We start from the raw sequence: 57,671 nt of genomic DNA on the forward strand, positions 1-57,671 counted from the left end.
CGTCATAAAACTAGCTAAATGACCACTTTCGCTTACTTTGGTAGGTGCCGACCCACTAATACCGCCATGCCAAATCATAAACCCCGCATAAGCTGAGGCTCCCACCAACGGATAATTAATAGAGAAGCCCTTTGATTGAGCGGCTTCGGCAACTTTACGAGCTAAAATAGCACCAAAAATTAATCCTAATCCCCAATTAAAAAAACACACCAACATGGTGCTTACACTTACTAAAACCACTGCATTTTGGGTATTAGTCACAAAGGATGTAAGTCTATTGATAAGAGCATTCATCGGGTTGCTTAGCACCAAAATATGCCCTAAGACCAGAATAAGCATCATTTGGTAGGCAAATACCAATAAGGATTGATTCCAGATACCGTTTTCCCAATAGGAAAGTAAAGCTAAAAAATGATTTTGATTTTGAGGCCCCTCTGTAAAAAGCAGTGCCATAACCAAAGTAATCCCCGTTAAAATAATGGCAATAGCAAAGGGAGAGGGTAAAAATCGCTTAAATAAAATTTCGATGGATTGGGTAATATTCATCTTTAAAAATAAAAAAATCCCGCGTTGTGCGGGATTAATCTTTCATTAAAAGGGAAGATCATCGTGATCCTCTTCGTTAAAATCGGATATAGGCTCAAAAGCATCTTCGGCGGGCATAGGTGGCATATTTCCCGTAGGAGCATTATCTAGATTTTCTATGCGCCATCCTTGTATAGAGTTAAAGTACTTAGTTTCGCCTTGAGGATTCACCCATTCACGACCTCGTAAATTAATACTCACTTTTACCGTTTGCCCTATTTGATAGTTGTTTAATAAATCCGTTTTGTCTTGTACAAACTCAATCATAATATGTTGCGGATACTGTTCTTCTGTGGTAACCACAAGCTCTCTTTTTCTAAAGCCATTACTTCCAAAAGTTTGTGTTTCTCCTATTAACTTAATTTTTCCTTGTACTTCCATTTCTCTTTTTAAAATTTAAATCTACTTAATTTATTAGTTCATTCCAGGCCGCCGAGAGATTTCCCTCTGTAAGCAACCTTTGTGCATTTTTGTGTTTTTCTTCTGAAAAAGAAGCCTTTTGTGCTCCTTGAGGTAGTGCTTCAACATTGGCCAACATCCCCAAATCGTTACCTGTTAAAATGGTGCTATTTCTAATGGCTTCAGGTAAAGCATCTACGCCAATTCCCATCGTTTGAAGCGGTTTGGGCACTTCAAAAATCCCTTCTTTGGCACGTGAATACCAATTTCCACCCATTCGGGCCACCGTATCAATTTTAAAGGGGTCTATTTTTCCTTCGGCATCGAGAATCGTTTCATTTATGTGTACTTTTACTACTTCGGCAATAATTAAATTTCCAGCTCCGCCTTCTTCCCCCAACGCAATTACATCCTTTACTTTACATTCAAATTGCACAGGAGCTTCCGCCACTCTGGGTGGCTTCACCAGTTCTGAAGGAATTTCAGTAAACCCTGCTTTTATAAATTCGTTTACTCCTTTGGGATATTCGGTAGAAGAAAGGCTCATTTGTTGCACCATCGCATAGCTCACAATATTAATGACCACTTCTTTGGTTTCCAAAACATTTTCTAAGGTATGCTTTACGGTATTATCACGCACTCTGCGGGCTGGAGAAAACACCATTATAGGGGGTTTTGCACTAAAAACATTAAAAAAGCTATAGGGAGATAAATTTACATTCCCATGTACATCTATAGTACTTGCAAAGCAAATGGGACGAGGTGAAACAGCACCCAATAAATACCCATGCAATTGTGCCGTTGAAATATCTTTTGGAGAAATACTTAGCATAGCCACAAATGTATTGTAAACTGTAAAGTCTTAAAAATTTAAGTGTACAATAATATTAACATAAATCCATTATATTTAAACCTGCCTAATAGAAATAAGGCTCACAAAAACTTCTATATGCCCAATAAAATTGCGCTCACTCGTTGGTTCTTTCTTTTAACCTCTGTGGTTATTATTAGTTTAATTTTATGGAATACCTATCAATTTTTTACGCAACTTAAAGAGAATGAGCGCAATAAAATGACTATTTGGGCAGCTGCGTTTCAGGAATTTCAAGAAGTTGAAATCACCAACAAAGATTGGAATAGTAAGCTAATATTAAGTGTGTTGCAAAGTAATACGACCACGCCCATGATTTTGCACACACATAAAGAAGATAAATACGATGTCAATAATTTAGATTCTTTACTTATTAAAGACCCTGAAAGGCGAGATAGGCTAATTGAGCAGTTTAAGAGTGAATATATGCCCATTGAAATTATGTATAAGGACACTGTGTTGCAAACTATTTACTATGGCAATTCTCCTATTATCAATAAAATTAAATATTATCCAGCGGCGCTTATTGTTATCATTTTGTTGTTCTTTTTAGCTATTTACTTTTTTTATCAAACTTCGAAGTCTGCCGAACAAAACAAACTCTGGGCGGGAATGGCAAAAGAAACAGCCCACCAAATTGGGACTCCTTTATCCTCCTTAACAGGTTGGACCGAAATTTTAAAAGAAGAAAAAGTAAATCCCGAATATATCACCGAAATAGACAAAGATATTTCTCGTCTAAAAACCATCACCGAACGGTTTTCAAAAATTGGTTCTATTCCAAAACTCGAAAATGTTGATTTGGTGTTTGAAACACAACAAAGCTTCGATTATTTAAAGAGTAGAAGCTCAAAACTTATTAAATTCGAGATTAAAATCCCAAAAGAACCCATTTATGTAGACCTTAATCCCCAACTCTATGGTTGGACCATTGAAAATTTATTCAAAAATAGTATTGATGCCATGAGGGGGCAAGGGAAAATAACCTTGGAAATAATTCAAGAACCTAAAAAAGCCTTGATACGAATATCAGATTCAGGTAAAGGAATTCCAAAAAGGGATTTTAAAAAAATATTTAATCCTGGCTATACCACCAAAAAGCGTGGATGGGGATTGGGACTTTCGCTTGCAAAAAGAATTATTCAAGACTATCACAAAGGGAAAATTTACGTGCTAAAAAGTGTAAAAAATGAAGGAACTACCTTCGAAATCTCGTTACCCAAATCTTCATAAATGATTACAAAAAAACACTTATTACATACGGCAAAAATCAATAATAATTGTCCTGAATGTTTTTCTACCGAAGGCTTAGAATTTTCTTTTTCGCAAGAAGAAAGAGAAAATAAATTGTATAGTAAAGCAAGCAGTGATATTGAAGAAGTCCTTTTTTGCCATAACTGCCAGCACACTATCTACCCAGTAAATTGGACTGAAGATATAGAGCGGGTATATGAATACCACAAAAAATTAGCCACTCCCAAAAACACTTCCTTTAAGCTAAAGCCTTTGGCAATTATCATCATCGTTTCAGATATAATCGCTATTGGAGCTTTGGTCTACTTCTTTAGTAGTTAAAGATTCGTCTGGATTTTTACAGCGAGTTCATTCATAGCTTCAGCATCCATTGCTACTTTATGCTGAAACGTCATATCACGCATTTCATTAATAGGAATTAAATGCACGTGCACATGCGGTACTTCGAGCCCTACAACAGACATTCCTATTCGTTTACAATCAACCGATTTTTCTAAAGCTTTGGCAACTTTGTAGGAGAATTTCATCAAGGCTTGATAATGGATTTCTTCCATATCAAAAATCTTATTAATCTCTTTTTTAGGAACGCAAAGTGAATGTCCTTTGGCATTAGGGTTAATATCCAAAAAAGCAATAAAATCCTTATCCTCTGCCACTTTGTAACAAGGAATTTCTCCATTGATTATTTTGGTGAATATAGACGCCACTAGCTTCGGCTTATTTCTAACACTTCAAATTTCATAGTACCGTTTGGCACTTGTATTTCGGCAATTTCTCCTACTTTTTTTCCTAACAATCCTTTGCCTATAGGGGAGTCTACAGATATTTTACCTGTTTTAAGATCGGCTTCACTTTGAGCTACCAATTTATAGGTCATTTCCATCCCGTTGGTTTGGTTCTTTATCTTCACGGTAGAATGCACCAGTACTTTGGACGTATCTAATTGAGATTCATCAATTAGTCGAGCATTAGCTACTACTTCTTCAAGTTTTGCAATACGCATTTCTAGCATTCCTTGTGCTTCTTTTGCTGCGTCATATTCGGCATTTTCACTCAAATCTCCTTTGTCTCTTGCTTCAGCGATAGCCTGCGATGCTTTAGGTCGCTCAACATCTTTTAATTGATTGAGTTCCTCTCTCAGTTTTTTTAATCCCTCTGCGGTGTAATAAGATACTTTACTCATAACTTCATCGTTTTAGTCATAGTCATTACCACATCTTTTTAAATTATCAATCTAGTGTGGGAATGAAAAAATCCCATGCACGACGGGATTTCTTTACAAATATACTAAAAAATTGCTTGCTTGATAATTGTTGTATTTTTGTGGGCACAAAAAAATTACTATGAATAAATTGGTTCTATTCCTTCTTATTGGCATTTTTATCCTAGGGTGCAACAAAAAAAATGATGATCCTGTTAACGATAATAATCCTTTTTTAACGCCTCCCATTGTTAACATCAACCTTAATTTAAACCTTCCGCAGTACAATCCGCTTCGATTTCCTGGCAATTCTATAATCCTTACACAACAAGGAATTAAAGGAATTGTGGTCTATAACGTAAACAATGATTTATACACTGCTTTCGATTTAACCGACCCTAATCATATCCCTAGTGCTTGCTCCAAAATGACTTTGGAAGGAATTGTGGCATCATGTACTTGTGGAGATGATAATTCTTATGACATAGTAACAGGGCAAAGCCAAAGCGATCAAGAAGACTATCCTATGCTTCAATATCGTATTAACCGCTCTGGCGATAATATTACCGTTACCAATTAAAAATTTAAGGTTACTCCCGCCATAAAATTTATTCCCGATTGTGGATAATAACCTGCACCTTCAATAGTGGTTATAGTTCCAGGGTTGCTGAAATCATCATCATAGGTATAGAAATATCCATTGGAAACATATTCGGTATTAAAGATATTATTTACCAATCCTGAAAGAACTATGGAATCCAAAAAAGACACATTCTTAAGTGTATAGTTTACACTGAAGTCATTTAAAAAATAAGCGTCCAATATTGAAGCTTCACTATCAATATTTCCCATATACTGTTCCCCAACATATTTTGAAAGTAAAGCAATCTGGAAATTTTCGGAGGGCCTAAATTCCAATATGTTTCCTGCAATCAGTGTAGGGGAAAAAGAAATATTTGTATTTCCTAAGTTTATGAGTTCCCCGTCCTTTGAAGTAATAAAATCGACATTTTTATTCGTGCTTACAGCAATATTTGGTCTTACACTCCACTTATTTGAGATAGCCACTGTAGCATCCACTTCCAATCCCAATCGATAACTTTTACCGCTTGTAGCACGAATTGGCGCCCCTACATCGTCTAAGGCTCCAGTAAGTACCAATTGGTCTTTGTAATCCATAAAGTAAACATTACTGTTCAATTGAATTTTTTCTGAAAGAAAACGCCAACCCAGTTCATAATCATCCAACTTTTCGGCGGTAAAAACTCCTTGCTCAAAATCACTTCTTCGTGGCTCTCGATGGGCTCTTCCGTAGGATGCATAAAAACTATTGGAAGTATCTAGTTGAAAACTCACCCCTGCTTTTGGATTAAAGAAGTTATAGGTTCTTTTTTCGTTCAACGGAATAACATCCGATGTAAGTCCAGAAGCTCGATAACTCACAAACCTACCTTGAAAATCTGCAAAGAAACTCCATTCATTGTTTACCTTATACGTAGCCTTTACAAATGATGTGAATTCATTTTTATCCCCATTTCCGTTGTAATATCGATCGCCCAAATCACTATCTCCAGCAAATCGAGCCCAAATCACTTCTCCAAAATGGTCACCTCCATAATAACTGTAAAACAATCCTCCTAAAATATCCAAGTGGTTGTTTTTATAGTTTACATCTGCATTGACAGCATAAAAATTATTATTGAGCCAGCGGCGTCTTATTAAATCGGAGGTTTCAATAGTTTCCCCGCCAATTTCAACGGGATCAATCCCATAAAAACTAAGGTTTGCATTTCCAGAAAAATTTACGTTTTGCTCGTACCATTCGTCTATATATTCTTCAAAATATCCCCTTCCGTGAGTATAGTTAAGAGAAATGTTTGCACTCCAAAGGTTATTAAATTTATAACTCGCCAAAACTTGAAAATGATCTTGTGAGTAATCGTCCACCTGATTGTTATAGAAGCCTTCAAAATTTCCTTCGCTATCAAACTGTATTCCAGCTAAATTATAGGTTCGGTCATTTTCTAAGGTTGTTGCATCCACCCCATACCAAGATTGATAGGTTATTTCTTTTCCGCCAAAAGTGAGTGCTTTTATTTGAGTGTTTTTTGTTTTATACACCCCTTGAAGAAAATAGGATTTTAAATCGGATGTCGCTCTATCCACATACCCATCTGAGGTGATCTTAGAAAGTCTTCCTGAAAATTCGAAATTATCCTTTAACAATCCCGTACTAAATTTAGCCGTGTGTTTCCACGTTTCAAAAGAACCATAACTATTGGAAACTTGTGCCGAAGCTTCTTCAGAAACGGCATCACTTAAAATATTAATACTTGCTCCAAAAGCGCCTGAACCATTGGAGGATGTCCCAACCCCACGTTGTAATTGTAGGCTTTCTACTGAAGAAGCAAAATCGGGTAAGTTTACCCAAAAAGTTCCTTGGCTTTCGGCATCGTTATAGGGTATTCCATTAATGGTAATACTTACTCGGCTAGCATCGCTACCCCGCACCCGGATGCCTGTATACCCAACTCCTGCACCCGCATCACTGGTGGTGACAACGGCAGGGAGGTAATTTAATAAAATGGGCAAATCTTGTCCTAGGTTTCGTTCTTCAATTTCCTCTTTACTTACATTGGAATGTGTGACCGGTGAAGTTGCTTCCACCCTTACTGCTTTTAGTAATACTTCGTCAAGAGTTTCAACTTTTGTTGTGTCGTTAAATTGAGTTGTTTGCGAAAATGCTTGTATTCCAAAAAGAAGACAAGCAGAAATAAATAACTTTTTCATTCGTAAATTGTTTACGAATAAAAGGGGTCATTATTCTTGGTTAATAATTGATTTTTGCGTTTTTGGAACCAACTCTCCAGCCCGCCAGCCTTGCACCCCGCTAAAAATATCCACAGGATATTTTTTTACGCTCGGCTTCCTAAACAGCATTACCTGTTCTAGGTTCAATGGGTATAATCTCAGCCAATATTGCTATTAGCACCCCTTTTGAGATGTGGGGCAAAGATACAGAATTAGTCAATTTTAGGTGGCTTTCGAGAAGCTTTTTTTAAGGCTTGTTCTTTTTTTGCCTTGATGCGTTTCTCGATAGCTGATTTGGAGGGCTTTGACTTTTTTCGAACTTTGTTAACCTTCAAATTTTGCTGAAGTAATTCTAGCAATCGGTCAATGACCAACTTTTTGTTTCGGTGTTGACTTCGAGTTTCATCACATTGCAGAAGTATTATTCCTTCGTAAGTTAGTTTTGATGCAAGTCTTTTTTGAAGTAATTCCTTTTCCGTTTCTGTTAATCCTTCCGAAGTGGGAAGAGAAAAGGAAACCTCGACTTTTGAAGCGGTTTTATTTACATGTTGCCCACCAGGACCACTACTTCGTACCGCTTTAAACGTAAGTTCCGAAAGTATCTGCTCTGTATTCATTAGGCATTGGGACGATGTTCCTTTTTAAGCAAATCGTTTACCGTTTTTACAGGATTAAACGTTATTTGAGGCACTTCAATAAAAATGGTGTTCCACTTTGCCATTGAACCATTCCATAGTCCTGGTAATTCTAATGCTTTAAGCGGTTTTCCATTTTCATATTTTTTGGAAATAAAGCCTGTATCTGGGTCTGTGAATTGTTGTAAATCGAACTTATTTCCCTCGTAATCACGTAAACCACAAACGATATCTACAGGGTTAAAATGTGTTGCTTCTTGCAGAATTGATTTTTGGTGAGCATCTTCCAAATTTATTTGGGATGTTTCCACTATTTGAAGCGAGGTATTTCCATTATCATCTTTTACCCAAAATGGGCCGCCACCAGGGGCTCCCGTATTCTTTACTACTCCACACACACGTAGCGGTTTGTTGAGCACTTCGATTAAATCTGACTTTCCACTTGGAATATCTTTAATGTTAAGTTCATTCCAAATAAAAGAGTGCATTTCTTTCATTTTTTGAAGCGAAACCTCTCCTTCTAATTCCTGAAGATATTCGAATATTTTGCTTTGAACTTTTAATAGCTTTCCTGCCAAAACCTTCTTGTACGTTGCAATTTCTGGCACATATTCTTGCGCAGCCACATTATCAATATTTTTTATAAAGACTAAATCGGCATCAATATCATTTAGATTTTCCAGCAACGCGCCATGTCCTGAAGGACGAAAAACCAGATTACCTTTATTATCTCTAAAAGGATTGTTGTCAAAAGTGACAGCTATGGTATTGGTTTCTTTTTTCTGAAAGGAATAGGTAATATGAAATGTCTTCTTGGTTTTACGGCTGACTCTATTTTTAATATTTTCAAATTCTTGTTTAAAAGAATCGAGGTCTTTTTCGGAAAAGGTAAAATGTAAATGGACATCATCCCCCACAGCAACATAAAATGCGGCTTCGTATAATTGTTCTTCGAAAGCAGTAGTGGTGTATTTTTTATATTTATGAAAGGGGATCAAGCCCTTAGGGAGATTTGCAAAATTAAGTCCTTCTTCGCTTAACATGGTTTTTGCAAAAATATGAAGTCGCACTCCTTTTGTAGATTTTTTATAGTCCGGGTGTAGCTCTCGAATTTTGCTTCGCACCAATTTTAAAAAAGCAAAATCATTGATTCTTTCAAAAAATAACTTTACCTGACTATGTTCATTCCTACCAATAAAATCTCGATACTCTTCCTTTTGCGGGTCAAATTCTTTAATAAACTCATGCAAAAATTTAAACATTCTGGTGGCTGCTCCAGAGGCAGGAACAAACTTTACAATTTCCTTTTTGTCTTTTTTGGAATCAAAGTATGCTTCGTATTTTTTTTCTTCCGACTCAAGTAATGATTGAATTCCGTTATTTATTGAAGCAGTAGTTACGATATCTACAAAGGGAATCCCTCTCAAAAAAGTTTCAATCTGCTTTACGATTTGATTAGTAGTAAGGCCATTATCATCAATCTGTCGTAAATCCTTTTCGGTGAGCATATTAGTTTTTTTCTATTTATCCAATACTTTCTTTGTTGATTTTATTCAATCTTTAATACTACTAGAAAGTAAGGAGAAGTGCGGGTTGTTTTTAAAATCTGTCTCAAACATACAAAATAGTGCTGACCTATTTGAGATACATTTTATAAAAAGTAGCTCCTATTTTTACTTCAGCATTAACAAATTAATTTGTTTTACAGCCTCTTCCATTCGTTCTTTTTTACTGCCCTTTAAAACGACAAACGGTTTGTTATATTTTTCCAAAGCTTTTTTAAAAGAATTAAACATTTCAATTCTTTCATTTGGTCTATCTCTTAAATCATCTGCCTCCCATGGAATATCTATGTAGGTTAAGAAATACAAGTCGTACGAGTTTTCTATTGCATATTTTTCAATGAGAGGATCACAAGTGCCAGAGTAATATTCTTCCGAATATACTTTTGTTTCCAATAAATCTGTATCACAAATTAAAACAGAGTCGGTTTTTTGGGCTAATTTATTTTCAAGAGCTATTTGTCCTTTGGCTATAGGAAGTAAGTCCTTGGGTTCACATGTTTTACGCTCATTATTCCATTTGTTTTGTAAATATTCTCTGGCGTATTCGGGAACCCAAATTGTATTATAATGTCTTGCTAATTGTTGCGCCAAAGTCGTTTTTCCTGTTGACTCTGGACCAAAGAGCACTACTTTTAAGCAGTTTGAGGGTTGTTGTCTAAGTGCTTTTTCCATGCGAGATATCCTTGAATGGCGAGAATGGTAAAAATTAGGTATTGCAAAGATAACATTCCCAATCCACGATAGGCGTAAAGTGGAACGGTAATAATATCTGCAAAAATCCAAAGGGTCCAATTTTCTAACTTTTTTGTGGCCATATACCACATGGCAGTAAAGAAAATCCCCGAGGTAAATATGTCTATATAATTGGCCATTTCAATTTCATATTCAAATGCTTTATAGACCAAATAGGTTACAAGCATTGTCAAAAGAAAAAGTCCAAAACCAATTAATTTTTCTCTATTTGATGTTCTTGAAATAGGAACAGCTACTTTATTATTCTTTTTTCGCGACCAATTCCACCATCCATAAACACTCATAACCGAATAGTAGAAATTCATCATCATATCGCCAAAATATTCAGCTTTATACAACAAATAAACCGTTATGACGGTGGCAATCAAACCTGAGGGGTACACTAAGATATTTTCCTTTTTGGCAAACCAAACACTGGCGATTCCAAAAACAAAAACGAATGCTTCAAGTATAATATCTACCGTTGAAGCATTTTTATATGCATCTAGAAAAAAATCAAAAATGGGGCTCATAGTCGCTTCGATCGCTTTTTACAATTTTCATGTATAAAAGTCCTCTTTCAATGGCTTCTAAAGCCATTTTCATTTCCTTATTAAGCACTTTCATTACCTCATCATATTCTCCATACACTTGAGTGCTTAAAGGGTTCTCCAAAACCGTAAGTCCACTATTTCTTAAGGATTTTATAAAGTTGATAATTGCCGGTTCATAATCGTCCTGCAAGGGTGTTAATGTAAGTTCTACAGATATTTTCATGGTATTATTTTTCAAAGGCGGTACCCATGACAATCATGGTGGCTCCTGCCTTATAAGCATTATTAATTTGTTCTTCTGTCTTAATTCCGCCTCCTACAATAAGTGGAACGTTCAATTCTTTTTTTACCGCTGAAATAATTTCTGCCGAAACAGGGATTTTTGCTCCACTTCCGGCTTCAAGGTAAATTAGTTTTGCTCCCATCAATTCACCAGCCTTTGCCGTATCGACTATTGCCTGAACATTATTTTGAACCATGGGATTGGTATGAGTGACTTGAGAAACTGCTGATACATTTTGACCATCAATTAAAATATAGCCAGTGGGAATCACCTCCAATGCACTCCCACGTAATTTTGAAACAGCTTTTATTTGTTGTTCAATTAAATATTCTGGATTTCTCCCTGAAAGTAAACTTAAAAACAAAAGTCCGTTGGCCACAACAGTAATTTGCGAAACATCTCCCGGGAAAAGCAAAATGGGCTTTGCTGTATACAGTTTTAATTCTTTAATGAGATGCTCTGTCATCCCTTCAGGAACAGTACTTCCCCCTACAAAAAGATGAGTCGTTGCCACAGGTAAATTTCTCAAAAAGGAAGCTGAATTTTCTAAGTCAAATTTTTCGGGATCAATTAGAATGGCAAGCAACTTTTTCTTTTGGGAAACGGCTTCGGTAAAAGATGTATATAGATTCGTAGTCATTTATTCTTTTTCAGAAATTAATGCATACGCCCCTGTAAACCCTTCAAACTCTTCAAACCAAACATAGTAATCTTCATTTTTACCTTTATATGATACATTGGCAGTAGTTTTCATCGATTCCATATCAAAATCTTCTACGTATATATTTTGTAAAAAACTTACCCCTGCTTCTGCAAAGCTTTTATATAAACTCTCTTTGGCACCCCAAACCATGGTGAGTTTTCTAATTAAAGCATCCTCATTTGCAAGTGTTCTATATTCTTCAAGGGGCGTAAATTTTTGAGCAATTTTTAAAATTTTAGGACGCTGCATTTCGATATCTATTCCCACTTCTTGATTACTCACAATTATCGCTGAAAAGGTGTACGAATGTGTTATCGAAATCTTTTTCCCATCTCTTAAATGCGGTTTCCCAAGTTCGTCGTAATACAAATCAAAATCGGTATATCCCATTTCCGCCAACAAGTGGCGCACGCTCATAAATCCTCTTTGGTGCAAATCACTTTTCATTCCGTCGACTCTTTCTCGACAATGTGGCGTTAGTGAAATTCCTTCAGAGAGATCCTTATAAGACTCTATAATCTTCCAAATGAGGACTTTTGTGGTGGGATTAACTGTTATAGTTTTGTAAAGAGGCATGTAATTTGAAGGATAATTTGTAATTTTGCCATCTGAAAAATTCAGAAAAATTTAATAATCAAATATACTAATATGTCTACGAAAACCGCCACCTATGTGCCGTATAAAGTAAAAGATATTTCCTTAGCAGACTGGGGAAGAAAAGAAATTGAGTTGGCCGAAGCCGAAATGCCAGGTCTTATGTCACTTCGTGAGGAGTACAAAGACTCACAGCCTCTCAAAGGAGCAAGAATTGCTGGATGTTTACACATGACTATCCAAACAGCCGTACTTATTGAAACTTTACAAGCCCTTGGTGCCGAAGTAACTTGGAGCTCTTGTAACATCTTCTCTACCCAAGATCAAGCTGCAGCTGCTATTGCTGCCGCAGGTATTCCTGTTTATGCTTGGAAAGGAATGAACGAAGAAGAATTTGACTGGTGTATTGAGCAAACTTTATTCTTTGGGGAAGACCGTAAGCCACTAAATATGATTTTGGACGATGGTGGTGATTTAACAAATATGGTTCTAGACAGATACCCAGAATTAGTTTCTGGAATTAATGGTCTTTCTGAAGAAACCACCACAGGGGTGCATCGTTTATACGAGCGTATGGAGAATGGAACACTTCCTATGCCTGCGATTAATGTGAACGATAGTGTGACCAAATCTAAATTCGACAATAAATACGGTTGCAAAGAAAGTGCTGTGGATGCAGTGCGTCGTGCTACCGATATTATGCTAGCTGGAAAACGCGTTGTTGTTTGTGGTTATGGTGATGTAGGGAAAGGAACAGCGGCTTCATTTAAAGGAGCAGGTTCTATTGTTACTGTAACTGAAATCGATCCTATTTGTGCATTACAAGCTGCAATGGATGGTTTTGAGGTGAAAAAATTAGAAACCGTCATTGCAAATGCGGACATAGTAATTACAACTACGGGAAATAAAGACATCGTTCGTGGCGAGCATTTTGAAGCTATGAAAGACAAAACTATTGTTTGTAACATCGGACACTTCGATAATGAAATTGACGTAGCTTGGTTAAAGAAAAACTACACAAAAATTGAAATTAAGCCACAGGTAGATAAATATACTGCCAACGGAAAGGATATTATTTTACTTGCGGAAGGTCGCTTGGTAAACTTAGGTTGTGCTACAGGCCACCCTAGTTTTGTGATGAGTAACTCATTTACCAACCAAACCTTGGCGCAAATTGAACTTTGGAACAACAGCAATGCTTACGAAAACAAAGTATATATGTTGCCTAAGCACCTTGATGAAAAAGTAGCCAAATTACATCTTGAAAAAATTGGTGTGGAGTTGACGGAGCTTCGCCCAGATCAAGCAAAATACATTGGTGTTAAGGTAGAAGGGCCTTACAAGCCAGAATATTACAGGTACTAATAAAAACTTTTCAGAGAAATTGAAAACCCCTGCAGTGATGTGGGGGTTTTATTTTGAAACAACTTAATCAAAAAACCCTGCCAGTTGGCAGGGTTTTTTTATGTCTTACAAAGGTAGTTCTTAAGCTTCTCCTTGAGGAACTATAGAAACATACGATTTGTTATCTCTCTTTTTGGTAAATTTTACCAACCCGTCAACTTTGGCGTGAAGTGTATGGTCTTTTCCCATATACACATTCTCACCAGGGTGGTGTTGTGTACCACGTTGTCTTATGATGATATTCCCAGCAATGGCAGCTTGTCCACCAAAAATCTTAACACCAAGGCGTTTCGATTCTGATTCTCTACCGTTCTTAGAACTACCAACTCCTTTTTTGTGAGCCATTTTCTTTCGGTTTTATATTGTTATACTTAAGTGTGGCTTATTTAGCAACCCCACCGTCTAATTTATCTTGTAATTCTTTAAGCTCGTCCCACTTACCATCTGCAGCTAATTTAGCTTGTTGTGGCCAAGTATCTGGAACATGACTACCACGTACATCTGAAATAATTTCAGCAATTTTAGCAGGTTTCGCTTTTGCCAAATCTGCATAGGTAGCAATACCTGCAGCAGTTAAAGTTTCAGCAATTTTTGGTCCAATCCCTTCAATCTTTTTAAGATCGTCTGCTTTACCAGTAGTTTTTTTAGGAGCAGCCTTTTTTGCAGGTGCTTCTTTAGCTTTTGGAGCAGTAGCCTGTGCTTCTACTTTAGGTTCAGCTTTTTTAGGTTCTTCTTTTTTAGGGGCAGCTTTCTTTGCAGGAGCTGCTTTTTTAGTAGCTCCAGAAGCTACGATGCTTTCAATAACAATTTCAGAAAGGTATTGTCTGTGCCCATTTTTTACACGGTAACCTTTTCTTCTTTTCTTTTTGAAAACAATCACCTTGTCTCCTTTAAGGTGTTTTAAGACTTTAGCTTCAACTTGAGCTCCGTCTATAGCTGGGGCGCCAACAGTTACTTTGTCTCCGTCACCAATAAGAAGTACATTGTCAAATTCGACTTTTTTACCTTCTTCTGTGGCCAAACGGTTTACAAAGACTTTTTGGTCTTTTGCAACTTTAAATTGCTGCCCTGCTATCTCTACAATTGCGTACATAGCGTAAACGTTTATGATTAAATTATTTATAATTACACTCCACCCTACGGATAAAGCGGGTGCAAATATAATTTTTTAAATTGAATTGAACAAAGGGTTTTTACAAATAAAACCCAATGATTATGAAGGCTTTTGATTCCAAGAATCTTTTAGCAACTGCATAAACGCCAAAGTAAGTACAAAAGTAGTGGAAAATCCCATAATTACTAGAGAAACAATTAGGATAAGCGCTCCTTTATTAAAGTTTAAATTCCAAGAGTCTAAAACAGCTTCAGCAAATTGATGATCTAGCATAAAAATATACACGGTCATAAAAATTGAAAAAATAACGGTTGCCAGGCCTCCAGTAAACAAACCAATCTGAAACCCTTCTTGATAACTAAAATCTTTGGTGGTTCTTTTATAGTTGCGAATGGCATAGAAAATTCCCCCTCCAAAAATTAGAGCATTTAATGAACTAAGCATAGGATATTGATGCAAGCCCAATAGTTTTGTTAGTAAAAAATAAAGAATAAGCACTATGGCTATTCCAATACCGTATTTTGTGAAATATTTTCCCATGTCCTTTGTTTTTTAGCACATTTAAATTACGTAAAAAATTACAAAGTACTGTTAATGAAAAGTTTATTTTTTCTCCGCTCTTCTATTTGAAAGGTATACTCCAAACAAAATAATGGCAGCTGCTACTATCTGGAGAATTCCAAATTGCTCCCCATCAAATACCCCCCAAAGCACAGCCACAATGGGCATTGTATAAGTGACGGAAGAAGCAAAAACAGGACTAGAAATCTGAATCATTTTATTAAAAAGAACCTTAGCAATGGCCGTTCCAAAAAGAGATAATATCCCAACATAAATTGCCGAAATTTGCATTTCTCTGGATTGCAAAATGGTTTCGAAAAAGCCTGTGTAAAATAAGACTACTAATGCTGGTAAAAAGATAAAAAGAAAGTTCCCTGTAGTTACCGCCAAAGCACTAATATCTGTAAGATGTTTTTTAATAATATTTACATTTAACGCATACCCAATAGTTGCAATAATAATTAGAGAACTATAGAGGTAATTTTGATTATTATTAAATTCGACTCCTGCCAAAATAAGTAATACTGTACCCGCCAAGCCAATAAAAACACCCACTATTTGCCTTTTTGTACTTAAAATTCTAAACATAAATATCCCAACAATTACCGTTGCTAACGGGGTTAAGCTATTTAAAATTGACGCCACACCACTATCAATATGGTTTTGTGCCATGGCAAACAAAAAGGGGGGGAAAAAGGAACTAACAAACCCAGAAACAGCAATCCAAAACCAATGCTTTTTTTGAATTTGTTTAATACTTTTAAAACCCACCGAAAACAAAAACAAAGACGTTAGCACAATACGTAAAGATCCTAATTGATAGTCCGTTAACCCTACCAATCCTTTTTTTATTAAGATAAAGGAGCTTCCCCAAATGAGTGACAGAATAAAAAGATACACCCATTTATTGTGCATAGCAGAAAATTGAGTTTTTATATCACAAAAGTCTTACATTTGCATCAATTAATGATAAGAAATACTATGAAAACTTTAAACATACTATTCACATTTGCAACACTGTCTTTAGCATTGGTTTCTTGCAAAAATGAAGTAAAAACGGAAACAAACGAAGTTGCCGAGGTGGAAACAACCGAAACCATTGCAGTGAATACTGAAATGCAAGCTACTGCTAAAGCAGAATTTACTATTGAGGGAATGACCTGCGCCATGGGTTGTGCTAAAAGAATTGAAAAAAAATTATCTGAAATGGATGGTGTAAAATCTGCTACAGTTGATTTTGATAAAAAATTGGCTATGGTAGAATTTGAGGAAGGGAAAGTTACCACTACTTCTTTAGAAGAAACTGTAAAAGGTGCTGGTGATATGTATTCTGTTACTGAAATGAAAACTGTTGAATCTTTTACTTCAAGTGAAGGAAAGGATAAAGTTGCTCACGAATGTACAGATAAGTGCCACAAAGAAGGTTGTACCGCGGAAATGAAAGCAGCTTGTAAAAAAGACTGTAAAAAAGCGTGTTGCGCTAAAAAAGCATAAGGAAAACGTTCTATAAAAAAACCGCCTTTTAGGCGGTTTTTTTTATTTCCATTGTACTGTTTCCATAATCCTACGAATATCGTCTCGCAAATAAACCACTGCTGGATAAATAGAGTCGAAATTGGGTTTTGATTTAAAATAAAGTGCCCCAGTGATAAAATGATGAATACTATCGGTCACATAAAACTGAGACTGCGTTGCGGCATCACCGTTAATCATATAAAACATCCCATATACTTTATTAATACTATCTACTCGGGGCTGTTCAAAAATTTCATTGGCTTTAATGGTATGGTCGTACGTGAGTTTTTGAGCATCGGCTAAGAGTGCATCAATATTGTTATCGACCTTTTGATACGTTAAATACATTGTTGCCTTCATATTGGAATACTCAAGATTGACATTACAATTATTTCCTAATACTACATCGGCATTTGCATTCTTCTCAAAAGAATAAGGACAATTCAGTTTTACTACTTTATAGCTGGGAGGAGCGTATTGTAATCTAAGTTTTGCGGCAGGTTTTATCACCACTTCATCACCACAAGAGGCAAATAAAATAATAGAAATAGCAACAAAAAAGGCCCGGAGGCTATACATCTATGGAGAGTTTTATTTGTTTAATTCGTTTATTATCGAAAGACTCTATGGTAAACGAATAGGAATGGAAGTTTAGTATTTCGTCTTTTTTGGGAAACCCATTCGAAATCTCTAAAATAAACCCTGCTAAGGTTTCCGCCTCCCCTTTGGCATCGTCAAAAATTTTAGTGTCTTCTACTTTAATGACCTTATAAAAATCTTTTAGAGAGGTTTTCCCGTCAAAAACAAAGGTTTGATCATCAAGCTTTGAGAATATTAAATCTTCATCATCAAATTCATCGGTTATTTCCCCAACAATTTCTTCAATAATATCTTCCAAAGAGATTAGTCCGCTTGTCCCACCATACTCATCTACCACAATTGCCAAATGCATTTTCATGTCCTTAAACTCATTAAGCAAATCGTCTAGTTTTTTATTTTCAGGAACAAAATAAGGCGCTCTTTTAAGTTTTACCCAGTCGAAGGTTTTTCTATCGAAATATGGAAGTAAATCCTTTACATATAAAATTCCTGTAATATTATCTATGGTTTCTTTATACACTGGAATTCTTGAATATCCGTGCGAAATAATTTCGGGTAAAATAGCTTTATAAGTATCTGCTTCATTTAATGCAAAAATATCCAAGCGAGGCTTCATAACATTTTTAGTATCGGTATTTCCAAAGGTGACAATTCCTTGCAGAATCTTTTGTTCTTCGTGGGTTGTATCCTCTTCCGAAGTTAATTCCAAAGCTTGTGACAATTGGTCTACACTAATATTGGATTTTTGCTTTCCAAATTTATTTTCAATATAAATCGTAGCAGACCTCATAGGGGTACTTATGGGGGAAAACAAAGTATAAAGCACGTTGAGGGGATATGCCATAAACGAGGCAAAGGAAATCCGATTTCTACTCGCATAGACTTTGGGTAAAATTTCGCCAAAAAGTAGAATAAAGAAGGTAACAACAACTACATCCAAAATAAACTTAATTTCTGGGCTGTTAATTCCTCCGAAAAATAATTCACTTAGCGAGGCAAATAAAAGAACTATCGCAATATTAATGAGATTATTAGCTACAAGAATAGTAGCCAAAAGCTTTTTTGGTTTCCGTAATAATTTTTGAACCAACTGCATCTTTTTTGAAGGTTCATTTCCATTATCTTCATCAAAATCTGAAAGCGTTAAGGAAAAAAAGGCAATTTCTGCTCCAGAAATTAAGGCAGAACAAAAAAGTAAAATAAATACAAAAACTATGCTAGTAACCTCAACAGAGGTAATAAGAGAAAGCACTAATAAACTCGGGGGTTCTATATCCAAAATAGATTCAATTCGTTACTATTAAAATGGCAAATCGTCATCTTCTTCACCAATAGGCTCATGTACATCGTTACTTTGATCGGTTGCTTTTGAACCACTAGAAGTGCTGTTTCCTACCGATTGAGATGGCGGCATGGACCCAGTTTCATTCTTAGGAGTTAAAAAAGTAAAGTCTGTGCATTGTATTTCGGTGCTGTAGCGATCGTTTCCTTGGTCGTCTTGCCACTTTCTAGTTTTAATTCTTCCTTCAATATAAACTTTATCCCCTTTTTTAAGATACTTTTCGCAAATTTCAGCTGCTTTGTTGCGTACCACAATATTATGCCATTCGGTATTCGAAACTTTTTCACCTGTAGTTCTATTGGTGTATGTTTCATTTGTAGCTAAAGGAAATCTTCCTATGCTACCCCCACCTTCAAAATAATTCATTTTAACATCGTCGCCTGTATGCCCTATTAGCATCACTTTATTTAATGTACCGCTCATTTGCTTTGTTTATTTTGTGCAAAGGTAATTTTTGTTTACTAAATATAGGTAAAAATTTATTTTTTGAAGGGCTCAAAGTTTGAAATAAAGTTTTCGATTAACACCGGAACCGGAAACGAATGAATTTCTGAAAAAGCGATTGCTTCATTTGAAAGATCTTCCGTTTCTAAAATCCAAAAAGTAGTAAATAAATGCTTATGAGATAGTTTATGTATAATCTCTTTATCGTTAAAAATTGAAACAGATTGAATGTTTACCTTTTCTGAAAACGCTCTAAATTCTTGGCTGTTTGTTAAAGACTTTTCATTCCATTTCTTATTACTTTCTATCAAAGGAAACTGAAACAAATTCCTCCAAATTCCTTTACCGGTTCTTTGTTCCAGCAAAGTTTCCTCGTCTTTCGAAACACACACCAAATAATTAAAGTATTCTTTTTTAACTTTTGCTTTCTTCAGTTTCACAGGGAGTTGTGAAACCCTATTTTCGTGAAACGCTACACACTTTATATTAAAAATGCAATCGTTACAATTAGGATTTTGAGGCACACAAAAACGAGCCCCAAATTCCATAATGGCTTGATTGAAAGTTCCAGGTTGTGATGTATCGATAAGCGATTGTGCTAGTTTTTTAAATTCTGAAATCCCCTGAGTACTATTTATAGGAGTCTGTATGCCAAAAATCCGACTTAACACTCGATACACATTCCCATCTACAACTGCCGTAGGTTCCTGATAACATATAGAGGCAATGGCACTGGCGGTATAATCTCCCACCCCTTTTAACTTTAATAGTCCTTTGTGGTCTTCAGGGAAAATTCCATCTAATTCATAAGCTACTTGTTTGGCCGTGAAATGAAGATTTCTAGCCCGCGAGTAATAGCCTAATCCTTGCCAAAGTTTTAAAACCTCCCCTTCACTGGCATTGGCTAGATCAAAAACTGTAGGGAAATGGGTTGTAAATTTTTCAAAATAAGGCAAACCTTGTGCGACTCTGGTTTGTTGTAGGATAATTTCAGACAGCCAAATAGTATATGGATCGTCCATTTCCCGCCAAGGTAAATGACGCTTGTTTTGTAAATACCAAGAAATGAGTTGATTACTAAACCAGGTTAGATTTTTCGACATGAATCAAAAATACTCTTTATGTATTTATTTTTAATAGGTTACGATTTGATTATTTGATTTTAAAATCCTTATATTTGCCGTCTTGAAAAATGAACTCAAGTTTACTACTTAATATAATTTTTAAAATAATTAAATAAAATGACGAAAGCAGATATCGTATCAAAAATTTCTGAAAAATTAGGAATGGAAAAAGGAGATGTGCAGGCAACTGTAGAAACCTTTATGAGTGAAGTGAAAACTTCATTAGAAAATGGAGACAATGTATATTTAAGAGGTTTTGGAAGCTTCATTATTAAAACAAGAGCTGAAAAAACAGGTAGAAATATCTCAAAAAACACTACCATTAAAATACCAGCACACAATATCCCTGCGTTTAAGCCAGCCAAAGTTTTTGTTGAAGGCGTTAAAACTAACGTAGAAGTAAAATAAATAATCAACTAGTCCCGTCATAGTGGCGGGACATTTTAAAATAAACGTTACTATGCCAAGCGGTAAAAAAAGAAAAAGACATAAGGTTGCAACGCATAAGCGCAAGAAAAGAAGACGCGCTAACCGCCACAAGAAAAAGTAGTTTAGAACTACTTTTTTCTTTTAACAACAAGTCAATACGTTCTTTGAAAATGAAATGATAAGCATTGTACTTATTCATTTCTACAGGTATTAATTTTTTCAGATATTTTTCTGAAAAACCCTGTGATAAAATATTGTTTAATCCATCCCGATTTTACATCGGGACAAAAATTAATGACACGTGAACTACGAATTATTTGTAAGATCCAGTTCACAACAAGTTGATTTTGCCTTATTAAAAGATGGAAAACTAGTAGAATTACACAAGGAAGAGGAAGACACTAAATTTTCTGTTGGTGACGTGTTTATCGCCAAAGTACGGAAAACAGTTCCTGGTCTTAACGCTGCATTTGTTAATGTGGGGTACGAAAAGGATGCTTTTTTGCATTATCATGACCTTGGACCTAAAGTCCTCTCTCTTTTGAAATTCGTTAAAAGTGTAAGCACAGGTAAATTAAGAGATTTCTCTTTAAAAGAATTCCCATTAGAAAAAGAGATTGATAAAAATGGGGGTATTAACAATGCCCTTAAAAACAATCAATCAATTCTGGTACAAATTGTAAAAGAACCCATTTCCACAAAAGGACCACGTATAAGCTCAGAGCTATCTATAGCAGGACGCTATATTGTTTTGGTTCCTTTTTCTGATCGTGTTTCTATTTCTCAAAAAATAGAATCTAACGAAGAAAAAGAAAGGTTAAAACGCCTAATAAACAGCATAAAACCTAAAGGATTTGGAGTTATTATACGTACTGTAGCAGAGGGTAAAAAAGTAGCAGAACTGGACAAAGATTTACAAAATCTTTACGATCGCTGGACAGCGATGTGTAAAAAGCTACGAGGGGCGCACCACCCTAGCAAGGTGCTAAGTGAACTAAATAAAGGAGCTTCTATTATTCGAGACTTATTTAACGATTCGTTTTCGGCAATACATATAGATGACGAGACCCTTTATTTACAGATAAAAGATTATGTGCAAGAAATTGCACCAAAAAAAGAGAATATTGTGAAGTTTTACGATTCCAAAGTTCCTATTTATGAAAAATTTGGAATTGAACGACAAATTAAAACTTCGTTTGGTAAAACGGTTTCTGGTGCAAAAGGATCCTATTTGGTCATCGAGCACACCGAAGCACTTCACGTTATAGATGTGAATAGTGGTAACCGTAGCAATAAATCCAAAACCCAAGAAGGTACTGCCCTTGAAGTGAATATGCTAGCCGCTAGTGAAGTGGCTAGACAACTTAGACTTCGCGATATGGGAGGTATCATAGTGGTAGATTTTATTGATATGGGTAAAGCAGAACACCGTAAACAGCTTTTTAATCATCTTCGAGATGAAATGAGCGACGACAAAGCGAAACACAAAATTCTCCCACCTAGTAAATTTGGATTAATCCAAATTACAAGACAGCGGGTAAGACCCGAAGTTAATATTAAAACAAGGGAAGAAGACCCTAACAGCATTATAGAAGGCGAAGAAATTGAAGCCCCTATTGGTGTTGTGTCAAAAATTACCGAAGAGCTTAAACGACTTTTCAAAAAAGACTATAAAAAGTTGACATTAAACACACATCCTTTTATAGCAGCCTTTTTAACAAAAGGATTTCCATCTGTGCGAACCAAATGGTTCATGGAGCACAAAAAATGGGTGAAAATTCAACCTAGAGATGCTTACACATACCTCGAATACCATTTTCATGATAAAGATGGTAACGAGATTAAATAACCAAAAACCCTTTCAGAAATGAAGGGGTTTTTTTATACTTTTACTTTTCAACTTTTCTTTTGAATACGTACAAAACATATACTGTTGATGAAGCCAAAGCACGTATGGAACGCTACTGTGCCTACCAAGAGCGTTGCCACAAGGAAGTACACAAAAAGCTGAAAGAATTACGCATGATTCCTGAAGCCATCGACCAAATCGTACATCATTTACTCCAACATAATTACCTTAACGAAACTCGCTTTGCACAAGCCTTTGCAAGAGGGAAGTTTAAACACAAATATTGGGGCAAAAACCGAATTGTTCAGGAATTAAAAATGCGGGAAATAAGTGCCTTTAACATTAAAATTGCCTTAAAAGAAATTCCAGAAAATGAGTATCTTTCTTCCTTTGAAGCTTTGGCAGAAAAAAGACTCAACCAATTAACCTCTGAAAAAAACCTTCAGAAAAAGAAGAAAAAACTAGCCGATTATCTCTTTTACCGAGGCTGGGAGCCTCATTTGGTTTGGGAAAAAGTGAATGAATTAACAAAATAAAATTTATGCAAAAAATTATCATTATTCTATTCTTTATTAGTCCTTTTTGTAAGGCACAAGATGTTTTTACCGATATACTACAAGGTGAGTTTCCAATTTCAATTTCAATGGTAAATAATGATTTATATGTTGGTACCTTTCCTACTACAAATTCCAATGCTAGACTATTTAAGATTGATACTTCAAATCCTTCAACTGCAGTATTAGTTTCAGATTTTGGAAGTGCTTCTTCTGGGGTTTGGAAAATGGCATACTACCCTTCTTTAAACCACTTATATACAGTTGAGTTTTTTAGATTTTTAAAAGTAGATTTAAATCTCACTATCCCTATTACAGGAGAAGAAATAGGCTTTGTCCCAAATGCTACAGCACAAGGAGCAAGTATTTTCAATGATGAACTATATATACCTTCTAGAGAAATTATTTATAAATGGAATATTAAAGGAGGAGGTAATGAATTAAACCCTTTCTTTACTGAATCTGAAAACTCGGAAATAAGAAATCCTGTTTTTTATGGAAATGAATTATACTATTCAAAAAGAGAAGGAAACGAATTTGATATATATAAAATTGATGTAACAGAGCCAAATCCCAAACCCATTCTTGTTTCATTTATGGATGGTATAATTGGAGCTGTACAGTCTTCTTTGGTAGTTCAAAATTATTTATATCTTGGCATTGAGGGTGTTTCAGAAAATAAAATAGTGAGACTTGATTTATCAGAGAATAATCTTCCTTTAGAACCTGAAATTTTAGTATCCGATACTGGTGGTGTTCCTTTGGGATTAACTTATAAAGGCAATACCATTTATTATTCAACTTCTGACGAACAGTATATATGGTCAATTATTGACCCCGATCTTGATTTAGAAAATTATAAAAATCCAAGATTTACTATTTTTCCTAACCCCTCTTCAGATAAATTATTTATTCAAAATAGTAAACTTGATACTTTTGGGTTTTCAATTTTCGATATTCAAGGAAAACGCCTTCAAACAGGAATTTATTCAGAAGAAGGGATTAATATTTCAAACTATGAAAAAGGGATGTATTTTCTTTCAGTAACAAAAGAAAGAAATACAGAAACAATGAAGTTTATAAAGAACTAAGAAATCCCCAATTTAGCGTGGGTTTTTGTTATGGCTTTTTCGTTTTTACGATCAATCCATGCTTGTCCTTTCCAACGGCGCATTAAATTATCGAAATGGCGCATCACAAAAATATTATAAATCGCCTTGCTTAAATTTTTTGGATTTCTTGCAATGGCGCGTAAACTCATAGAAAACCCTGGGGTTATATAGCGCATATAATGCCAATAGCCTTCCGGCATATACAACACCTCGCCATGTTCCAAATTTCCAATAAAACCTTTTGCCTTTTTTAAGGCGGGCCATTTATCGTAATCAGGGTTATTAAAATCGATATCTTCTCGTACAATTAACGAATGTGGGATTTTATACAGATAATCGTTCTGCTTTTGATCAAACAATATTACTTGTTTTTTTCCGTGAAAATGAAAGTGAAATATATTGGCCAAATCAATATCATAATGCATAAAGGTGTAGCTGTTTTCACCTCCAAAAAAAAGCATGGGGAGACCTTTCATTAATTTGAGTCCAAAGTCTGGATAACTAAAGTCCTTTTGAAGCTGAGGCACTTCTTTTAAGATATTCCAAAGAAAAATACGATAGCGCGTAGGCTCCTTTTTAAGCAACGCTACATACTCTTTCATCTTCATCTTTGCATGTGCCTGATTAAAGCCCTCATCGTGACGTACAGGGCGGTCATCGTACAAAGGAACCTCAATATCCCCCGCAACCTCTGCCATATAGTCGAGATTCCACTTTTTTATAGCAGGCCAATCATCAACAAAGCTTTCAATAATTACAGGTCGTTGTGGTTTAAAGTAATTCTTTAGGAATTCTTCCTTTGTAATAGTTGCCACTCTTTCTATTTCCTGTAACTGCATTTTTAAAATTAAAAATCAAAATTAAGAAACTTTATGGTAACAATTTCTTAAAAAAAGAAAAGCCAGTATAAAACAGGTGTTTAAAACTATTCAAAAGTATACTTCAATCCAAAAAGCAAATTCCCTTTGGGCATAGGAACCAAATTAGTTTCAGTATATGCCTCATTAAATATATTATTAGCAATGACTGAAAGTTCTAGCTTTTTAAGTTGTAATGTAGCTGAAACATCCACCACCGTATACTTTTCACCTACAGTTCTTTCGGCGTATTTGTACACAATAGACTGAGAAAGGTTTTTCAGAAATTGTGATTTAAAAGAACCTGTAACCTGTTGCTTCAAGGAGTTAATGGAATATCGAGAATAAGTAATATCCAATTCTTTTACTTCATCCTCCATGTAGGTATAACCAAGATTTAAAAACTGTATAAATCCATTAATTTTAAAGTTATAGTTTAAATGGGTCTCAAATCCTTTCGTATTCAAAGAACGTACGTTCGTAGCCATCCATAAATCCTCTTCGTTTTCCTTTACATAATCTATTAAATTATCTGAATCTCGATTAAAAAAGGCAGCTGTTACATTTATGTTTTGCATGTTGAATTTAATTCCAATCTCTTCCGAAATGGCCTTTTCGGGTTCTAAATTTTCATTTCCTAACGTGGTTGGGTCGCTGTAAAACAAATCGGTATAGGTTGGAATTCGGTAGGTATATCCAGCATTGGCATAGACTTTCCACGAATCTGAAATTTTATACCCCACATCAATTCCTGGAAAGACTTGAAAATCAAAATCTGAATAATAAGTAGCAGCCACACCGGGTGTTACATCTAACAAATTATTCAAAAACTCAAAGCGATGCTCTACAAAAAGAGTGGTCATAAATCGGTCTCGATTCCCCAAATTATTACTCGATAAATACACCTTTGCCATATCCACACCAAAACCTGTAATCCCCAAATTTGAAGTATAACTCGCGTTTGCCTCCGCTCCTATTTTATTTGTGATATGTAGGTTTCTATAGATTGAAGGATCTTGTCTTACAAAAACATATTCATCCTGATTTCTTCGCCAATAGATTCTGGGTGAAATCTTCAAATGGCCCTTTCTAAATTGTGTTGAAAAACCCAACAAACTGGTTTGTGTTTCCTCATACTGATTTACCGCCGTTGGTGACGCATAAAAACCGTTTGCACCAAATTTTCTTTCGGAAAAAGAAGCAATCATTTCTACAGGTGTCTTTTGCGTATTGAAAGTACTTTTCAGAAAATAATTCTGATTGTCGTAATCTGTATTAAAACGATATCCTTCCGAAGTATTTCTAGAATAATGAACCAAATGCGAAGAAGTTTCAAAATTAGTATTGGCGGTTACTTCGGCATTTAATTGTTCAAAAGAACCCCCTTGCATACCCACCGAAACAAACTCTGAAGCTTTCTTTTTGGTAATAATATTCACAGCTCCTGTAAAAGCATTTTGCCCATAAATTCTAGCAGCAGGACCTTTGATGATTTCAATTCGTTCAATTACGTCCAAGGGCAGCGCCATATTTAGCGTATGGTGTCCCGTTTGTGCATCCTCTACTTTAATTCCATCTATTAACAACAAGGTTTGGTCAAAACCTCCACCACGAATGTACAAATCGGCTTGCATCCCAAAGGTCCCTCTTCGTCGTATATCAACTCCTGCAACTTGTTGTAGCAAATCGGCTACAGTAGGTGCAGCACTATTTCTAATTTCTTTTGAAGAAATGATAGTGATGGTTCTAGAGTCTTCTGAAAAAGGAATTTCAATTCGGTTGGCAGAAATAACAACTTCCTCTATTTGCTCTGGTATTTGATTTTCTTCTTGTGCAGAAACAACTGCTGAAATAAAACTGAAAATTGCAATATATTTTAACTTCAAAACGGATAATTTTTAAGTTGGCAAAAATACCCAACCACATAAAAATGACCTAACATATCTTCCTTGAATTTTCTTGAATTTTACAGTATCTTAAACAAGAATTTTAGGCATATTCATTTAATAAATCCTACCTCCTTGATACACAGAGACAAGCTAATTTCCCAACTCACTTCAACAAAAGAATGGGATATTATCATAATTGGAGGAGGAGCCAGCGGATTGGGTATTGCCGTTGATGCAGCCTCACGCGGATTTAAAACCATCCTTTTTGAACAGTACGATTTTGCCAAAGGAACTTCTAGTAAAAGCACCAAATTGCTTCATGGGGGCGTACGCTACCTTGCCCAAGGCGATATAAAATTAGTAATAGAAGCACTAGAAGAAAGAGGTCATCTTGAAAAAAATGCGAGACACCTTTTTAAAAAATTGGAATTTATTATTCCAAATTATACATGGTGGAAAGGTCCCTATTACTTAATGGGGCTAAAATTATACGATTGGCTTTCAAAAAGATTGAGTCTTGGGGGGTCAAAATTCATTTCAAAAAAAACCGTGTTAAAAAGGCTTCCCACCTTAAAATCGAAAGGTCTAGCCAATGGTGTTTCTTACTTCGACGGACAATTTGACGATGCCCGCTTAGCTATAAACCTAGCTCAAACCGCCATAGAATTGGGTGCTGTGTGTTTAAACTATGTAAAAGTTGAACGCTTTAATAAAAATTCAAATGATCTTATTGAGTCTATTGAAGTAAGAGATAATGAAACCCATAAAAGCTATACTTTAAAAGGAAAAGCCATTATAAATGCTACAGGGATTTTTACAGATTCGGTTTTAAAAATGTATAACCCAAATCATAAAAAAACAGTGATTCCAAGTCAAGGTATTCACTTAATGTTAGACGGTTCGTTTTTAGAAAGTGAAAAGGCAATTATGATACCTAAGACTAGTGATGGCAGAGTACTATTTATAATTCCTTGGCATACTAAAGTGATAGCTGGAACGACTGACACACTTATTAAAAAACCAAAAATTGAACCTATTCCACTTCAAGAAGAGGTCGATTTTATTTTAGAAACCATTAACCAATATTTAACCAAAACGGCAACTCGAAGCGATGTACTTTCAGTGTTTAGTGGCCTTAGACCTTTGGCAAAACCATCCAATGATACACTAACCACCAAAGAAGTTTCCCGAAGCCATAAAATTATTATCGACAATAACCTTATAAGTATTATTGGTGGAAAATGGACTACCTATCGGAAAATGGCCGAAGATGTGGTTAACCAAATTATAGAATCGTTTCATTTTCAGAAAGTACCTTGTAAGACGGAAGAAATAGCAATTCATGGAAATATTTCAGAAAAAATAATTCTACCAGATCATCTTTCCTTTTACGGAAATGACTTGGAGTCCTATTTAGAATTTGAAAAATCCAATGTTGAACATGCTGAAAAAATTCACCCTAATTATGCGTTTACCAAAGGACAAATAATTTGGAGTATACAACATGAAATGGCGCGAACTGTAGAAGACTTTTTATCGAGAAGGATACGGCTATTATTATTAGATGCTCAAGCTGCTCAAGAAGCAGCTTCTTTAGTTGCTTCGGTAATGGCAAAAAGCCTTGGAAAAGACAGTAAATGGGAGGAAAATGAGCTATTAGCATTTAAAAAACTAGTAGATAAATATATTATACACTAAATCTATTAAAAAAGCCCAAACTCTTTTCAGAATTTGGGCTTGTATATGTTATATTCTATTAGTTAGTCTGCTAAAACAATCACTCTGTTTTCACTCATTTGCACAGTACCGCTATTAATTTCCAGTATCCACTTCCCTTTATCTTGTGTAAACTTGTCTTTATGTGCTTCAGCAATGGTAGGATTTCCAGCAAATTTTACTTTTCCTTTTCCTAATAAAGAAACAATAGCTGCGTGATTATTCAACATTTGAAACTCCCCATCAACACCTGGAACCGTAACGCTTTCTACGTCACCGCTCACTAAAGATGCTTCTGGAGTTACTATTTCTAAATACATAGTGTTATTTTAAAACGTTAATTATGCTTCAGCTAGCATTTTCTCACCTGCTTCAATCGCTTCTTCGATAGTTCCTTTTAAGTTGAAAGCAGCCTCAGGAAGACGATCTAATTCACCATCCATAATCATATTAAACCCTTTAATCGTTTCTTTAATATCTACTAAAACCCCTGGAATCCCTGTAAATTGTTCTGCCACGTGGAAAGGCTGTGATAAGAAACGTTGTACACGACGTGCACGATTTACGGACATTTTATCTTCTTCAGATAATTCTTCCATTCCAAGGATGGCAATAATATCTTGTAATTCTTTATAACGCTGTAATAATTCTTTTACTCGAGTCGCACAGTCATAATGCTCTTTTCCAAGAATATCTGCAGATAAAATTCTCGAAGTTGAATCTAATGGATCCACCGCAGGATAGATACCAAGCTCAGCAATTTTACGAGAAAGTACTGTAGTTGCATCTAAGTGAGCAAAGGTTGTTGCTGGTGCAGGATCCGTTAAGTCATCCGCAGGTACGTAAACCGCTTGTACCGATGTAATAGATCCTTTTTTGGTTGAAGTAATACGCTCTTGCATCGCTCCCATCTCTGAAGCTAATGTAGGTTGGTATCCTACCGCAGAAGGCATACGACCTAAAAGTGCTGATACCTCTGAACCTGCTTGTGTAAAACGGAAAATGTTATCTACGAAGAAAAGTACATCCTTCCCTTGTCCGTCTCCAGCTCCATCACGGAAATATTCTGCAATAGTTAACCCTGAAAGTGCCACACGTGCACGAGCCCCAGGAGGCTCATTCATTTGTCCAAAAACGAAAGTAGCTTTACTTTCTTTCATGGCTTTTTTATCTACTTTAGAAAGATCCCATCCACCTTCTTCCATCGAGTGCATAAAATCATCACCGTATTTAATAATACCAGATTCTAACATCTCTCTTAAAAGATCATTTCCTTCACGAGTTCTTTCTCCTACTCCAGCAAAAACTGAAAGTCCACCGTGACCTTTTGCAATGTTATTAATTAATTCCTGAATCAATACTGTTTTACCAACTCCTGCTCCACCAAATAATCCAATTTTACCTCCTTTTGCATAAGGCTCAATAAGGTCGATTACTTTAATTCCTGTAAAAAGAACTTCGGTAGAAGTAGAAAGGTCTTCAAATTTCGGTGCCTCACGGTGAATTGGAAGTCCGTTTTCACCAGCCTTAGGCAAATCTCCTATTCCATCAATTGCATCTCCAATTACATTAAATAAACGCCCATAAATATCTTCTCCTATTGGCATTTGAATAGCAGCTCCTGTTGAAACAGCATCTACGCCTCGACTTAATCCATCTGTTGAATCCATAGAAATGGTTCTTACCGTGTTTTCACCAATATGTGATTGCACCTCAAGAATCAAAGTATTCCCATGGTTTTGAACCTCAAGAGAATCATAAATTTTTGGAAGTTCAGCACCACTAGCAAACTCTACGTCTACTACTGGACCGATAATTTGAGCAACTTTTCCTGTAACTTTTGACATTATGTACGTGTTTATTTTTTTAAATTAATTAGGGTTAAAACATCCCCCTTAAAAATCGGTGCAAAGATATGTTTTTCTTCCTTAAAAAAACAACCTAAAAATGTAATTTTTTGAATTCTATTCTCTTCGGTTTCAATCAAAAAAGAAACCCCTTCGATTTGTATTAATCAAAAGGGGTTTATCAATAATTTTATAGTACTCTACTGTAATTCGGGAGAGTAAGTAACAGGGTAATTATTTGCTTTAGCTACTTGTCCTGCCTCAATAAAGTTTGAACCGTAGGTAGCATCAATAGCTTCTAAAAATTTATTGGCCATTAACGCATAACCTCTTGCTGTTAAATGCACTCCATCAAGACTTACTAAGCCACCAAATACAAGATCTGTATTCATGGTAAAATTATCAAAAGTAATTCCCGTAGTAGATGCTTGTTGTAAGATTCCGTTTAAATCTACTAAAGCCAATCCACTTGAAGATGCTACATTTTCAATAGTTACATTATAGGCGTCTGTAGCAACTCTTACTGAATTTTCTTCACTAGAAGTAAGCACCCAGCGGTCTTCGAGTGGGTAGGTTACCCCATTTACCGCTAATTGACCAGCCGTAGCTGCGGGCACTCCTAATGTGATTAATTGATTAAAATACTCTTCGTTTAGCGTCGCAATAACTGATGAGCTAGTCAACACCAATAAATCTTCTGCCGTTGCTTGTCTTGATTGGGCGAATTGAGCAGAAAGTAATTGTGCTGTCAAAGGATCTAAGCCTCCTGCTTGAAGCACAGGGAATAATTGTGCTGAAATATCTGGTAAAGACTCATCAAAAATAACTACTGGACTTGCTGCTGTTTCAGAAAAAACAATAGATCTTTCTGGCACTCCTAAGAAAGCAAAAGCCTGATTAAGAGGTGCAAAAGTCGCGTTTAATAAAGGAATTTGAGGGCCAAAATCTGGGTTTGTAGGGTCTAACGGCGCATATGGAATTGTAGTAAAATAGGGTAAACTTGTTACATAAGGAACATTAGTTACAACCCCTTTTGCTCCAGAACCAGTTAAAGCACCAACAAGAGCAGTAAAGGTTTGCGCAAATACATTTGGGTCTGTAATATCATTTGATCCATACGTTGTAGGATCGAAATTACCTGTTTGGTCAACTCCGCTTCCTCCTGAAGTGGCAAAACCTAAAACGTCATTTCCACCTACTTCTGAAAGTGTGAAAAATGTAGGTGCTTGGGCTAACGCATCTTCTAACATAGAAGCATTTGCGCTTGAAGCCATTCTAGCAAAGTAAGGATTTGCTTGACCTGTAGCAACTCCAGCCACATTTCCGTAACCGTTTGCTAGCAAGTGAAAACTTTTAGCCCCTGGCACACCCATATTACTATAGGGACCCGCAATAACATTGCTAACTTCTGTGCTTGGCATGGCAGGCAAAACCGCAGGACCAGCACCATTAAAAAACAATCTTGGATTGGCAATAACATTTCCACCAAGTAATAATCCTCCAACGTTATCATTCATTAAAGGTTGGGTGAATTCACCACTTCCAAGGGCAGAAAACTGTTGTGATAGAATATTTGGAAATGAATTCCCTTGACTTGCTATAAATAAAGCTCCATCTGTATAACCTGCCGTAAAAGAAGCTCCTAATGCAACGTAGTTCGAAAAATCGGCACTTCCTGCTGAAAGATCAACCTGTACATCATCCATTGTTGTGCTATCATCACTTTCACAGGCAATAAACCCTAAAGCGATTAAAAGAACACCTATATATTTAATTTTCATAATACTAATTTTTTTACTGATTATAAATTATTAATGGTCCAAGAAACGTAATACATTGAACCAATATATCCAGTTCCAAATGCGGTAAAGTACTCGTCACCTAAAACATTGGTAGCACCCACTTTAAAAGTAGACTTTAAGAATTTGGGAGCTCTATAATTAAGCTGTGCATCTAGAACATGGAATGCTGGAACTTGTCCATCTCCAAAAGAAGCTTCCCACTCATACGTATCGCTCCATCTCCAAGCTACATTGAATCCAAAGTTTTTAAATAACTCCGTATTCCCAAAAGACCCTTTCACTTTATGCTCTGGTGTGTTAAAGTTGGTACGGAAGTCTGGATTGGCTTCTGTATCAAAGTCCAATTTTGCATACGTATAGTTTCCTCCTAAATCAAAATTTCCAAAAATCTTAGTAGAAACTCCTATGGAGCCTCCATAAGAATTTACGTCTTTATCGCTATTGGTATAAGTTTGATACACTTGAAAATCTGAGTTTGCGATTGCTGCAATCGCTAAAGGCGTATTGTTAGGGTCGCCTGGAACCGTTTGTGTTAATTGAACATCTCCATAGAAAGGAGCAACTACTGTTTCATTTGCTAAAAAGTCTTGGTATTGGTTATAGTATCCGCTAAGATCAACAATTACTTTTCCTAATTTTCCACGATATCCTAATTCAAAAGAGGTTACCTGTTCTGGTTTTACAAAGCTTGAGTTAGCAATTTCTAACTGTGAAGCATCTCCTGTAGCACCAAAAGCTTGTACAGAACTTAAAAGGTAGGAGTTAGTATAAGCTCCTTGACCATCAAACTGAATCGTTGAAGCACCTAATAATGCCTGACCAGTGGTACTTAAGTCATAGTCATCAACATAACGTGATGGGTTGTCTATGGCACCTCCTACTAACACAGCTCTTCCTACATCTAATCCAATATATAAATCTTGAGTAGTTGGATTTCTAAATCCTGTTTGGAACGAAGCACGGATATTATGCTGATCGTTTATGGTGAAACCAGCAGCTAATCTTGGAGAGAAAAATCCGTCAAAAAGTTCAGATTTATCATAACGAACAGAACCCGTTAATTTTAGATCTACATTATCTGAAAGTTCTAATTTCTTCTGAAGTTGAGTATATACACCATATTCAGAATAATTAATTGGGCCGTCATTATCTGTATAAATAGTTCCAGAAGAATTTAAACTATACGTTCTATAGGAACCTCCCACTTGAACCTCAACAGCATCCCAAAGGTGGCTAAAGTTATAATTAGCATCACCGTGATAAATTTTTGAGTTATCCTGAAACTTAGACCCCGTAGCTAAATCTGGATTATTAATACTTGCATTGAATGCGCTATTAAATCCATCACTTCCTGGTTCAAAACGTCCAGTATCTGCAGTTTGTCTTCCTAGATTATGTGCTTCTTCCGCAGTAAGACCAGCGAGTGATCCTTGCACAAAGGCTCCTACATATTGTCCAAACCACGTTTGATCATCTTTCCAAGCTCTGTTAATGTTAATCCCAGTAAAAACCATATCATAACTGTCTCCTGCTCTATCTTCCGTTACATATCCTCGTAAAAAGAAATTGTCATTTCTTATTTCTAGTTTGTGTTGTTGCAAGAAGAAATTATCAATGGCATATCTATTGGCACCTTGATAAATCGTAGATCCTGTTCCTACTTTACCCACATAAGCAATTTCAAAATCATTTGCCCAAGGACGGAAATACAATCCCCAATCTGCTTTAATACTTTCAGCTTCATAATCTGTTAGGTCTCCTTCATTGTAACCTGTTCTACTCACATTTTCCGAAGGCACTAGGGCTTCAGCCCCTGCTGGAAGTATCCCTAATCCAACTAACGCTTCAGCAACTTCTTTAATATCGGTACTTACCTCATCACCATAAACATTAATTCCATCATAATCTATATCTGCACGGGTTGCACCTGTTCCGGGTTTAGCAGTTGTATTGTTTGCTTCCCAATCGGTTCCTCTTAAATATCCAAAATTTACTTTTGCAGCAAAATGCTCGGAAAACTTATGTGCTGCTCGAATGCTGAAATCTGTATAAGGGTTATCTCCGGCAGCCTCCTGACTAGTTATTCCTCTTTTGGCAGAAATACTAATTCCTTCATGATCAAAAGGACTTTTACTTCGCATAAAAAGAATCCCGTTAAATGCATTAGCACCATATAATGCAGAAGCTGCTCCAGGAAGTAATTCTACACTTAAAATATCTGTATCTGTCATTCCCAATAAGTTTCCTAATGGGAAGTTAAGTGCTGGGGCAGAGTTATCCATTCCATCTACCAACTGCATAAAACGTGTGTTAGCAAATGTTGCAAAACCTCTTGTGTTAATGGATTTAAACGTTAAACTGTTGGTATTTATATCGACTCCTTTTAAATTTTCAAGACCATCATAAAAGTCTACCGACGCAGTGCTTCTTATTTCTTTTATTCCGAAGCGTTCGATAGTCACTGGGGACTCAAAAACACGTTCTGGAGTTCTTGACGCAGAAATTACAACCTCATCAAGTTCAGATCCTTCCACCAAAACTACATTTAAGTTTTGATTGTTTGAAGTAACTTCTACATCTTGCGATGCGTAGCCAACGCTAGAAATTTGGAGCACAAAAGGGGGCTCCAAGTCTACAAGTAAGGAGAAGTTTCCGTCGAAATCTGTGGCAGTTCCGGCAGTATCCCCAACCACTACAATATTGGCGCCAACAACGGGCACCGAAGATTCGTCAACAACCTTTCCGCTTACATTGGTTTGTGAAAAAGTAATAGTACTTAAACACAAGCATAATACAAATACAATAGTTTTCATAAAAAAGTTTTGTTTGATAATGCTGTAAAAGTAAAATAAATATTATGTATGCATAAAAAAATGAAGCTTTTTTTTAAGAAATTGTTAAGAATATTTGATTAAAAATGGTAATGCACCAAAGAAATACCCATTTTATCCATAATACTCACTTATTCCACAATGAAATTGTAAGAAATTATGATACACTAAATTTGAAGAATATGCTACTCTACGGTAACCGATTTTGCTAAATTTCTTGGTTGATCAACATTACGATTTAGCATCACTGCAATATAGTAAGATAACAATTGTAACGGAATTGTGGTTACAAGAGGACTTAGTGTTTCGGTAGTTTTTGGAACTTCCATGATGAAATCTGCCAATTCTTTAACCGTAGTATCTCCTTCGGTTACCACTGCAATAATTTTACCCTTTCGGGCTTTAATTTCTTCTATATTACTAACCACTTTTTCGTAGTGATTACTGTTTACAGCAATTACTACTACGGGCATGTGCTCGTCTATTAAAGCAATAGGGCCGTGTTTCATTTCGGCGGCTGGATAGCCTTCGGCATGAATATAGGATATTTCTTTAAGCTTTAAAGCACCTTCCAATGCAACAGGAAAATTATACCCTCTTCCTAAATAAAGAAAATTAGACGCGTCTTTAAAAACATCGGCAATGGCTCTTATTTTTTCATCGCTTTTTAATGCTTCTTCAACATGAGAAGGAATTAATTCCAACTCTCGCAAGTGTTGCATATAATTAGCCTGGGAAATGGTTCCTTTCACCTTTGCTAATTTTAAAGCAATCATAGTTAAAACTGTAATCTGAGTAGTAAATGCTTTGGTTGAAGCAACTCCAATTTCGGGCCCTGCGTGTGTATAAGTACCGCTATGTGTTTCTCTTGAAATGGAAGAACCCACAACATTGCAAACCCCATAAACAAAAGCCCCTTTTTGTTTAGCCAATTTAATCGCCGCTAGGGTATCTGCCGTTTCTCCACTTTGTGAAATGGCAATAACAACATCTTTCTCGGTAATGATTGGGTTTCTATATCTAAATTCGGAAGCATATTCAACTTCAACAGGAATCCTTGCCCAATCTTCAAAAATATATTCCGCAACAAGTCCTGCATGCCATGATGTCCCACAGGCCACAATAATAATACGGTTGGCATTTACAAATTTTTGAATATGATCTTCGAGGCCTCCAAGTTTAATAATCCCCTCGTTTGCTAGAAGTCTTCCTCGATAGGTATCTTTTATAACCGAAGGTTGCTCGTAAATCTCTTTCAGCATAAAGTGATCGTAGCCTCCTTTTTCAATTTGCTCTATATTTAATTGTAACTCTTGAATATAAGGCGCTACTAGACTGTCACTTTTTATTTTTCGAACACGAACTTCTCTCCCTAAACGGATAATAGCCATTTCTTCGTCTTCCAGATATATGGCGTTATTGGTAAATTCAATAAAAGGTGTAGCATCACTTGCTACAAAAAACTCATCATCTCCAATTCCAATTGCTAATGGACTTCCAAGTTTGGCAACTACTATTTCATCTGGCTTTTTTCTGTCAAAAACGGCAATGGCATAAGCTCCAATAACTTGATTTAAAGCTAACTGAACAGCCTTTCCAAGCTTTACATTCTCTTGTTTTTTGATTTCTTCAATTAGATTAACAAGTACTTCGGTGTCTGTATCACTTATAAATGTGTAGCCCCTTTTAATTAATTCCTTTTTTATGGAAGCATAGTTTTCTATTATTCCATTATGTATGATAACCAAATCTCCACTGTTTGAGTAATGAGGGTGAGAATTGACATCGTTAGGAACCCCATGAGTTGCCCAGCGTGTATGTCCAATCCCTAACGTTCCTTTACTGTTTAACTCCCTATTAACCTTAGCTTCAAGATCGGCCACCTTACCCTTGGTCTTGGCCATTTGAATGTCCGTACCGTCGTAAATGGCTACACCGGCACTATCGTATCCTCTATATTCTAGACGTTTAAGTCCGTTTAATATAATAGGATACGCTTCTCTTTTACCAATATAACCTACAATGCCACACATACTTTTTTAATTATTAGGTTCTGTATAAAACAACTGAAGTTTTAATCTTTTTTCTTGATTTGAAGACCGATTCCCATGAAGCACAGTTCCTTCAGGCGAAATAACACAAGAAGCAGGAACCTGTGTAAGGCTCTCTACCTCTGGATTATTTACAGATAGTTCGTTCTCTAAGCTTCTAAAATTAATAAGGGACACATTTTGAGACACCATTAATCCTAGTGAAATATTAGTCGAATCTCTATTTATTAAATTACTCACATGGGAAGTTAGTTTAATCTTATAATATTCCCCATTTTCATCACTATCACGCTCTAATCTTCCTAAATGTTGAGTTACTGCATTTACAGCAGAATTGTTTGTTGTTAAATCTATAGAATAGTCTGCTAGAATCGTGTTGTTTTTTGGATCAAAAACCATGATTCTTTCGGGTTCAAAGCTTCCGCCAGAAACCTTATCTTGGTCCACATAAAAAATTAAGTTGGCTTCATTTATAAGCCATTCCTTTTCACGAAGTTCTTCAAGGTCATTGACGCCATTTTGGTTATCATCCCCACCAAACAAATCAATTATAGTAACAATTCCTTCACCTCCTCTTATGTAAAGTGTTTCATCTCCTAATGTACTATTAGAGTTTGCAAGTCCAGTAGTAATAGATGCAGGCAAATTGTTATTGAATACATTAACATTGATTCCTGAAAAGTTCAAATCGTAAGAATCTAACAGCCTAATTATATTGCCATCATCATCTGTTTGTTGATTTCCATCAGAATCTAACGAAGTAGTTTCCGAAGAATAATACAAAGTTACCTTGGCATCTTCTGTACTAAAAATAAATGTGTTTCCGTCTCCGTCCGCAGATGCTTCTAAGAAAAGTCCTCTAAAATAATTTTTAAAGTTATTATTGTTAATTAATACCTCTTCTCCTTCTTGATCAATTATTTTTTGCTGAAAGAAATCTACAGGCAAATCAATTAATAGCCCAGGAGAAAGTGCAATGGTGTCAATATCTTCAAAAATGAGTTCAATTTCATCGCTAGAGGGAACGAAGGCATTTTTTGTTGCTAAAAGCTGTCCTAAATTAGATTGAAACACGGGCCCTTGATTTGAATAGTATTTTTGTTGGTCTTCAAAATTACTGTCTGGATCTGTATCCCTTAAAAAATAATTTGATTCATACACAGAAATATTTGTAGGAGCGCTTCCAAAAATGGAATCCAATGTATAGGTTGTAACGTCATCACTATCTGTACTTGACGTTGAAAAGTAAGGAAGATGCAACACAACTCTTTCAAGAACAGGATCCAAAGAATCTACAGGAAAAGTAGGGTTAGCAGTACTTAGTACCATTTGACCTAAAAAATGAGACATTGTTTTTCCATAAACAGGATCGTTATAGACCCCTAATTTATAGGAAGAAAGCCCGTTTGTTTGAATACCCCCAAGCAATTTACTATAGGCTACAACTGAAAAGGTGGTGTCTGGACTAGTGAAATTTTCGTTTATGATATTGGTATCTAAGTTACTAAAATCTTCTTCACAAGAAGCAAAAGCAACAATAACTAAAAGTAATACCCCTAGCTTGGGGAGAACATTTGTAATTTTCATTAGGGTGTATATTTTAAACCAATACTTTGGATTGGTAAAAGTCTAAATAAGCTTCGGAAAATTCTTCCATTTTATGAAAGTTTAACACAGGCTTATCAAGGTTTTTAAGATACTCTTGAAATTCTTCCGAAATCTCATTAGAACCAACAATCACAGCATCCGAATTATCCATAGCGGTTTTCATAACATTAAAGTAATTAGGATTCTTTAAGTGCGATATGGTTGCTTCTTCAATACCATCGAATTTAATTTTATCTACCAATTTAGTATTTAACGTGCCTTGAAAGCCAGGATTGTATAGTGAAGTAACTATTTTACTGTTTTCAAAAAGAGGTTCGTTATTGTAGTACGTTCTAAGGTATAAGGGTAAAAATGAAGCCAACCATCCATGAACATGGATAATGTCTGGTGACCAGTTTAGTTTTTTTACAGTTTCAATAACTCCCTTAGCAAAGAAAATGGCACGCTCATCATTGTCTGGAAATAGATTTCCATCTTCATCCGCATAGGTTGCCTTTCTTTTAAAGTAGTCATCATTATCAATAAAATAAACTTGCATTCGCTCCTTAGGAATTGATGCTACCTTTATAATAAGCGGCATGTCCAAATCATTGATAACTAAATTCATCCCCGAAAGGCGAATTACTTCATGTAATTGATGTCTACGCTCATTAATATTACCATATCTGGGCATAAAGATTCTTATTTGCCCATCATTGCTATTAACCATCCTAGGGGCTTCAAACGACATGGAAGAAATCTCGGTCTCTGGCAAGTATGGAATTACTTCAGAAGACACATACAAGACTCTTTTATCTTTCATATATACTGGCTTGTTGTTTAAAACACGCAAAATTACGAAAATTTATGCAGATTGCACTTAATATCTTAATTTTGCTCGATTTTTATATACTATGGTATTTCACAAACAAGATTCCCTTAAAACATCCTTGTCTCAATATGTTTCAAAGCAGAAAAAAATTGGATTTGTTCCAACTATGGGAGCCTTACATAAAGGACATCTCTCACTTGTAAAAAAAGCATTAAAGGAAAATGATGTCGTGGTTGTAAGTGTGTTTGTGAATCCAACACAATTTGATAATGCTTCCGACTTAAAAAAATATCCTAGAACGCTAGACCAAGACGTTACGCTTTTAAACACTTTAAAAGGAACTATTTTAATATATGCTCCCGATGCTTCCGATTTATATGGTGAAAAAGTGAGTTCTACACACTATCGCTTTGGAGGTATTGAACATCAAATGGAAGGAAAATTTAGAAAAGGACATTTCGATGGCGTTGGGACTGTGCTTAATTTGCTCTTTCGTGCCGTGCAACCAAACAAAGCCTATTTTGGTGAAAAGGATTTTCAGCAGTTACAAATTGTAAAAAAATTGATTGAAATTGAAAATCTCCCCATAAAAATTGTGGGTTGCCCTATTATGCGAGAACCCAATGGGCTTGCTATGAGTAGCCGAAATAAACGATTGAGTAGTATTCAATTTGAAGAAGCTGCTCTCATCTATAAAACCTTGAAAGAAGTACAACAACATTTCGACAAAGAAAGCATCGCTTTATTACATAAATTAGTAGCCAAGCGATTTTCAGAAAATAAACACTTAACATTAGAATATTTTGAGATTACCGCTATTAAAAATCTAAAGCCTGCACATCGAAAAATAAAAGGAAATACCTACAGAGCTTTTATTGCTGCTTTTGCAGGAGATGTACGATTAATAGATAATATAGCCTTAAATTAATACCTTTGCCCAATGATGATTCACGTAGTAAAATCTAAAATACACAGAGTAAAAGTAACAGGTGCAGACCTCAACTATATAGGAAGTATTACCATAGACGAAGATTTAATGGATGCTGCTAATATTATTGAAGGTGAAAAAGTACAAATTGTAAATAACAATAATGGTGAGCGCCTAGAGACCTATGCTATTCCTGGACCTAGAAAAAGTGGTGAGATTACACTCAACGGGGCTGCAGCAAGAAAAGTGGCTCCTGGTGATATTTTAATTCTTATCACTTATGCCATTATGAGCGTGGAAGAGGCCAAAAAATTTAAGCCCGCATTGGTGTTTCCAAATGAAAAAAACAACCTCTTAACATAATTTGAATAAATCACTTTCAAAGTTCTTACAGCTTTTTATTCCTTTAGCGTTAGGAGTATTTCTTATTTGGTATTTCTATTCTAAGTTTACGCCAGAGCAATGGGATGAGTTAGTCTTTCATTTTAAAAATGCCAATTATTTTATTGTAATTGCTTCCGTACTCATGAGTGTGTTAAGCCATGTCATTCGAGCGTATCGTTGGAATTTTATGTTAGACCCATTAGGCTACAAACCTAGGCTACTCAATAACTTTTTTGCAGTTTCTACTGCCTATTTTATGAATTTATTTATCCCAAAAAGTGGCGAAGTGTCACGTGCCGTCGTCATAGATAAATACGAAAAAGTACCTTTCGAAAAAGGCTTTGGAACCATTATATCTGAAAGAGTCGTAGACCTTTTCTTCCTGTTGTTATTTACAATTTTGGCGGTATTGCTACAGTTTGATGAACTCTACGATTATATCACCCAACTCATTCCGTTTAAAAAATTAGCATTCGCCTTTGGTATTCTTTTGCTTGGAATTTTTGCGTTTTATGTCTTTTTGAAAAAATCGAAAGGACCCATCTCAAGAAGAATTAAAAACTTTGTTAGAGGGTTAAAAGATGGTGTTTTCAGTATTCTGAAAATGAAGAAAAAAGGGGCTTTTATTTTTCATAGCCTTTTAATTTGGGGACTCTATTTGCTTTCTTTTTATACAGCCACACAGGCACTTCCCGAAACTTCCTTTATTAGTTTTGGCACTATTATTATCACCTTTGTAGTGGGTAGCTTTACCTTTGCTTTTACCAATAGTGGACTAGGTTACTACCCCCTTGCTATTGCTGGAATTCTGCTCATTTTTGGGATTCCAGAAACCGTCGGGACGGCTTTGGGTTGGATTGTTTGGACTTCCAATGTGATTTATATTATTGTTTCAGGGGTGCTTTCGTTAGTTTTTCTTCCTATTTACAACCGAAACAAATAGTTCTTTTTTTCTGAAGGTAACAATCTTCAGAAATTAGTATCTTTCCAACAGTAAATGTAAACCCCATGAGAAAAGTATTTTCACTCTTATTTTTTGCGCTTTTTGTCGCTTCTTCTTTTTCACAATCCAAAATTATTTATGAGGAAATCAGTTCTTTTAAGCTAGAAGAATCTCGAAGACTCAAAATCCAATTGCCTCGCGATTATGATGTTAATATCGAAAAATCCTACCCTATCGTTGTGGTGCTTGACGCCAATTACCTTTTTGAACCCGTTGCTGGTAACGTAGATTATTTTGGCTATTGGGAAGATATGCCCGAGGCCATTGTGGTGGGAATCATGCAAGGGGATAGTCGTTATGACGATTGTAGCTACGACGATACCAATTTTATGCCCGAAGAAAAAGGCGCAAGCTTTTTTGAATTTGTTGGACTTGAGCTAATCCCATATATTGATGCCAATTACCGCACCGCAAAATTCACCATTGCTGTAGGACACGACTTTACAGCCAACTTTATCAATTATTATCTGTTCAAAGACCCGCCATTATTTAACGGCTACATTTGCTTGAGCCCCGATTTGGCACCTATGATGGACGAGCGTTTACCGCAACGCATCCCAAATATTGAAACAAAACTCTTTTATTACCTCTCTACTGGAAGTGATGATATTAAAGACTTAATGGAAATTTCAATCGATTTGGACAAGAGTCTTTCCCCTTTAAAATCGGATAACTTTGCGTATTATTTCGATAATTTTGAAGGTGCCACCCATTATTCTTTGGTGGCCCGTGCCATTCCTTCGGCGATGGAAAAAATATTTTCGGTGTATCGTCCTATTTCAAAAGAGGAATTTAATAACAAATTGATGAAAATGGATACTCCCATTCATCAATATTTATTGGATAAATACAAAACCATCGAAGATCTATTTGGACTTACCAACCCCATCCGTATCAATGATTTTATTGCTACCGCAACGGCTTGTGAAAAGAAAAAACAATGGGAGTCTCTTCGCGAAATAGCCACTTTAGCAAAAAAGCAATATCCTGATACTGTGATGGGCGATTATTACTTAGCCCGCTATTATGAAGAAATGGGAGAGCCCAAAAAAGCCATGCGTACCTATCAAGGAGGATTTGATAAAGAAGAAGTAGACTTTATCACCGTGGATTTAATGCTGGAAAAAGCAGATAAAATTAAAGAAGACTTTGGGTATTAATGGCAAAAGTAAAAACCACTTTTTTTTGTCAAAACTGCGGGGCACAATTTGCCAAATGGCAAGGACAATGCACTTCCTGTAAAGAATGGAATACCATTGCCGAAGAAATCATCCAGAAGGCAGCGCCTAAAAGTTGGAATCCCGAAGAAAAACCTACAAAAAGAGTCGCTAAACCCCAACGTATTTCTGAAATATCGAATGCCACAGAGCTTCGCCTCAACACCCAAGACGAAGAACTCAATCGTGTGTTGGGTGGCGGCTTGGTGCCTGGCTCCTTAACCCTTTTGGGTGGTGAACCCGGCATTGGGAAAAGTACCTTAATGCTTCAAATAGCTCTGAAACTTCCTTATAAAACCTTATACGTTTCTGGGGAAGAAAGTGCCCAACAAATTAAAATGCGCGCCGAGCGTATTGTGCCTAAAGCTGAAAATTGTTTCATTTTAACCGAAACGAAAACGCAAAATATTTTTAGGCATATTGCTGATATGGAACCCGATATTGTGGTGATAGATTCCATTCAAACCTTACAAACTGATGTCATTGAAAGTACGTCGGGGAGTATTTCGCAAATACGGGAATGTACTTCCGAATTGATAAAATTTGCCAAAGAAACCGATACACCTGTTGTGTTGATTGGGCATATCACCAAAGATGGAAACATCGCTGGGCCTAAAATTTTGGAACATATGGTGGATACCGTACTCCAATTTGAAGGAGATCGAAATCACGTGTACCGAATTCTACGTGCCCATAAAAACCGCTTTGGAAGCACCAACGAATTAGGCATTTACGAAATGCAAGGAAGCGGATTGCGAGAAGTCTCCAATCCTTCCGAAATATTAATCTCCAAAAACGATGAAGACTTAAGTGGTACTGCTATTGCCGCCACCTTAGAGGGCATGCGCCCCTTGATGATAGAAATACAAGCTTTAGTAAGTACTGCGGTGTATGGCACACCGCAACGTTCTGCTACGGGTTATAATGCCAAACGCTTGAATATGATTTTGGCGGTGTTGGAAAAACGCGCAGGATTTAAATTAGGGGCTAAAGATGTCTTTTTAAATATCACGGGCGGTATCACTGTGGACGATCCCGCTATTGATTTGGCAGTGGTGGCTGCGGTACTATCCTCCAATATTGATGTGGCGATTGATAAGTCCTTATGTTTTGCCGCAGAGGTAGGACTCGCTGGGGAAGTACGCCCCGTTACCCGTGTAGAACAACGTATTTTGGAAGCCGAAAAATTAGGCTTTGGCAGCATTGTCATCTCCAAATACTGCAAACTCCCCAAGCAGGATTATACCATAAACATCATTAAAGTAGCCAAAGTCCACGATGTGGTAAGGCATTTGTTTGTGTAGATATTTCATATCTTTATTGTAGTATTGATTATAGATTACTATTAATGCAATGAAAAAATACTATAGTTATTTATTTTTTTTATACGCAACAATTGCTTTTTCACAATACACCTTAGTACCAGACCCCGTTTTTGAACAATATTTAATTGATGAAGGGATAGACACTGATGGTATTATAAACGGGCAATTTTTAACCAGTAATGCTCAAGGAGTCATATTTATAGATTTAGATAATTTACCTGTAACGGACCTTACAGGCATAGAAGCCTTTGAGCAACTAGAACGATTAGATGCAAGAAACACAAATTTTGAGACCGCAGATTTTTCCCAAAATTTACAATTAGATCAATTAACAATCACGAATAGCCCACTTCTTTCAATTAATCTAACACAAAATCTAAATTTAATAACACTCTTTATAGATAATTGCAACATAAGTACAATTGACGTAACCCAAAACACAAATCTTGTACAATTATCATTAGACAGCAATAACCTCTCTACTATAGATGTAGCTGGATTACACTCCTTAAATTCACTATCCTTAGAAAACAATCATTTTACTACTATCGATATTCCCCTTCCCAATTTAGGGGGATTGTTTTTACAAGAAAACCAAATAAGCAGTATTGATGTTTCTGGGCTTACTTCTTTAGCTACTTTATATATTCATGAAAACCAACTTACACAGCTGGACATCTCTAATAATCTGGGCCTAAAGTTTCTTAATTGTGCAGATAATTTATTAACTGCCCTAGATGTTTCTAACAATACACAATTAGAATATTTAGTTTGTTCAAGTAATTCTATTAATAACATAAATCTAGGGAGTGGGTTACAAAACTTAGAATCCCTTGGTTGTTCTTATAATTCACTTTCCAATATTGACCTATCAAATGTTCCAAAACTAAAAACTTTTGGTGTTGTCGATAATAATCTTGACTCTATTGACTTTACAGCTTGCCCATTACTAGAGAGAGCTTTTATAATAGACAACCCCATAGACACTTTTCTCGATTTAACTCAAAATCCAGCACTTTTAACTGTTGGTTTTGAGAATACTTTGGTTTATGGTATTGATGTTACACAATGCCCCTTATTGTATTATATTGCTTTTAGTAATTCTCAAATTACAACCATAGACCTATCCAACAACCCTGTTTTGGAGGATGTTTGGGCTAGGGATAATAGTATTTTACAAAGTATTGATTTACGTAATGGAAATAATTCTTTAATAGATTTATCATCAATTGGTAGCCTTAATTTAAAATGTATTTATGTAGATGATGCTTCCTCTGGGGATGGAGAATTTAATATAGACCCAACTACCCACTTGGTCAACAACGAAGCAGAGTGTGAGGCACTTGGTTTGGAAGAAAACAGAATCGATATTGTAAAAATGTATCCCAACCCAGTAATAGATATTTTAACTATTGAAAGTTTGGAGCCCATTACAAAAGTGACATGTTACGATATGCTAGGACGGAAACTTTTGGAAGAATCACAAAATTTTAATCCTATTTATCTAGCAAATCTACCTAGTGGCTTATTGCTTGTTGAAATAGAAACTGAGCAAGGAAAAGTAATACAAAAAATAGTAAAAGAGTAATTTATATTCCCTCCAACAATTTACTTATTTCATCCAGTTTTGGTGTTAAAATCACCTCAATTCGGCGGTTTTTGGCACGACCTTCACTGGTGTCATTAGTAGCAATGGGGGCAAATTCCCCTCGACCCGCAGCGGTTAAATTGTCTTTGGGGATGCCTTTATTTTCGGTTAAAATGTTGACAATAGCCGTAGCGCGTTTGGTCGATAAATCCCAATTGTCTTGGATGTTTCCGTTGGCAGAATAAGGGACATTATCGGTGTGTCCCTCAATTAAAACTGCTATTTCTGTGTTTTTGGCCAACACATTGCCTAAAGCATTTACCGCTTCCCTTCCACGGGTATTTACGGCCCAGCTTCCACTTTCAAAAAGGAGTTTGTTTTCCATGGAGACATATACTTTCCCGTCGCGCTGTTCTACAGTGAGTCCGTTGCCTTCAAAATTGGTTAAAGCAGCAGAGATCGCGTCTTTCAGCTTTTTCATTTGGGCATCTTTAGCAACAATCATACTTTCTAATTCTTCCACCCGTTTGGAGCGGTCTTCCAATTTTTTCTGAAGAATATTCAATCGAGCGGCTTCTTCAGCTAAGGCTTTTTCTTTGGCTTCCAATTGCTCTAACAACTTTCGGTTGCGCTCCAAATTTTCAGTGAGTGCCGAGCTACTATTCTCCTCCAAGGCATCGTAAGAGTCTTTCAGTCGGTCATAGTTACTCTTAGTTGCTGAAAGCTCCATAGCCAAAGCCGTTTTTTCAGCATTCAGTTTTTCAATTTCCTTCCGTAGATTTGCAACGGTATAGTTGCTGCCATTGCCTTCTTTTCCGTCTAATTGAGACATCAGCAATTCGTTTTCGGCTTTTAAATCGTCGTATTTAGCTTGTAAATCGTTGTAGATTTTTGGGGAAACGCAGGAAACTAGCAACAATGTAGTTCCTATTCCGAAGAAAATTTTATTCAGCATATCGTAGGTTTTGGGTATTAAAATGATAATTCAACCAAATGTGGACAGTGATCGCTATGTTCTGCCTCGGGTAATATAACGGCTCTTTTTAAATTATCTTGTAGCGGTTGTGCTACCATATTATAATCGATGCGCCACCCTTTGTTATTGGCTCTAGAATTAGCACGATAACTCCACCACGTATAGTTATGAGGTTCTTTATTAAAATGACGGAAACTGTCTATAAATCCGCTTTTTATAAATCGATCAATCCATTCACGTTCCACGGGTAAAAACCCAGAAACAGTGGCATTACGAATGGGGTCATGAATATCAATGGCTTCGTGACAAATATTATAATCACCACAAATCACCAAATTGGGAATTTCCTTTTTTAGGTTGTTGATGTAGTCCTGAAAATCTGCCATATAGGTAAGTTTGTGTTCCAATCGGTCGAGGTTAGTACCACTTGGGAGGTACAAACTCATCACCGAAACATTGTCAAAATCTAAGCGAATGTTTCTTCCTTCAAAATCCATGTACTCGATTCCAGTACCGTATTCCACGTGCTTGGGCTCTATTTTACTAAAAATCGCTACACCACTATAGCCCTTTTTTTGTGCGCTAAACCAATAATGATAGGGATAGCCTGCCGCTTCAATTTCGGCAACTTCCACTTGGTCTTCGTTGGCTTTGGTTTCCTGAATACAAATGACATCGGGGTTGGCGGCTTGCAACCACTCTAAAAAGCCTTTGCGCATGGCAGCGCGAATTCCGTTTACGTTATAAGAGATTATCTTCATCTTTCTTTTGTTTTTCTCAAACCACTAAAATAAATAACCCCGTATATTTACCCATAAGAAGTTGCGAAAGGTTTTCACAAAACAATCAACAAAATAAAACCTTTGGCAAACAGTTTTAGTATTGATGAAATTATACTACTTATTTTTAATTGTTTTCGTTACGTTTTCGGTGCAAGCTCAGGACACTTTATCGAATTACCGAACAAAAAAAGTAGCTGTACAAGACACTGTTTTAATAGATTCGTTAAGTATTAATCCTTCTAACTTCGGAATACTCGATGCTCAAGGAAATTCTATTTCCACTGAAAAATATTCGGTAGATTTTGTAAACGGAAGCGTCACCTTTTCGGAAGAACTTCAGCAGCAATTAGATTCTGTTACTGTAAATTACCTTCGGTATCCCGTATTTTTAACGCGGGAGTATTATTTGCTTGATTCCAAAATAATCGTGGACAATACCAGTTCCATCGAAAAACTCTATGCGTTGGAAAGAAGCACTGCAAAAACAGGCACTTCTCCTTTTGAAGGCCTAAATACCCAAGGTAGTATTTCGCGTGGAATTACCGTTGGGAACAATCAAAATACGGTAGTTAATAGTGAGTTGGACCTACAAATTACAGGTAAAATTAGTGAACGGGTTTCCATTAGAGCATCGCTACAAGATGCCAATATCCCAAGTCAGGAAGGGGGTTATTCGCAGAATTTAGACGAATTTGACCAAATTTTTATCGAGCTTTTTAGCGATAATTGGAACATACGTGCCGGTGATGTCGATTTACAAAACTCACAAAGCTATTTTGGGCGGTTTACCAAGAAAATTCAGGGAATATCGCTATACGGTCAACTTATTGGAGAAGATGGCTCTAAGTCCTCTGCATTTGCTTCAGCAGGGCTTGTAAGAGGAGTTTTTCAACGCAGTCAGTTTACAGGTCAGGAAGGAAATCAAGGGCCGTATAAATTGGTGGGACCCAATGGCGAATTGTTCATTTTAATTGTTTCGGGAAGCGAACGGGTGTATGTAAATGGATTACTGCTCAATCGTGGAGAAAATGCAGATTATGTAATCGATTACAATGCAGGGGAATTAAAATTTAACCCCACCTATCCCATTACGGCCAATATGCGGATTACAGTGGAATATCAATTTACCGAAAGAAATTATACTCGATTTATTGGCTATGGAGGTGGAAATTATGAAACCGAAACTTTGAAAATAGGGGCTTACGTTTATTCAGAAAGTGATGCAAAAAATCAACCGCTGCAGCAAAACTTAACGGAAGAACAAGTGAACATTTTAGTTGCAGCTGGGGATGATCCCAGTTTAATGAATGCCCCTTCGGCAGTGTTGGATTCTTTTTCCGAAAATAAAATTCTGTATAAAAAAGAAATCGTTGGCGGTGTTGAAGTTTTTGTGTTTTCAAACAATCCTGAAGACGAGTTATTTAATGTACGTTTCAGTTTGGTGGGTGCCAATCAAGGGAATTATATCATCACTTCCACCGAATCTATCGCCAATATTTTTGAATATGTGGCTCCGGTAAATGGGATGCCACAAGGAAGCTACGAACCCATTGTGCGATTAACCCCTCCCGAAAAATTACAAATTGGCGGTGTACATGGAAGCTATTCCCCTTCCGAGAAAACTGAAATTGGTTTTGAACTGGCAGGAAGTGTTAATGACCAAAACTTATTTTCGAATATCGACAATAATGACAACGACGGTTTTGCCGCCAGACTCGCTGGAAGGCAAACCTTACTTAAAACAGCTGACACTTTACAAGTAATTGGTTTTGGAAGTTTTGATTATCTCCACCAAGATTTTAAAACCATTGAGCGCTTTTACAACATTGAATTTAATAGAGATTGGAATTTAGAAATCCCGCTTGGCAACCAAAATTTTATTACTACAGGCGTTGAAGTAAGTCGCCCCAAAAATGGAAGTCTTCGGTATGAGTTTCAGCATTTAAACTTTTCTGAAAATTTTACAGGTAGCAGGCATGTAGCTTTTGCCAATGTGAGGCTTCAGAAATTACGAGTAACAAATTCAACTAGCTATTTAAACAGTGAAAGTGATAACCAAAGGACAACTTTTCTACGAACCTATAATAATGCAGTTTATGGTTTTAAAAAGGCTTGGGTGGGAGGAAAAGTGATGCTAGAAGACAATCAAGCCAAGGTAGTGGCTAATGATAGCTTAACCCCTTTAAGCCAACGATTCTCACAATACGAAGTATATACAGGCATAGGGGATAGCACGCAGGTTTTTGCCGAAGTGGGCTATCGCTATCGGGTAAATGATAGTGTTAGAAATAATCTGCTCAAAAAGGTAAATACATCCAACGACTATTATATAAAATCGAAATTGATTAATAACCAAAGTACACAATTAGCTGTATTTGCCAATTATCGTCTCATTAATTATGAAGACACCTCCATTGAAGATGAAAAAAATCTAAATACTCGATTGCTGTATTCCCAATCCCTTTGGAATGGAAAAGTGCGCTTAAACAGTGCATTTGAAACCAATAATGGAGTACTTCCTCAACAGGAATTCACCTTTTTAAAAGTAGAACCGGGTCAAGGAACTTTTACTTGGATAGACTATAATCAAAACGGAGTGCAAGAATTAAATGAATTTGAAGTAGCACAGTTTCAAGATCAAGCCGAATATTTAAAAGTATTGTTACCCAATCAAGTTTTTATACGTGTGAAAAATAATCGGTTTAGCCAGATAGTTACGTTACAACCACAAGATTGGGTAAATGATTCTGGATTAAAAAAAGTCCTTTCAAAATTTTACAATCAAACTTCCTATGTGATTGACAGAAAAATAAGAAGAGACAACGATTTAGCATCTATAAACCCTTTTAAATCGGGTGGTGAAAATGAATTTGGTTTAAATTTAAATTTCAAAAACGTGTTGTTTTTTAATCGCGGAAAGCAACGATACACAACCAGTTACACGTATTTATCGACTTCTAGCAGAAATCTTATTTCATTAGGGCTTCAGGAAAACAAATTGAAGAGTCATCAACTAAATTTCACCCATCAATTTGAGGAAGTATGGTTGGCCAATTTGAAGGGAGGCTTCGGAAGTAACGAAACTCTTTCAGAAAACTTTGAAAACCGAAATTTCAATTTGGAAAATTATCAAATCAACCCCAAGATTTCATATTTAGCAAGTCGTCAAACTCGATTTGATGTGTTTTATCAGTATATGAATGAAGAAAACACTTTAGGTGATTTAGAACAACTAAAACAGCAAAAAATAGGCTTTTCCTTTGCCCACAATAATGTGGAGAAGATTTCTATTTCTGGAGAATTTAACTATATCGATAACGCATTTACAGGCAGTGCTTTTTCACCTGTGGCTTATACCATGTTAGAGGGGCTTCAGCCTGGTATAAACTTTACTTGGAATTTGTTATTTCAGAAAAGGATAACGAAATACTTAGATGCTAATTTATCCTACTTTGGAAGGAATAGTGAGAACTCAAAGACCATTCATACTGGGACAATCCAGCTTAGAGCATTCTTCTAAATAAAAAAGAGCGGGACAATCCCGCTCTTTAAATTATTAAACTCTAAAATTACTTCACAATAATTCTTGCAGTTTTATAGGAGTTACCGTAGATATCTCCCATCTTAATGATGTATATACCTGTAGGGGCATATGACATATCTAATTCATACTTAAATGTATCTCCATCTTTATCAATGTTATTGAAAGCAAGTGTTTGTCCTAACACATTGTATACAGCAATAGCTGCTCTTTCATCATAATCAGTAATTAAAGAGATATTAAATTGATTGTTAGGTAATGATTCTACAATTAATTCTGAAGCATCAGTTGCAAAATCACTAATTCCTAATGTACCATCAATATTTACAGTATAATCGTGAGTAGTACCATATTGCATAGAATCACAAGGATCATTTAAATCTCCCGCAAAACCAGTATCTCCAGCACGAATACGAAGTCTACGATCACCAGAAGAAAGTCCAGTAGGTAATGTGAATGGAATGTTTACATCAACTCCATCAGGGTTCACTAAAACATCTGAAAATACTTGCTCACTTGCTTCAAACGTCCCGTTATTGTTGTAATCTATCCACATAGAGGCCAATTCGTCTGGAGAATCATATCCTGTTTGTACAGTAAGAGTATAACTTCCCCCTTCATCTAAATTGGTACTCATAGCAGTAAAATCATCGTATCCAGTATTACAAGGAATAGGATTGTTTGTAATTGTTTCTAACACAAACTTGGTAATACCATCTCCAAAAGAACAGTCGCTTGGTGGCTCACAGTACAGCAATCCACTTGTAACAATTTTTGTAACCTCATCATTGGCGGTATTAGTATCCCCAGTTAGATTTGTTTTAGATACAATGGTATATGTTCCAGCAGCAGATAAATCTGCTTGGGTAGCGAAAGTAAACGACTCTGAAGCACCACCAACAATAGTCCCACTATAGTTTTCAACTACAGCTGTACCCCCGTTAATAGTATATTGTACTTCTGGGTTCGTTATGTCGTTAGTCCCATAATTACGAATGGTAATGGTGACGTCTTCATTTGCGGTTAATACCCCATCATTTGGAGCATCTATTGAAGTTACTCCAATATCATCAACGGCTGTATTTGGAGCCAATTGGAAAACACCAACTACTCCTTTTCTACCGCTATTCATGTATTCATTAATAAACCAGAAAGTGCTATCATCTGCAGGATCTATATCTATTTTACTATAATCCCCATAACGCAATCCAGGGATATTAGCATTCCCGTTTGCAATTAATTCTTCTGAAGCAGTCATAACTCCTAAGGCATCACCATCGAATCTTCCTGTATAATAAGAACTTACTCTAACAGTTGTAGATGTGGTAGGACCAGACATAGATGTATATCCCATACCTATGTTACCTGCTCCATCCATAATCATACTAGCATGCCAAGCATGTCTTCCATCGGGAGCCGTATAGGTTCCTTCTTGGTATAAAGTCCAAGGCATATTATCTGCTGTTTGACGAAATTCGAACCAACGAACTCCAGCTAACTCTCCACCACCAGCGTCGGTATCAACAACAAAGTTAAACACCGCAGAGTTGTGAGATCCAAATTTTCTAAACTGTGCTTGATTCATAATAGTCGCTTGAAGTGCATCAATAGCAACTCCGCCACCTGGTTGTGTTAGGTTTGAAAAACTTCCTCCATCAAATACACCAATAAAAGGAGTTGTGGCAATTTGTGTAGCAGCTGAAACCGTTGAATTCGCTGGTACAGCCCAATCTACATCAATTGTCCAATACTTTACGTGATCGGTTGCAACTCCACCCCAAGCATCATCCTGCATATATATAATAGTCGCTCCACCTGCAGCCGGCATTGTGTCATCACTCACGTTCAGTGCCTGAGGACTATAAAAACCACTTGTTATAATCCCAGGAAGGTTAAAGGTTTGGAATCCTGCGCCAGCATTTCCTGCTAACATCTCAGCTCTTTCTAAAGCCCAAACTCTATTTGAACCACCTACGTTTGCAGTCATATAATATCCATCACTCCATACAGATAGTTTTTGGTAGTCATTTACCCCAGCATAGGTATAAACATACCAGCTAGAAGTAATTGGATCTGGACCATCTGATACAGCTACTTGTACGTTACCGTTAAAGAAAAGGTAAGAGATTACCCATCTATTGGCTGCAGAGTCGTAAGACGCTGTTAAATCACAACAACCTCCCCCTGAGAAAATATTAGTTACACCCAATTGCCCGGTTAACGGATTTCCAGATTTATCAAAAATCCTATATCCAGTATTAAAAACAACAAACACATGGTTAGGTCCTACTGCCAAAGAAGGGTCTGTAGGTTGTGAACCAGATGCATAAGCGTCAAAAACAATAGAAGGAGGCATAATGCGAACACTTTGTTCCATTTCATGTCTATTTCTCACAAAATAATCATCTTGAGTTTGTTTATCCTTTCCAATAATCACTCTGTTCCCTAGAGATCTTTTATCACGAGCTTCTTCAGAAGATTTCTCAGCAGGAATCAAATAATCCCTTGACGCCATAGAAGGAACAATCTCCATTGAAGTCGCTGTCCCATACGTAAACACCCCTTGAGGTTCGTTTGGAACAATTTGTTGAGCATACATTGAAGTGCTAAGGACCACCACAAGCAGCGCTAAAAAATAATTTTTAAGTTTCATTAGTGTAATTTTAGTTATGGGTTAATTTTTAATAAGACTTTAAAAATACTACGATTTCTTCAAAATACAAGCAAGATTTCTAATTTTTTGTTAAAAATAGCTCCTTGGTTATTAGGTGTTTAAGACGTGTTTTCTCCAGTAATTTAATAGGGTTCTATTTCTTTTATGGGTTTGGCAATTATCAAAGTGTGGGTTAAATGGCACATTTATTGTATTTTAACAATCTACTAAAATATTAAACAGATGAAGTCAACATTATTATTATTTGCAATTGTATTGTTTATGAGTTGTTCGACAACAAAAAACACTAAAGAAAGTATGGATAAAGCGCAAAACACGGCGATGGAAACTAAAAAAATGATTGAAAACGGGTTTTTAGCAGGGACCATTTCAGTATCTACAGCAGAAGGAGATTGCCCTTTTACCATTAAAGTGAATGGCGATGAAGGCTCCTATTTTCTAGATCCAATAAATCTGGATGAAACCTATAAAATAGATGGTGAAAAAATATGGTTTACTTATAACGGATTACGCATGATGAATCGTTGTGATAAAGCAAGTCCAATTTCAATAAAAGAAATACAAAAAAGAGCGGAATAATCCGCTCTTTTAATTTATGACAACCACTTTTTATAAGAGATACTGTCATTCATTTTTTCTGAAAGTTCTTTTATTTTAACACGCTCCTGCAACATGGTATCTCTGTTACGGAGTGTTACAGTCCCATCTTCTTTTGTTTGATGGTCCACAGTTATACAATAAGGTGTTCCTGCAGCGTCTTGTCTTCTATATCTTCTTCCTACAGCATCTTTTTCATCATAAATTACATTGTAATCCCACTGAAGGTCTTCAATAATTTTATGAGCAATCTCTGGTAATCCATCTTTTTTCAAAAGAGGTAAAACCGCAGCTTTTACCGGTGCCAAGATAAATGGTAATTTTAATACGGTCCTTTCACTTCCGTCTTCTAATGTTTCCTCTTGAAGGGAATGACTTAATACGGCTAAAAACATTCTGTCCAAACCAATAGATGTTTCTACCACATAAGGCACGTAACTTTCATTTAATTCTGGATCGAAAAACTGAAGTTTTTTCCCTGAATATTCTTCGTGGGCTTTTAAGTCAAAATCGGTTCTAGAATGAATTCCTTCTAATTCTTTAAATCCAAATGGGAAATTAAATTCTATATCTGCAGCTGCATTGGCGTAGTGCGCTAATTTTTCGTGGTCGTGAAAACGGTAATTTTCTTTCCCCATTCCTAGGGATAAATGCCAATTTAATCGTGTTTCTTTCCAGTATTCGTACCATTTCATTTCTTCACCTGGGCGAACAAAAAATTGCATTTCCATTTGTTCAAACTCTCGCATACGGAAGATAAATTGTCTTGCTACAATTTCATTTCTGAAAGCCTTTCCTGTTTGAGCAATTCCAAACGGAATTTTCATTCTTCCTGTTTTCTGAACATTTAAAAAGTTAACGAAGATTCCTTGTGCCGTTTCTGGACGAAGGTATAAGTCGGTTGCACTGTCTGCAGACGCTCCTAACTTGGTGCCAAACATTAAGTTAAACTGTCTTACCTCTGTCCAATTCTTTGATCCTGTATCGGGGTCTGCTATTCCTAGTTCTTCAATTAGTGCTTTTACATCGGCAAGATTTTCGGTCTCTAAAGATTTTGCCATCCTGTTCAAAATAGCTTGCTTCTCTTCACGATAACGAAGGACTCTGTCGTTAGTTGAAACAAACTGAGCTTCATCAAAACTTTCACCAAATCGTTTTTTGGCTTTATCAATTTCCTTTTGTGCTTTTTGCTCTAGTTTTTCGGCAAAATCTTCAATGAGCACATCGGCTCGATATCTTTTTTTGGAATCCTTATTATCAATAAGTGGGTCATTAAATGCATCTACGTGACCAGATGCTTTCCAAGTAGTTGGATGCATTAATATTGCAGCGTCGATACCTACAATATTTTGGTGCATATATACCATGCTTCGCCACCAATATTCTCGTATATTCTTCTTTAATTCTACACCATTTTGAGCATAATCATAAACTGCGCTTAATCCGTCGTATATTTCGCTTGATGCAAATATGTATCCATACTCTTTTGAGTGGGATACTACTTTCTTAAATAAATCTTCGTTTGCCATGGCGCAAAAATAAAAAAACCGCTACGATAACTCGTAGCGGTTTTCAATTTTTTAAAAAACTTAATTATTTAAGCTCCATAGTTGTGGTTGCAACTTGTTGAGGACCGTCAAAAACATTGATGGTATAACGCCCTTCAATTAGTTCTTCTTCATTAGCATTTACCAATACACAAACATCAAGCTCTTCTTGTTCGTAGAAAACTTTAGTAGAAGTACTGTAGTTTAAAACACCACTTTCAAACTCAATTGTGGATTTATCTCCAAGCAAATTGTTTTTAGGGTTAATTACTTGAACAAAAAGTAATCTGTCTCCTTTTTGAGCAATAATATTAGGAGTTAAAGTAAAACATGCTCTCACTTTATCTGCACGACTTGCTCTACGAGTATCTACAATTTTACCGCTGCTTCGAACAATAACCGCTTCTCCTCTTAAGTCAATTGCTTTTACTACCGAACCTTTTTTAATAGTTTCGGACATAGCAAGATTTTCCTGACTTACAGAATCAACCACTTTTATTGTTTGATTAATCATTGTTTTAGCACTATCAATCTCTACGGCAAGCATCCTGTTAGATTGTATTAAGCTATCGGCTCTTGCGAAAAGCATTTTACGCTCATCCTTTAAACGACCAATTTCAATTTTGTAACGCTGAATTAATGCTACGTTAGCTTCGGCTGTTTTTACTGAGTCTAATAAAACCTCGATACGCTCTCTTGCAGCAATAAGGTCTTTGTCTTTAAGTTCATTGTCTTTTATTAACTCATCATATTCTACGATAAGTTCTTCAAGATCAGTTTCAATTTCTGATTTTTGTTTTTCTAGTCCAGCTACTGTATTTTTACTATCGTTGTAAAGTGATACAGTGTAAACTCCTAGGCCAATTAAAAGCGCTGTTAAAACACCAATTAGTATTTTAAATTTTGTACTGTTGCTTTCGTTGTTCATAATTATATAGATGTTAGGTTTATGAAGCAAATGTAATACAAGGGTTCTTTTGCATTTGTTTATAAAATGGTAAAAAAAATTAAAATATGTTAAATCTTTTATTTCCAAAGATTTGCAATAGTTGTAAAAATAAATTGCTCCAAGGTGAAGAAATTATATGCGCTTATTGCAGACACCAATTGCCTTTAGCTTGTTTTCACCGCACTAACAACGATACCATGAAAAACATTTTTTATGGTAGATTCCCCTTAGAAAATGCAACCGCTTTAGTCATGTTTCAGAAAAAAGGGAGTACCCAAGAGATTTTACACAACCTAAAGTATCGCGGACAAAAAGAAATTAGTGCCTTTTTTGGCAAGTGGTTAGGAGCAGAATTGTCCCAAAATGATTCATACAAGTCCATAGATTTGGTTATTCCAGTACCCCTTCATAGGAAAAGACTAAAAAAAAGAGGATATAATCAGGTTTCTGGCTTTGGAAAAGAAATAGCGTCCAGCCTCAATGTTCCTTTTCGAGAAGATATTTTATTAAAAG

The 57,671-nt window shown here is 36.1% G+C and carries 54 protein-coding genes (2 of these 54 only partly in view); 19 read left to right on the top strand and 35 right to left on the bottom strand.

What is annotated here, in order from left to right:
* The 3 genes in view from KXJ69_RS02800 to KXJ69_RS02810 are tightly spaced (at most 45 nt apart) and all read right to left on the bottom strand, a layout consistent with a single transcriptional unit that may run on beyond the window.
* Positions 1-546, bottom strand: partial view of a short-chain fatty acid transporter gene (locus KXJ69_RS02800; protein ID WP_219051046.1) — the 5' end (the start) only. 831 nt of this gene lie to the left of the window's left edge; only the first 546 of its 1,377 coding nucleotides appear in the window; its start codon is at positions 544-546; its stop codon lies beyond the left edge, outside the window.
* Between the two features lie 45 nt (positions 547-591).
* Positions 592-966, bottom strand: coding sequence for a DUF3127 domain-containing protein (locus KXJ69_RS02805; RefSeq protein ID WP_219051048.1), 375 nt, complete (start codon positions 964-966; stop codon positions 592-594).
* Positions 967-991: 25 nt separating this feature from the next.
* Positions 992-1,816, bottom strand: coding sequence for a flavin reductase family protein (locus KXJ69_RS02810; protein WP_219051050.1), 825 nt, complete (start codon positions 1,814-1,816; stop codon positions 992-994).
* 117 nt (positions 1,817-1,933) lie between these two features.
* Here KXJ69_RS02810 and KXJ69_RS02815 point away from each other — a divergent pair, with 117 nt between their 5' ends.
* Positions 1,934-3,088, top strand: a complete 1,155-nt coding sequence (locus KXJ69_RS02815) for a sensor histidine kinase (protein ID WP_219051053.1) — start codon at positions 1,934-1,936, stop codon at positions 3,086-3,088.
* Positions 3,089-3,430, top strand: coding sequence for a hypothetical protein (locus KXJ69_RS02820; protein WP_219051055.1), 342 nt, complete (start codon positions 3,089-3,091; stop codon positions 3,428-3,430).
* Here KXJ69_RS02820 and KXJ69_RS02825 read toward each other — a convergent pair.
* Positions 3,427-3,816 carry an HIT family protein gene (locus tag KXJ69_RS02825; protein ID WP_219051056.1) on the bottom strand — a complete coding sequence of 130 codons (390 nt, stop codon included), beginning with the start codon at positions 3,814-3,816 and terminating at the stop codon, positions 3,427-3,429. The two genes, KXJ69_RS02820 and KXJ69_RS02825, sit on opposite strands and share 4 nt — an antisense overlap.
* Positions 3,816-4,292 (bottom strand): transcription elongation factor GreA, encoded by a 477-nt coding sequence (gene greA / locus KXJ69_RS02830; protein WP_219051057.1) that lies wholly within the window; start codon positions 4,290-4,292, stop codon positions 3,816-3,818. The genes KXJ69_RS02825 and greA overlap by 1 nt, the downstream gene beginning before the upstream one ends.
* Positions 4,293-4,452: 160 nt before the next feature.
* Between greA and KXJ69_RS02835 the strand changes: the two genes are divergently transcribed.
* A complete protein-coding gene (locus tag KXJ69_RS02835) occupies positions 4,453-4,890 on the top strand; it encodes a hypothetical protein (protein ID WP_219051059.1) in 438 nt (145 codons plus the stop codon).
* Here the strand turns inward: KXJ69_RS02835 and KXJ69_RS02840 are convergent.
* The 8 genes from KXJ69_RS02840 to KXJ69_RS02875 form a co-directional block, all read right to left on the bottom strand.
* Complete coding sequence (locus KXJ69_RS02840) at positions 4,887-7,100, bottom strand: TonB-dependent receptor (RefSeq protein WP_219051060.1); 2,214 nt, start codon at positions 7,098-7,100, stop codon at positions 4,887-4,889. The genes KXJ69_RS02835 and KXJ69_RS02840 overlap by 4 nt on opposite strands.
* A 233-nt stretch (positions 7,101-7,333) precedes the next feature.
* Positions 7,334-7,738 (bottom strand): alternative ribosome rescue aminoacyl-tRNA hydrolase ArfB, encoded by a 405-nt coding sequence (gene arfB / locus KXJ69_RS02845; RefSeq protein WP_219051062.1) that lies wholly within the window; start codon positions 7,736-7,738, stop codon positions 7,334-7,336.
* Entirely contained in the window at positions 7,738-9,264 is a 1,527-nt protein-coding gene (locus tag KXJ69_RS02850) for a DUF4301 family protein (protein ID WP_219051064.1), read from the bottom strand. The genes arfB and KXJ69_RS02850 overlap by 1 nt, the downstream gene beginning before the upstream one ends.
* Positions 9,265-9,429: 165 nt before the next feature.
* On the bottom strand, positions 9,430-9,993 hold the full coding sequence (locus KXJ69_RS02855; protein ID WP_219051066.1) for an AAA family ATPase: 564 nt from the start codon (positions 9,991-9,993) through the stop codon (positions 9,430-9,432).
* Positions 9,954-10,586 (bottom strand): nicotinamide riboside transporter PnuC, encoded by a 633-nt coding sequence (pnuC, locus tag KXJ69_RS02860; protein WP_219051069.1) that lies wholly within the window; start codon positions 10,584-10,586, stop codon positions 9,954-9,956. Before pnuC ends, KXJ69_RS02855 begins: the two co-directional genes overlap by 40 nt.
* Complete coding sequence (locus KXJ69_RS02865; RefSeq protein ID WP_219051070.1) at positions 10,570-10,830, bottom strand: thiamine-binding protein; 261 nt, start codon at positions 10,828-10,830, stop codon at positions 10,570-10,572. Before KXJ69_RS02865 ends, pnuC begins: the two co-directional genes overlap by 17 nt.
* Positions 10,831-10,834: 4 nt before the next feature.
* Positions 10,835-11,530: a geranylgeranylglyceryl/heptaprenylglyceryl phosphate synthase gene (locus KXJ69_RS02870; RefSeq protein ID WP_219051072.1), complete on the bottom strand. Its 696-nt coding sequence runs from the start codon at positions 11,528-11,530 to the stop codon at positions 10,835-10,837.
* The gene (locus KXJ69_RS02875; protein WP_219051075.1) at positions 11,531-12,169 is read right to left on the bottom strand and encodes a 4'-phosphopantetheinyl transferase family protein; all 639 of its coding nucleotides are present in this window, start codon (positions 12,167-12,169) and stop codon (positions 11,531-11,533) included.
* 72 nt (positions 12,170-12,241) lie between these two features.
* Here KXJ69_RS02875 and ahcY point away from each other — a divergent pair, with 72 nt between their 5' ends.
* A complete protein-coding gene (gene ahcY / locus KXJ69_RS02880) occupies positions 12,242-13,552 on the top strand; it encodes an adenosylhomocysteinase (protein ID WP_219051076.1) in 1,311 nt (436 codons plus the stop codon).
* Between the two features lie 120 nt (positions 13,553-13,672).
* On the opposite strand, the gene rpmA is transcribed toward ahcY, so the two are convergent.
* The 4 genes from rpmA to KXJ69_RS02900 all read right to left on the bottom strand — a co-directional run bounded on the left by rpmA (position 13,673) and on the right by KXJ69_RS02900 (position 16,181).
* Positions 13,673-13,936, bottom strand: coding sequence for a 50S ribosomal protein L27 (gene rpmA / locus KXJ69_RS02885; RefSeq protein ID WP_219051078.1), 264 nt, complete (start codon positions 13,934-13,936; stop codon positions 13,673-13,675).
* Positions 13,937-13,973: 37 nt separating this feature from the next.
* Entirely contained in the window at positions 13,974-14,684 is a 711-nt protein-coding gene (rplU, locus tag KXJ69_RS02890) for a 50S ribosomal protein L21 (RefSeq protein WP_219051080.1), read from the bottom strand.
* A 120-nt stretch (positions 14,685-14,804) separates the two neighbouring features.
* Entirely contained in the window at positions 14,805-15,245 is a 441-nt protein-coding gene (locus KXJ69_RS02895) for a DUF4199 domain-containing protein (protein WP_219051082.1), read from the bottom strand.
* A gap of 63 nt (positions 15,246-15,308) precedes the next feature.
* Complete coding sequence (locus tag KXJ69_RS02900; protein ID WP_219051084.1) at positions 15,309-16,181, bottom strand: DMT family transporter; 873 nt, start codon at positions 16,179-16,181, stop codon at positions 15,309-15,311.
* Positions 16,182-16,247: 66 nt separating this feature from the next.
* Here KXJ69_RS02900 and KXJ69_RS02905 point away from each other — a divergent pair, with 66 nt between their 5' ends.
* Positions 16,248-16,760 carry a heavy-metal-associated domain-containing protein gene (locus KXJ69_RS02905; protein WP_219051086.1) on the top strand — a complete coding sequence of 171 codons (513 nt, stop codon included), beginning with the start codon at positions 16,248-16,250 and terminating at the stop codon, positions 16,758-16,760.
* A 42-nt stretch (positions 16,761-16,802) separates the two neighbouring features.
* On the opposite strand, the gene gldD is transcribed toward KXJ69_RS02905, so the two are convergent.
* From gldD to mutY, 4 genes are read right to left on the bottom strand one after another with little or no spacing between them, the layout of a single operon-like run.
* A complete protein-coding gene (gene gldD, locus KXJ69_RS02910) occupies positions 16,803-17,360 on the bottom strand; it encodes a gliding motility lipoprotein GldD (RefSeq protein WP_219051088.1) in 558 nt (185 codons plus the stop codon).
* Positions 17,353-18,660 carry a gliding motility-associated protein GldE gene (locus KXJ69_RS02915; protein ID WP_219051090.1) on the bottom strand — a complete coding sequence of 436 codons (1,308 nt, stop codon included), beginning with the start codon at positions 18,658-18,660 and terminating at the stop codon, positions 17,353-17,355. The genes gldD and KXJ69_RS02915 overlap by 8 nt, the downstream gene beginning before the upstream one ends.
* Before the next feature lie 21 nt (positions 18,661-18,681).
* Complete coding sequence (locus tag KXJ69_RS02920) at positions 18,682-19,146, bottom strand: single-stranded DNA-binding protein (protein ID WP_219051092.1); 465 nt, start codon at positions 19,144-19,146, stop codon at positions 18,682-18,684.
* Positions 19,147-19,202: 56 nt separating this feature from the next.
* Complete coding sequence (mutY, locus tag KXJ69_RS02925; protein WP_219051094.1) at positions 19,203-20,270, bottom strand: A/G-specific adenine glycosylase; 1,068 nt, start codon at positions 20,268-20,270, stop codon at positions 19,203-19,205.
* A gap of 138 nt (positions 20,271-20,408) precedes the next feature.
* Between mutY and KXJ69_RS02930 the strand changes: the two genes are divergently transcribed.
* The 4 genes from KXJ69_RS02930 (at position 20,409) to KXJ69_RS02945 (ending at position 24,214) form a co-directional block, all read left to right on the top strand.
* Positions 20,409-20,699: an HU family DNA-binding protein gene (locus KXJ69_RS02930; RefSeq protein ID WP_219051096.1), complete on the top strand. Its 291-nt coding sequence runs from the start codon at positions 20,409-20,411 to the stop codon at positions 20,697-20,699.
* A 322-nt stretch (positions 20,700-21,021) separates the two neighbouring features.
* On the top strand, positions 21,022-22,569 hold the full coding sequence (locus KXJ69_RS02935; RefSeq protein ID WP_219051098.1) for an Rne/Rng family ribonuclease: 1,548 nt from the start codon (positions 21,022-21,024) through the stop codon (positions 22,567-22,569).
* 59 nt (positions 22,570-22,628) lie between these two features.
* The gene (locus tag KXJ69_RS02940) at positions 22,629-23,105 is read left to right on the top strand and encodes a regulatory protein RecX (RefSeq protein ID WP_219051100.1); all 477 of its coding nucleotides are present in this window, start codon (positions 22,629-22,631) and stop codon (positions 23,103-23,105) included.
* 5 nt (positions 23,106-23,110) lie between these two features.
* The gene (locus KXJ69_RS02945; RefSeq protein WP_219051102.1) at positions 23,111-24,214 is read left to right on the top strand and encodes a T9SS type A sorting domain-containing protein; all 1,104 of its coding nucleotides are present in this window, start codon (positions 23,111-23,113) and stop codon (positions 24,212-24,214) included.
* Here KXJ69_RS02945 and KXJ69_RS02950 read toward each other — a convergent pair.
* Positions 24,211-25,074, bottom strand: coding sequence for a cupin-like domain-containing protein (locus KXJ69_RS02950; RefSeq protein WP_219051104.1), 864 nt, complete (start codon positions 25,072-25,074; stop codon positions 24,211-24,213). The two genes, KXJ69_RS02945 and KXJ69_RS02950, sit on opposite strands and share 4 nt — an antisense overlap.
* An 86-nt stretch (positions 25,075-25,160) precedes the next feature.
* The gene (locus tag KXJ69_RS02955) at positions 25,161-26,978 is read right to left on the bottom strand and encodes a TonB-dependent receptor plug domain-containing protein (protein ID WP_219051105.1); all 1,818 of its coding nucleotides are present in this window, start codon (positions 26,976-26,978) and stop codon (positions 25,161-25,163) included.
* Positions 26,979-27,116: 138 nt separating this feature from the next.
* Here KXJ69_RS02955 and KXJ69_RS02960 point away from each other — a divergent pair, with 138 nt between their 5' ends.
* The gene (locus KXJ69_RS02960) at positions 27,117-28,679 is read left to right on the top strand and encodes a glycerol-3-phosphate dehydrogenase/oxidase (protein WP_219051794.1); all 1,563 of its coding nucleotides are present in this window, start codon (positions 27,117-27,119) and stop codon (positions 28,677-28,679) included.
* Positions 28,680-28,741: 62 nt separating this feature from the next.
* Here the strand turns inward: KXJ69_RS02960 and KXJ69_RS02965 are convergent, their stop codons facing one another.
* The 7 genes from KXJ69_RS02965 to KXJ69_RS02995 all read right to left on the bottom strand — a co-directional run bounded on the left by KXJ69_RS02965 (position 28,742) and on the right by KXJ69_RS02995 (position 39,638).
* Entirely contained in the window at positions 28,742-29,017 is a 276-nt protein-coding gene (locus KXJ69_RS02965) for a FoF1 ATP synthase subunit delta/epsilon (RefSeq protein ID WP_219051107.1), read from the bottom strand.
* Between the two features lie 21 nt (positions 29,018-29,038).
* Entirely contained in the window at positions 29,039-30,544 is a 1,506-nt protein-coding gene (gene atpD / locus KXJ69_RS02970) for a F0F1 ATP synthase subunit beta (protein WP_219051109.1), read from the bottom strand.
* 200 nt (positions 30,545-30,744) lie between these two features.
* A complete protein-coding gene (locus tag KXJ69_RS02975) occupies positions 30,745-32,325 on the bottom strand; it encodes an SGNH/GDSL hydrolase family protein (protein ID WP_219051111.1) in 1,581 nt (526 codons plus the stop codon).
* A 20-nt stretch (positions 32,326-32,345) separates the two neighbouring features.
* On the bottom strand, positions 32,346-35,159 hold the full coding sequence (locus KXJ69_RS02980) for a TonB-dependent receptor (RefSeq protein WP_219051113.1): 2,814 nt from the start codon (positions 35,157-35,159) through the stop codon (positions 32,346-32,348).
* Positions 35,160-35,362: 203 nt separating this feature from the next.
* On the bottom strand, positions 35,363-37,210 hold the full coding sequence (gene glmS / locus KXJ69_RS02985) for a glutamine--fructose-6-phosphate transaminase (isomerizing) (protein WP_219051115.1): 1,848 nt from the start codon (positions 37,208-37,210) through the stop codon (positions 35,363-35,365).
* A 6-nt stretch (positions 37,211-37,216) separates the two neighbouring features.
* Positions 37,217-38,815, bottom strand: a complete 1,599-nt coding sequence (gene bamH, locus KXJ69_RS02990; protein WP_219051117.1) for a BamH family beta-barrel-assembly machinery protein — start codon at positions 38,813-38,815, stop codon at positions 37,217-37,219.
* Positions 38,816-38,828: 13 nt separating this feature from the next.
* A complete protein-coding gene (locus tag KXJ69_RS02995; protein WP_219051119.1) occupies positions 38,829-39,638 on the bottom strand; it encodes a glycogen/starch synthase in 810 nt (269 codons plus the stop codon).
* 91 nt (positions 39,639-39,729) lie between these two features.
* Between KXJ69_RS02995 and panC the strand changes: the two genes are divergently transcribed.
* From panC to KXJ69_RS03025, 6 genes are all read left to right on the top strand, one after another.
* The gene (gene panC / locus KXJ69_RS03000; protein ID WP_219051121.1) at positions 39,730-40,575 is read left to right on the top strand and encodes a pantoate--beta-alanine ligase; all 846 of its coding nucleotides are present in this window, start codon (positions 39,730-39,732) and stop codon (positions 40,573-40,575) included.
* 12 nt (positions 40,576-40,587) lie between these two features.
* A complete protein-coding gene (gene panD / locus KXJ69_RS03005) occupies positions 40,588-40,938 on the top strand; it encodes an aspartate 1-decarboxylase (RefSeq protein WP_219051123.1) in 351 nt (116 codons plus the stop codon).
* A 1-nt stretch (position 40,939) separates the two neighbouring features.
* Entirely contained in the window at positions 40,940-41,902 is a 963-nt protein-coding gene (locus KXJ69_RS03010) for a lysylphosphatidylglycerol synthase transmembrane domain-containing protein (RefSeq protein WP_219051125.1), read from the top strand.
* A gap of 65 nt (positions 41,903-41,967) precedes the next feature.
* On the top strand, positions 41,968-43,122 hold the full coding sequence (locus KXJ69_RS03015; protein ID WP_219051127.1) for an alpha/beta hydrolase: 1,155 nt from the start codon (positions 41,968-41,970) through the stop codon (positions 43,120-43,122).
* Positions 43,122-44,483, top strand: coding sequence for a DNA repair protein RadA (radA, locus tag KXJ69_RS03020; protein WP_219051128.1), 1,362 nt, complete (start codon positions 43,122-43,124; stop codon positions 44,481-44,483). Before KXJ69_RS03015 ends, radA begins: the two co-directional genes overlap by 1 nt.
* A 49-nt stretch (positions 44,484-44,532) precedes the next feature.
* Positions 44,533-46,092, top strand: coding sequence for a T9SS type A sorting domain-containing protein (locus KXJ69_RS03025; RefSeq protein ID WP_219051130.1), 1,560 nt, complete (start codon positions 44,533-44,535; stop codon positions 46,090-46,092).
* Position 46,093: 1 nt separating this feature from the next.
* On the opposite strand, the gene KXJ69_RS03030 is transcribed toward KXJ69_RS03025, so the two are convergent.
* Entirely contained in the window at positions 46,094-47,047 is a 954-nt protein-coding gene (locus KXJ69_RS03030) for an OmpA/MotB family protein (RefSeq protein ID WP_219051132.1), read from the bottom strand.
* Between the two features lie 17 nt (positions 47,048-47,064).
* On the bottom strand, positions 47,065-47,829 hold the full coding sequence (locus KXJ69_RS03035; RefSeq protein WP_219051134.1) for an exodeoxyribonuclease III: 765 nt from the start codon (positions 47,827-47,829) through the stop codon (positions 47,065-47,067).
* A gap of 124 nt (positions 47,830-47,953) precedes the next feature.
* Here KXJ69_RS03035 and KXJ69_RS03040 point away from each other — a divergent pair, with 124 nt between their 5' ends.
* Positions 47,954-51,370, top strand: a complete 3,417-nt coding sequence (locus KXJ69_RS03040) for a DUF8818 domain-containing protein (RefSeq protein ID WP_219051795.1) — start codon at positions 47,954-47,956, stop codon at positions 51,368-51,370.
* Between the two features lie 49 nt (positions 51,371-51,419).
* Here the strand turns inward: KXJ69_RS03040 and KXJ69_RS03045 are convergent, their stop codons facing one another.
* Positions 51,420-54,044, bottom strand: a complete 2,625-nt coding sequence (locus KXJ69_RS03045; RefSeq protein ID WP_219051136.1) for a GEVED domain-containing protein — start codon at positions 54,042-54,044, stop codon at positions 51,420-51,422.
* 243 nt (positions 54,045-54,287) lie between these two features.
* On the opposite strand from KXJ69_RS03045, the gene KXJ69_RS03050 reads away from it, so the two are divergent.
* The gene (locus KXJ69_RS03050; RefSeq protein ID WP_219051138.1) at positions 54,288-54,644 is read left to right on the top strand and encodes a hypothetical protein; all 357 of its coding nucleotides are present in this window, start codon (positions 54,288-54,290) and stop codon (positions 54,642-54,644) included.
* A 14-nt stretch (positions 54,645-54,658) separates the two neighbouring features.
* Here the strand turns inward: KXJ69_RS03050 and KXJ69_RS03055 are convergent, their stop codons facing one another.
* Complete coding sequence (locus KXJ69_RS03055) at positions 54,659-56,191, bottom strand: glycine--tRNA ligase (protein ID WP_219051140.1); 1,533 nt, start codon at positions 56,189-56,191, stop codon at positions 54,659-54,661.
* Between the two features lie 64 nt (positions 56,192-56,255).
* Complete coding sequence (locus KXJ69_RS03060; RefSeq protein WP_219051142.1) at positions 56,256-57,137, bottom strand: DUF8428 domain-containing protein; 882 nt, start codon at positions 57,135-57,137, stop codon at positions 56,256-56,258.
* Between the two features lie 218 nt (positions 57,138-57,355).
* On the opposite strand from KXJ69_RS03060, the gene KXJ69_RS03065 reads away from it, so the two are divergent.
* Positions 57,356-57,671: the 5' portion of a ComF family protein gene (locus tag KXJ69_RS03065; protein WP_308701022.1), read on the top strand. 215 nt of this gene lie beyond the right edge of the window; 316 of the gene's 531 nt are visible here — the first part of the coding sequence; it begins with the start codon at positions 57,356-57,358; the stop codon falls past the right edge of the window.

The sequence above is a fragment of the Halomarinibacterium sedimenti genome (assembly GCF_019312585.1).
Taxonomy (GTDB): Bacteria; Bacteroidota; Bacteroidia; order Flavobacteriales; family Flavobacteriaceae; genus Halomarinibacterium; species Halomarinibacterium sedimenti.

Excerpts from the sequence above, each read along its gene's own strand:
- KXJ69_RS02900 (WP_219051084.1), bottom strand. The coding sequence starts at position 16,181 with ATGCACAATAAATGGGTGTATCTTTTTATTCTGTCACTCATTTGGGGA.
- KXJ69_RS02865 (WP_219051070.1), bottom strand. The coding sequence starts at position 10,830 with ATGAAAATATCTGTAGAACTTACATTAACACCCTTGCAGGACGATTAT.
- KXJ69_RS02820 (WP_219051055.1), top strand. The coding sequence starts at position 3,089 with ATGATTACAAAAAAACACTTATTACATACGGCAAAAATCAATAATAAT.
- KXJ69_RS03035 (WP_219051134.1), bottom strand. The coding sequence starts at position 47,829 with ATGAAGATAATCTCTTATAACGTAAACGGAATTCGCGCTGCCATGCGC.
- KXJ69_RS03025 (WP_219051130.1), top strand. The coding sequence starts at position 44,533 with ATGAAAAAATACTATAGTTATTTATTTTTTTTATACGCAACAATTGCT.
- rpmA (WP_219051078.1), bottom strand. The coding sequence starts at position 13,936 with ATGGCTCACAAAAAAGGAGTTGGTAGTTCTAAGAACGGTAGAGAATCA.
- ahcY (WP_219051076.1), top strand. The coding sequence starts at position 12,242 with ATGTCTACGAAAACCGCCACCTATGTGCCGTATAAAGTAAAAGATATT.
- KXJ69_RS03050 (WP_219051138.1), top strand. The coding sequence starts at position 54,288 with ATGAAGTCAACATTATTATTATTTGCAATTGTATTGTTTATGAGTTGT.
- mutY (WP_219051094.1), bottom strand. The coding sequence starts at position 20,270 with ATGTCGAAAAATCTAACCTGGTTTAGTAATCAACTCATTTCTTGGTAT.
- KXJ69_RS03060 (WP_219051142.1), bottom strand. The coding sequence starts at position 57,137 with ATGAACAACGAAAGCAACAGTACAAAATTTAAAATACTAATTGGTGTT.
- KXJ69_RS02840 (WP_219051060.1), bottom strand. The coding sequence starts at position 7,100 with ATGAAAAAGTTATTTATTTCTGCTTGTCTTCTTTTTGGAATACAAGCA.
- KXJ69_RS02835 (WP_219051059.1), top strand. The coding sequence starts at position 4,453 with ATGAATAAATTGGTTCTATTCCTTCTTATTGGCATTTTTATCCTAGGG.
- KXJ69_RS02805 (WP_219051048.1), bottom strand. The coding sequence starts at position 966 with ATGGAAGTACAAGGAAAAATTAAGTTAATAGGAGAAACACAAACTTTT.
- KXJ69_RS02930 (WP_219051096.1), top strand. The coding sequence starts at position 20,409 with ATGACGAAAGCAGATATCGTATCAAAAATTTCTGAAAAATTAGGAATG.
- KXJ69_RS02815 (WP_219051053.1), top strand. The coding sequence starts at position 1,934 with ATGCCCAATAAAATTGCGCTCACTCGTTGGTTCTTTCTTTTAACCTCT.
- atpD (WP_219051109.1), bottom strand. The coding sequence starts at position 30,544 with ATGTCAAAAGTTACAGGAAAAGTTGCTCAAATTATCGGTCCAGTAGTA.
- greA (WP_219051057.1), bottom strand. The coding sequence starts at position 4,292 with ATGAGTAAAGTATCTTATTACACCGCAGAGGGATTAAAAAAACTGAGA.
- KXJ69_RS02945 (WP_219051102.1), top strand. The coding sequence starts at position 23,111 with ATGCAAAAAATTATCATTATTCTATTCTTTATTAGTCCTTTTTGTAAG.
- KXJ69_RS02920 (WP_219051092.1), bottom strand. The coding sequence starts at position 19,146 with ATGAGCGGTACATTAAATAAAGTGATGCTAATAGGGCATACAGGCGAC.
- KXJ69_RS03015 (WP_219051127.1), top strand. The coding sequence starts at position 41,968 with ATGAGAAAAGTATTTTCACTCTTATTTTTTGCGCTTTTTGTCGCTTCT.
- KXJ69_RS03030 (WP_219051132.1), bottom strand. The coding sequence starts at position 47,047 with ATGCTGAATAAAATTTTCTTCGGAATAGGAACTACATTGTTGCTAGTT.
- pnuC (WP_219051069.1), bottom strand. The coding sequence starts at position 10,586 with ATGAGCCCCATTTTTGATTTTTTTCTAGATGCATATAAAAATGCTTCA.
- KXJ69_RS02995 (WP_219051119.1), bottom strand. The coding sequence starts at position 39,638 with ATGAAAGATAAAAGAGTCTTGTATGTGTCTTCTGAAGTAATTCCATAC.
- KXJ69_RS03045 (WP_219051136.1), bottom strand. The coding sequence starts at position 54,044 with ATGAAACTTAAAAATTATTTTTTAGCGCTGCTTGTGGTGGTCCTTAGC.
- KXJ69_RS02875 (WP_219051075.1), bottom strand. The coding sequence starts at position 12,169 with ATGCCTCTTTACAAAACTATAACAGTTAATCCCACCACAAAAGTCCTC.
- panD (WP_219051123.1), top strand. The coding sequence starts at position 40,588 with ATGATGATTCACGTAGTAAAATCTAAAATACACAGAGTAAAAGTAACA.
- KXJ69_RS02980 (WP_219051113.1), bottom strand. The coding sequence starts at position 35,159 with ATGAAAACTATTGTATTTGTATTATGCTTGTGTTTAAGTACTATTACT.
- KXJ69_RS02950 (WP_219051104.1), bottom strand. The coding sequence starts at position 25,074 with ATGCAGTTACAGGAAATAGAAAGAGTGGCAACTATTACAAAGGAAGAA.
- KXJ69_RS02870 (WP_219051072.1), bottom strand. The coding sequence starts at position 11,530 with ATGACTACGAATCTATATACATCTTTTACCGAAGCCGTTTCCCAAAAG.
- radA (WP_219051128.1), top strand. The coding sequence starts at position 43,122 with ATGGCAAAAGTAAAAACCACTTTTTTTTGTCAAAACTGCGGGGCACAA.
- KXJ69_RS02975 (WP_219051111.1), bottom strand. The coding sequence starts at position 32,325 with ATGAAAATTAAATATATAGGTGTTCTTTTAATCGCTTTAGGGTTTATT.
- KXJ69_RS02850 (WP_219051064.1), bottom strand. The coding sequence starts at position 9,264 with ATGCTCACCGAAAAGGATTTACGACAGATTGATGATAATGGCCTTACT.
- gldD (WP_219051088.1), bottom strand. The coding sequence starts at position 17,360 with ATGTATAGCCTCCGGGCCTTTTTTGTTGCTATTTCTATTATTTTATTT.
- rplU (WP_219051080.1), bottom strand. The coding sequence starts at position 14,684 with ATGTACGCAATTGTAGAGATAGCAGGGCAGCAATTTAAAGTTGCAAAA.
- KXJ69_RS03040 (WP_219051795.1), top strand. The coding sequence starts at position 47,954 with ATGAAATTATACTACTTATTTTTAATTGTTTTCGTTACGTTTTCGGTG.
- KXJ69_RS02905 (WP_219051086.1), top strand. The coding sequence starts at position 16,248 with ATGAAAACTTTAAACATACTATTCACATTTGCAACACTGTCTTTAGCA.
- KXJ69_RS02895 (WP_219051082.1), bottom strand. The coding sequence starts at position 15,245 with ATGGGAAAATATTTCACAAAATACGGTATTGGAATAGCCATAGTGCTT.
- arfB (WP_219051062.1), bottom strand. The coding sequence starts at position 7,738 with ATGAATACAGAGCAGATACTTTCGGAACTTACGTTTAAAGCGGTACGA.
- bamH (WP_219051117.1), bottom strand. The coding sequence starts at position 38,815 with ATGAAAATTACAAATGTTCTCCCCAAGCTAGGGGTATTACTTTTAGTT.
- KXJ69_RS03055 (WP_219051140.1), bottom strand. The coding sequence starts at position 56,191 with ATGGCAAACGAAGATTTATTTAAGAAAGTAGTATCCCACTCAAAAGAG.
- glmS (WP_219051115.1), bottom strand. The coding sequence starts at position 37,210 with ATGTGTGGCATTGTAGGTTATATTGGTAAAAGAGAAGCGTATCCTATT.
- KXJ69_RS02810 (WP_219051050.1), bottom strand. The coding sequence starts at position 1,816 with ATGCTAAGTATTTCTCCAAAAGATATTTCAACGGCACAATTGCATGGG.
- KXJ69_RS02965 (WP_219051107.1), bottom strand. The coding sequence starts at position 29,017 with ATGTATTTAGAAATAGTAACTCCAGAAGCATCTTTAGTGAGCGGTGAC.
- KXJ69_RS02855 (WP_219051066.1), bottom strand. The coding sequence starts at position 9,993 with ATGGAAAAAGCACTTAGACAACAACCCTCAAACTGCTTAAAAGTAGTG.
- panC (WP_219051121.1), top strand. The coding sequence starts at position 39,730 with ATGGTATTTCACAAACAAGATTCCCTTAAAACATCCTTGTCTCAATAT.